Source organism: Pseudoalteromonas sp. Scap06 (assembly GCF_013394165.1).
Lineage (GTDB): Bacteria > Pseudomonadota > Gammaproteobacteria > Enterobacterales > Alteromonadaceae > Pseudoalteromonas.
This window is the reverse complement of sequence record NZ_CP041331.1, coordinates 634386-692056: the sequence shown is the minus strand read 5'-3', so window position 1 is coordinate 692056 and position 57671 is coordinate 634386. Positions and strand designations below refer to the sequence as shown.

The following is a 57671-nucleotide window of genomic DNA, read 5'->3' as shown; positions in this document are numbered from 1 at the left end:
GCAAAACTGAAGGGGCATGTTATCTCTACAATTGGTTATGCTGATTATAACTTAACTGAAATGCACTTTAAGGCTCTAAGGTTAGACCTAGTATTTATGGCGATTTCAATTATTCATAACATCGATAGAGAGACTCACGGTGACATTTTACGCCGACTTGCTGGGCTTGTGGATAATGGTCAAGTTAAACCTCTTATCGATAGTGTTTTCCCTTTAACTTTACAAGGAGTTAAAGATGCTCACACTCGTCTAGAGTCAGGGTTAGCCACAGGTAAAATCGTAATCGAGCGTTAAATTTCTGTTATTTAATTAAAGGCTGTGTAAGCAGCCTTATAAACCAAGATAAAGGTTAAAAATGGATAATGAAGTAATGATTGTTGTGGATATTCTATGTGAAACACAACATTACAGCACCGTATTAAATGCAATTTATGAATGTGCGAGTGACAGTATTTTTGAAAGTGGATGCGAGCGTTATGATGTTTTCCCTGATGTTAATGGGTCACAAAGAATCACATTAATTGAAATGTGGCGTGACATAGATACTTTAGAGCAACATAAGACACTGCCGCATTATCTTCAATTACAAAAGTCTTTAGAAGGTAGAGTGCTATCAGTCGATATTAAAACAGCTCGTGTGTTTTAAGGCTTGTGATAAATAAAATATCTTCGCACAATGCTTTGTATATCAGATATTAAAGCATCACTAAGATTTTACTATGAGGGTCTAGGGTTGAAAGTTCTAAAAAGGAAAGACTACTTTGAAGCAAAGTTTTCTCTTATCTTTTAGCCGCACAAGGTGATGAAAGCGCTCAAATTGAACTTACTTATAAATGGGAGCTGAGTATCAAAATACAGGAAAACTTCGGTCATATAGCTTACAGAGTTGAAAATATATACGAGACATACACTCATTTACAGGAACTAGGCATTGAAGTAAATCGATCTCCTCGAGACGGTCAAATGGCTTTTATACGCTCTGCGGATAATATTTTCGTCGAGTTGTTACAAGCAGGTGAGCTGCTACCAAAAACTGAGACTTGGGCTTCAACGCCTAACAATGAAAGTTGGTAGCGTATTTAACAAGTAACCAACGAATCGGTTGGTTTAATTTATATGAGAAAGATAGTATGAAATTTCTATTATTATTCATGACACTAGTTTTCGCGGCTCCAAGTTTTGCTGCGGATAAAATCCTTTTCGTACTGACTAGCCACAATAAAATGGGTTCGTTAGATATGAAAACAGGTTTTTGGTTAGGTGAGTTAACACATCCTTATTACGTCCTTGCTGATGCAGGCTTTGAAGTTGATGTTGCTAGCATTGAAGGTGGAATGGCCCCAATAGACCCTAAAAGTCTAGATTTTTCAGATGAAGATAATGCTAGGTTTATAAATGATAAAAAGCTCATGGCTTCAATTATAAATACAAAAGCGATTGAAGATGTAAACAGTAAAGATTATCAAGCAGTAGTTTATGCAGGCGGTCACGGAACTATGTGGGACTTCTCGAACAATGAACTTATCAATAAATTAACTGTTTCAATATATGAGCGAGGCGGTATTGTAAGCGCGATTTGTCATGGCCCAGCGGCTCTTACAGACGTCAAGCTTAGTAACGGACAATACCTCGTTAAAGGAAAAAAATTAGCTGCATTTACTAACGAGGAAGAGTCAAATGTAGGGCTAACAGAAGTTGTTCCTTTCTCACTACAGGATACATTAATGTCTAAAGGTGCAAAGCACATTTATGGTGCTGCATGGACGGTAAACGTTGTGAATGATAGGCGAGTTATTACTGGTCAAAACCCGCAATCAGCTCGTAAAGTGGGCAAAGAGATTCTGACTGAATTAAAAGGCATCAAATAGATATTTAATTTCAGACACTTATCAATTAAAGGTTTTTAAGTGAATTTCAAGAAAGAATGGGTAGTAGTACATAGTGAAAAATATCTTAATTTTAAATGGCGGTAAATGTTTCGCTCACTCTCAAGGTGAGCTTAACAATTCGCTCACAGCCTTTGCTGAAAACTTCTTTGAACAAAGTAACTGTAATGTTCGTAACACGACTATTGATAAGGGATATGATGTCGATGAAGAAATTTCTAAATGGCTGTGGGCTGACTTGGTAATCTTTCAGATGCCCGCATGGTGGATGGGGCCTCCTTGGACTGTGAAAAAGTACATGGATGAGGTGTTTACCAAAGGGCACGGGAAGTTGTATGAAAGCGACGGTAGGTCTAGAGGTGATATTTCAAAGCAGTATGGATCTGGAGGTTTACTTCACGGTAAAAAGTACATGCTTTCTGTCACGTGGAATGCCCCAATAGATGCGTTCATCGATAGTGAGCAGTTTTTTGAGGGGACTGGGGTAGATGGTGTGTATTTACCCGTGCATAAAGCAAATCAGTTTTTAGGAATGAAGCCACTAGAAACTTTTATTTGCAGCGATGTTATGAAAAATCCCCAAGTAAAAGTCGATATGGAGCGATATAAACTACATTTGGGTGCAGCACTTAAGATCTGATTTAGCATTGTTAAGTATTTTTAAGTAGCTCTACTCTACGGACTTTATGCCTCATAAAAACACCTTGTTCTTACTTACATGGTGTTTTACCTAGATAGTCAGCTAATATATGAAGCTACAGCTCCGTTGCAAGTTATCAACGACTAGTTAATAACTTACTACAGAAAGCGTAAAAAAGTCTTTAAGTTAAAATATGTGGGACATAAGCGATTTTTATGTGAATGTCTGCTTATTTCACAAACCGTACAGAGTCCATGCACTAATTTTGTATTTATACATTAAGGTTTCTTCAGCCTTAATGAAATTAATTTAAATCATTCAACTATTTAACTAAACCTACTTAAATTTAAGGCGAGACTTTAGTTAATAAATCTCAATTTAAGTGCCATACTTCGAATGAAATTCAAACAATTCTCAACCTGCCGCGAATTCTCAACTTAAGTGGCGTTGGCCAAAAAAATGCAAAAAATTCAAATTTTATAAAAAACCAATTGATAACTATTTTCGTTTAGATTAATATAAACCCACTAAATAAAATTGAGAGTTGTTTGTATTCATGTATGTTTGTCTTTGTCACGGTGTGACCGATAAAAAAATTGAGCAAACCATCGACGATGGTGCTACTACCATGCGCGAGCTAACTAAAGAGCTTAAAGTGGGCAGCCAATGCGGTAAGTGTTGTTGCTGTACTAAAAAGATCCTCAATCGTAAACTGATTCAAATTGCAGATATAACCGATCAAGTGGCTTAATAGTAATTTATAAAAGTAGGCCCTATCTAAACGAATTGGTATAACATTTAAAAAATTAAACATAAAAAAAGCAGCCTTAGCTGCTTTTTTTGTATTTATAACTTTAACCTACAATTGCGATTGTAAGTAGTTTTCAAGCCCAGTGTTTTTGATCAGCAGTTGCTGTGTTTCTAGCCAATCAATTTGCTCTTCTTGCTCATTTAAAATGTTATCGAGCGCTTCACGGCTAATGTAATCTTTTTTACTTTCAGCTAGTTTAATCGCAGCACGTAGCTCATCTACTGTATCAAGTTCAAAGCTCATGTTAGCGGCAATCATTTCTTCGCTGTTTTCACCAATGCGTAAGCGTCCTAAATCTTGAAGGTTAGGCAGGCCTTCTAAAAATAAAATACGCTCAATTAAACGATCGGCGTTTTTCATTTTTTGTATCGATACTTTGTAATCAGCTTTGTCTAGTTTACTAAAACCAAAATCTTTAAACATGCGTGCATGTAAAAAGTATTGGTTAATACCCACAAGCTCATTAGCAAGTACTTTATTTAGTGCTGCAATAACGTCTTTATCGCCTTTCATAATATAAGTCCTTATTCGCCCATTTGAGCTTGGTGATAGTTTTGAGTGCCAATTTTGTCAATCAGACCCAGTTGTTGCTCTAACCAGTAAACGTGATCTTCTTCGGTATCAAATAATAGCTTTTCTAAAATTTCACGAGATTGATAATCTTGCTGTTGTTCACAGATAGCAATAACCTCTTTAACACACTCAACCACTTCAAGTTCTAAGGTTAAGTCGTTTTGCATCATGCTTTTTACATCGTCACCAATTAACAGATCACGACGTTTAGTCATGTTTGGTACGCCTTCTAAAAAAAGAATACGCTTGATTAGCCAATCAGCGTGATCTTTTTCTTCTTCCATTTCATGGTTAAGACGCTCATAAAGTTTGTTTAAGCCCCAATCGTCGTACATACGAGAATGAATAAAATACTGGTCAATAGCAGCTAATTCGTTAGCTAACAATGTATTGAAGGCGTCGATTACTTTTTGATTACCTTTCATAGCGCTTATCCTAAAAATTCTAATTGTGGCTAGTCTAGTATATAGGCACAGAATTGCAAGTAATTTACTTATAAATCATATGGTTAATATTGAGTTTGATTCTCGTTTAAGTTTGCATTGCTGGTTAATAAATGGACAAGTTGTTATTTGTATTTTAGATCAGCAAGTTAGTTGAGGGTATAAGCGCGTTCATACCGTAAAAGTATGAACGCGTAAGTGATCAAAATTGATAAGTAACACCCACTGTGGCCGTTGTACCTAAACCTTTAATGTTGTATCCACCATAGGTGTAAGATTGCGCACGGGCAGGGAAGTAGTCTTGATTAAATAGGTTTTCTATCCCGATAAAACCTTGCCAGTTGTCTGCAAACTGATACTGACCGCTTAAATTAAAAACCGTGTAGTTATCGACAGGCCCCTGATCGCCAACATATTTACCATTATCATTAGGAGCAAAGCGTTTTCTATCACCCACATACAAGTAACTTAATGTTAGTGACAGGGTGTCCGTAGGTTGCCAGTTAAGGTTGGCTGTGGCTTTTGGTGGACTGATTTGCTTAGAGCCTAAATATATATCTGCTTCAGTATTTTTACCTTCTACATAACTATACGTTGCCAGTAATTTAAGAGATGGGTTTATGGTGTAGTCTACTAAGGCTTCATAACCCCAAATTTTTTGAGGTGCTCTAACCGGTTCATAAACACCCGTTACTTCATTAAATTTGTTTGTAGTGCCAAGCTCAGAGGTGCTTCGATATGCTGCGACTTCTAAACGAACTGCATCAAATTGAGAGTTAAAACCAATTTCATAATTATCGATAATTGAAGCTTGTGTTTGAATAAGGCCTATATCATTTACTGTAGCAGAGCGAAGTAGGCGGCCAATATCAGATATATCAGATCCCTGTGAGTAGTTTAAAAAGGGGCTGAATCTTTCATCTAGATTGTATTTGATGCCCACGTTATAGGTTGTAGCATTGTAATCAACTGTGTCGCCTTTTACGCTAATTGGCACAGAGCATTGCGTGGCTGTTTTACATAATTTAAGCGTGCGATAATCGTCTACGCTAAGGTCGATATTTTCTTTGCGTACACCGGCCTTTATTATTAAGTCATTAGCAATAACCCACTTAGTTTGTAAAAAGCCCGCGACACTTTTCATGTCCATTTCTGGCACCCAAACCCGGCCATCAACTAGCGGTTGTGCAGTCACATCATTTAATGCATCAATTCCGTAAATAAATGACGCTTCAACTGAGTCAAAGTCAACCTGGGTATTAAAAGTTGCTCTGGCGCCTTTTTTTTCTGAACTTATAACGGATTGACCACCTTGATAATTCTCATCAGGATTGGCAAGGCTTGGAGAGAAGAAAAACACATTTTCTATATCTTGCGTATAGAGGTCTAACGTCATTTGTGTGTTTTCAAGCAGTGCGTAGTCGGTGTATTTTAAGGTTATATTTTCGTTGCCTTCTGGCCCTTGGGGTTTACCTTGTTTTTGCAATTCTGACGGCACATGAATGGCGTAGGTTTTTTCTCCTAGGCTCATATCACCAACAACATCGCCTAAATCGGTTTTTTGTTGTGAACTAAAGTAGTTATAACTAAATTGGAGTTGCTTTTCATCATCAAAGTCATAGCCAAGCTTAGTGAAGTAATTTTGTGTAACGGCATCAGATAAACCATATTGTAAACCGAGAATATCGCCTTGCGAATCGCGTTGTACACCGTTTTCTTCATAGCTTGCAGTTACTAAGTAGCTAAATTTATCGGCACGACCATTCAATGCAGCAGATACCCTTGCGCCGGCGCTTTCTTCGAGTTTTACCGCACTAAAACGACTCGATAAGCTTATTTCACCTTGGGTTTGGCCATCGCTTTGTGCTTGCTTGGTAATATAGTTAATAATTCCGCCTGATGCGCCGTTACCATAAATCGACGTTGCTCCTTTAATGACTTCTATTCGACCTATTGCGCTTGGATCTAAGGTTTTTACGCCTAATGATCCGTTACGCAGTGGTGTTGATTGTGGCACGCCATCAATCATGATCAGTGGGGCGCGTCCGCGTAGAGTTTGTCCTGAATTACTTGAGCTTCCAGTATCTGGAGCAAGGCCAGGAACCATTTGTGCTAAAAGGCTTTGTAATTCTGGATTAACTTTTAAATGTGCTTCTATTTGTTTTTGACTAATAATAGTTATGGAAGCAGGGACCTCATCAATACTTTCAAAAACACGACTCCCCGAAACAATAACGTGCTCCATTTCTGTTTGATTTAAATTTCTTTGGATCGTTGATTCGTCTGCAATACTGGCGCCACTGACTATTAATGCTATTAAGCTCAGAGATGTTTTAAACATGCGGGTCCTTCGTTTGAATGGTTTAAGTGTATTAATGATGGGCGCAATATTAAGAGTAATTTAAAGTAAACGCAAGGTTAATGATAATCATTTCTATTTGTGTTTTAGGTGCTGGTAGGGATTTGAATATAACGTTGTGTTAAAAATAGATGTTTTACTCGTACCGATAGTGGATTATTGTTAGCAGGCCTTCTGCGTTATGTTGCACAAGGCATTAAAATAAAGATGCGTTCAGCTTTAATTACAAGGCACCTTGTAGAATCACACCGAGGTTAATAGCACTCAATTACGCAGTGCTCAATTGCAAATTCATCATGTAAATAGTTTTTGATGGCGTTAAGCTCAATAGGGGTATCTGTTTGCATCACAATTTCACAGTGAGTAGTAGTATCGTCCAGTTGCCATGCTTTTATAGATTTTATTTGCGTAATGGCAAACTGTTGCAGTAATTTTTTGCTGATAAGTTGCTGGTCAAAACCAATGGGGGCTGCTTGCATTAAAATACTGCAGCTCGCTTTAAGTAATAATACACCATGATAAATAACATATAGTGATATTAAAATGGTCGCTATTAAATCAACTACATACCATTGATATAAAATAATTAAAGTACCCGCAATAATAACGACTATTGATGCCATTGCATCCGATACGTTATGAATAAACGCTGCCTTTATATTCATATTGTTTTTAGCGCCAGCTTTATAAGTTAACAACGCAGTGACTAAATCAATGAGTAGCGCAAATGCAGCAACCCACACAATAATCCAACCGTTAATTGGTTGGGGGTTTAAATAACTATTTATCGCTTCAAAAATTAAATAACCACCGATGACTATTAACGTAGTGCTATTAAAAAGGGTTGCTAGTATCTCTGCACGTTTGTAGCCAAAATGATGGGTTGTATCAGCCTGCTTATTGCCAATTTTTCGAGCAACGAGGGCGATAAAAATAGAAGCCGCATCACTTAGGTTATGTAGAGCATCGGCAATTAATGAAAGACTGCCAGAAAATACGCCGCCAACAACTTGCACTACAGTCAGTAAAACATTTATAAATACGGCAAGAGTGAGCTGTTTATCACTTTGGTTATCATCAACGTGACTGTGTGTGTGACCATGACCCATTTTAGTTAAACTCCCTTATTGCTTTACTTTTTTATCATAATGACAACTTTTAACCATTTATAAAAGCGCTGTTTTAATTTGTTTTTTAGATACCCTAATGGCTAAATTTAAATAAGCCCGTGATAGTTACGTATTGAATATAAAAACGATATGCTAGGGTACAAATAAATGTATTAATGGCTTAAGTTATCATAATTATTTAGGCACTTTTTATTTTAAATTTAATAGGCATAAAAGCAGTTTTTAAAGGATCAATAACAATGAACACAGCAATAGAAATTCGCGATGCACAGCCAAGTGATGCTAAAACAATTCTGCATTTTATTAATGAGCTTGCCATTTACGAAAAAGAGCCAGATGCAGTTAAAACCAATGAGCAAGCCATTTTAGATACACTTTTTTGCGACGGCGCAACAGCGCACAGTTTAATTTGTTTACAAGATGGTGAGCCGATTGGTTTTGCAGTGTATTTTTACAACTACTCTACTTGGTTAGGTAAAAATGGTCTCTATTTAGAAGATTTATATGTTAGCCCAGATAGCCGTGGAAATGGTGCCGGTAAAGCAATCATGAAAGAGCTGGCAAACAGAGCAATAAGCAAAGACTGTGGCCGCTTTGAGTGGGTAGTGCTTGATTGGAATAAACCCGCGATTGATTTTTATAATAGCATGGGCGCTGAGCCTCAGAATGAATGGATTATATATCGTTTAACGGGTCAGGCATTGATTGATTTTGCAAACAAAGATTAGTACCGAATATGGCCAGTATTATATCTAGTTTTTGTTAAGCTAAGCGCTACATAATTTATAAGAGCAATTTATGGTTAATCAGCATTGGCAAAAAGCGCGTCAGAGCCGCGATGCGCGTTTTGATGGGCTTTTTTATGTAGCGGTAAAAACCACAGGTATTTATTGTCGGCCAATTTGCCCTGCGCCCACTGCGCATGAAAAAAATGTAACTTACTATCAGTTTGCGCACTCTGCTGCGCAAGCAGGGTTTAGGCCTTGTATACGTTGTAGGCCCGATAGTGCACCAGGTAGTGCTGCTTGGCTGGGATCAAAAACCACGGCATTGCGTGCTAAACAGTTAATTGATCAATATAACGAGTGTGATTGTGAAGTACTTGCCGCGCGTTTAGGAATAAGCAGCCGCTATTTAAGGCGGCTTTTTTCTCAATATTTTGGTCTTTCAGTTACTCAATATCGGTTATTTAACCAATGCCATTTTGCAAAAAAATTGATTCAAGAAACCAGCTTACCGCTTACCGAGATAGCGTTTGCCTCCGGCTTTAAAAGTGTAAGACGATTCAATGATGCTTTTTTAAAACAACTTAATATTGCGCCCTCAGTGCTCAGAACCGCCAAGCACCCAACTGATCTTGGGCTGACCTTAATTTTGCCTTTTCGTCCGCCGTATAACTGGCAGGCATTGCATGGGTTTTTAGCAAAACGACTAATAGAGCCAATAGAGTGGTTATCGCCAACCAGTTATGGGCGTACTTTTACTTATAAATCGTGTAGAGGCCGCTTTAATGCTGAATTTATTGCAGATAAACATCATTTTCGGGTGCAAATCGATATAGATAATACGCAATATTTACAGCCAGTTATTAACAACATTCGCCGTGTACTTGATTTAGATGCAGATACTTATTTAATTGAGGCGCATTTAAACGAGCATATTAATAATGCATTTCCACTTACTAAAGGCTTAAGGTTACCAGGTATTTGGTCAACCTTTGAAGCGGGTATTCGCGCTGTGTTAGGTCAGCAGGTGAGTGTGACTGCGGCGCACAATTTAGTGACTCAATTGGTGCATCAGCTTGCAGATCAGCAAGAAGGAAATGTGTACTTTCCAGCACCTAAAGTAGTGGCAGGCAGTGACTTTACTTTTTTTAAAATGCCGCAGGCACGTAAAAATGCACTGCATAATCTTGCTGATTTTTGTGCTACTCATCCCGAGGAGGATGATTTAGACCAATGGCTTACTTTAAAAGGAATTGGCCCTTGGACGGTTAATTACGCAAAACTGCGCGGTCAAAGCCAACCCGATATTTTACTTGATGGTGATTTAGGGGTTAAAAAAGCCCAAGCGGCAGCAAGCTCGTTTGAATCTGCGAACTGTGCACCATTTCGATCTTACTTAACTTTTCAACTTTGGCAGCAATTATGATAGTGCAAACCAGTTTACCCAGCCCGATTGACGATATTATTATTCAGGCAACTGAAAACGGTATTAGTTATGTGGGGTTTTATCCACCGACCAGTTATATTAGTACCCCTTTAAATAAGGTGACTAATTCACATGTTTTATCTTGTGTGGCACAGCTTAACGAGTACTTTGCTCATACGCGTACTGAGTTTGATTTAGAGCTTGATACTGGCGGCACACCATTTCAGCAAAGCGTATGGCAGGCATTACAAAGCGTACCGTTTGCTAAAGTGGCAACCTATAAAGATATTGCCATACAATTAAATAATCCTAAAGCAGTGAGGGCGGTGGGGGCTGCAAATGGTAAAAATCCAATCAGTATTATTGTGCCGTGTCACCGCATCATTGGTGCAAATAAAAAGCTAACTGGTTATGCAGGTGGCCTAGAGCGCAAGCAATGGTTACTAGAGCATGAAGCAAAATAAATAACCTGAACTCCGGCTAATAAATCCATCTCAAGCAGCTATTTTCAGCGCTAACTGCGTTGAATTTACTTGCATTAGGCGAGCTATTGACGCGTAATTTCGCCTTGTTTTCACTAAAAATCGCTAGCTAGAGAAAAATAAGCACAAATATCATTTTTGATTCAAAATGTTAGTAAATCTCTTAACCAGAGTTCAGGTTAAATAAAATAGCGTTTCCAAATTTGTATTCTCTGCACTTTAGGGTAGCATAAGCGCACTTTTTATTTGAAGGCACGGCCATGGCGCAATTATACTTTTACTACTCTGCAATGAATGCAGGTAAATCAACCACTTTATTACAATCAGCATTTAATTATAAAGAGCGTGGTATGGAGCCGGTGATCCTCACCGCTGCCATTGACGATAGAGCAGGAGTGGGCAAAGTATCCTCACGTATAGGCCTTCAAGCAGATGCACATATTTATGATGCTAATAAAGATGTATACGAGCTAATTAAATCGCTCAATAGTGATAAAAAACGCCATTGTGTGCTCGTGGATGAATGTCAGTTTTTATCTAAAGATCAAGTTATGCAGCTAACCGATGTAGTCGATGAATTAGGTATTCCCGTATTGTGTTACGGCTTAAGAAACGACTTTAGAGGTGAGTTATTTAGCGGCTCGCAATATTTACTTGCTTGGGCTGATAAGTTAATAGAACTTAAAACGGTATGTCATTGTGGGCGTAAAGCAAATCACGTATTACGTACCGATGAAAATGGCGAGGCTATTGCCGATGGCAACCAAGTAGAAATTGGCGGCAACGACCGTTATGAGTCGGTGTGCCGCAAACATTATAAAGCCGCGTTAAATATGGGCCGTTAAGGCTTTTATAAAGGTATCAATATCCGCTTTAGTAATACCTAAATGGGTTACTAGCCTAAGTTGCTTACTTGGGCTAAACACAATGTCTTGTGCTTTTAAATCGGCTGCTAGTTTTGTGATGTTTATGCTGTTATCAAACGTAGCGTAAACCATATTTGTGGTATTACTCATATTTACGTTAAAGCCTGAAATTTCACTTAACTGTTTTGCTAAATAACGCGCGTTAGCGTGGTCATCGACTAAACGTTGCGTGTTATTTTCTAAGGCATATTGCCCTGCAGCAGCTAATATACCCACTTGGCGCATACCACCGCCAAGCACTTTTCGCCAGCGTCTTGCTTTGGCTATCAATGCTGTTGAACCAAGCAATAATGAACCAACAGGTGCACCTAACCCTTTTGATAAACAAATAGATACAGAGTCAAAATGTTGGGTTATTTCTTTAATATCAACGTTAAGCTCGGCAGCGGCATTAAAAGCGCGGGCACCATCTAAATGCAGTGCTAAGTTATGTTGATTAACAAATTCGCGGGCTTTGAGTAAATAATCAATACCCAGTACTTTACCACCTATGGTGTTTTCAAGGCTTAACAGGCGGGTTTTTGCAAAGTGGCTATCATCGGGTTTAATTGCTGCAGCAATTTTAGTAAAACACAAACTACCATCGGCTTCATTTTCAATAGGCTGTGGCTGAATAGAGCCTAAAACGGCAGCGCCACCGCCTTCAAACTTGTAGTTATGAGCACTTTGGCCACATATATACTCATCGCCACGTTCACAATGGGCCATTAATGCAAGCAGATTTGTTTGTGTGCCTGAGCTACAAAAAAGTGCATCTTGCATATTAAAACGTAATCGAGCATAAGCTTCTAATTGGTTTACACTTTCATCATCACCATACACATCATCGCCAACGGGGGCATGATACATAATGTCCCGCATTTTGCTGCACGGTTTTGTTACTGTATCTGAGCGAAAATCTATCATGAGGTGTCCTTATGTGGCTTTTATGCTAATTCTTCACAAATTTGTTCACGGGTGGCCTTATCAAAATAGCTCCATGCAATAAAGCGACTGACTTTTTGCCCTTGTGCCATTTCAACAATTTTAAATTCACTAATAGGCTGTTGTTTTAGCTGTGCTTGTAAGGCTGCCAGAGTTTCTTTTTTAGAAACCAACGAGGTAAACCAAATTACTTGGTCACTGTAATCACTGCTTTCTTTAATCATGCTAGAAATAAAGGCCAGCTCACCACCTTCACACCATAGCTCATTGCTTTGTCCTCCAAAATTAAGTGCTTGCGAAGGCGCTTTGCCTAAGTTTTTCCATTTGCGTTCACTGCCTTTATTGGCTTCTTCTGCACTGGCGTGAAATGGCGGGTTACACATCGTTAAATGATACAAATCTTTCGCATTAATCACCCCTTTAAAAATATGTTCAGGATTTTTTTGTTGTTTAAGCGTTATTTTTAAATCATTAAACTGAGCGAGTTGCTTGGCTATTTTGATTGCTGCAGAGTCTATATCGCTGCCAGTAAAGTGCCATTGGTATTCGCTACTGCCCGTTAGCGGGTAAACTAAGTTAGCGCCAGTGCCTATATCAAGCACTTTAATTTGTCGGCCAGTGGGAATAACCTGCTGATTATCTTCGCTGAGTAAGTCAGCTAAGTAATGAATATAGTCAACTCTACCTGGAATAGGTGGGCATAAATTGTGCTCAGGAATGTCCCAAAAGTTAATGTTGTAATGACTTTTTAATAGCGCCTGATTCAAGGTTTTTACAGCTAAGTTATTACTAAAATCAATACTTTGATTGCCTGCTGGAGTCGTAATTAAAAAAGCAGTTAACGAAGGGGTTTGCGAGGTAAGCAAATTAAAATCGTAACCATTTTTGTGTTGATTGCGCGGATGTAATTTAGAACGAGTTGATTTTGCTTTCATGAGGCTTTTTTAACAACAGGAATAAAAGCCAATAGTAACAAATACAGACAGAAAAAGTGCATAATTTTCCCTTTGGCTTACCAGTTATTACTGGTAGGATGAGTTGTTAGCAATTATAAGGAATTCGCTTTGGCAGTTACTCAACAGTCTGTTTTTATTAAATTAGGTAACCATCAAACACTGCATTTGCGCCGTATCGCAAACCAGCAGCCAAGTGGGCCTGTGGTGCTATTAATTCATGGCGCGGTAGAAAATGGCAAAATATTTTACACTCATAGCAATAAAGGGTTAGCGCCTTTTTTAGCTGAACAAGGGTATAGTTGCTACGTAGCTGATTTACGCGGGCGTGGTGAAAGTAAGCCTGCCATTTGTAAACAAGCACGTTATGGACAAACTGAGGCGATTGTTGAGGATATTCCGGCATTCATTGAAAAAATTGAACAGTTAGAGAGTAAAAAACCTGACTTTTTAGTTGCTCATTCTTGGGGGGGGGTGTTGCTTAATAGCGTGTTTGCTCGCTTCCCTGAGTTGATAAACGATGTAAAAGCGTGTGCCTATTTTGGTTCAAAGCGTTCGCTATTTAATAACCACCCAAAAAAATTATTCCAGGCCAATTTGATTTGGTATTTTATGGCACCAATTTTAGCGAAAAAACACGGTTATTTACCGGCAAAACGCTTAAAGTGGGGCAGTGATGATGAAACTCAAAAGTCGCATTACCAAAGTATGCAGTGGGCCAAGCAAAAGCCATGGATAGACAGTGATGACGGCTTTGACTACGCTAAAACATTAGCAAATCTTACGCTTCCTCCAACGTTACATATTGCGGCAGTAAAAGATAAAGCATTGGCACAGCCTATCGATATTCAAAAATTTATTGATGAGTCAGGTACTGGGGTGCAAAAGATGCAAATATATGGCCGCCGCTTTGGGCACAAAGTAGATTACGACCATATAAATATGCTTACTCACCCTCAGGCACGTCAAGAACAGTTTATGGATGTGCTTAACTGGTTTGAGGCAACGAGAGCAAATTAAGTAAAGGGGCTTCATAACGCTGCCACTTATCAAGGCTTTTGTTATTTACAGGTTGCCTGATGGCATGTTTACTAAGCGTTGTAACGGCGCTTTTATTTTTGTAAAAGTCTAAACAAGTGTGTTCAAATTCGCAGCCCGTAAAACTCAATAGTGCGGTTAACTGTTCCTTGGGATTTTCAATTAACTGCTCGTAACTTAAATTATAAATAGCTAAGCGGTTAAATTGCTGCCAATGGCTCATCAGTTTTTCATAAAGCTGATGGTACAAAGTAAACTGATTTAAATCACAAAAATAGGGTTCGTTTTCAGCAAAGTAATTAGTAAACACTGAAAAGGCGGTTGCGTGAAAGTTGCGGGTCAGGTTAATAAACTTAGCATCTGGGAATAAAATATAAATTAGCCCTAAGTTTTGATAGTTGCTCGGCAGTTTATTGATCACAAATGGGCAGTTGCCTCCAAAAGAGCTTAACGTATCTAAATAAATATCTCTGGCTTGGTTAATTAAAGGCGTTGTTAGTTTAGCTAAACATTGAGGGTAGCGTAATCCTGTTTTATGTTCTAAAAAAGCAACTACCTTATTACTAATACTGGTGTCCTCTCCAAGCGTTGCCCATTGACTGTGCCCTGCTAACATTTGCTCAAGTAAGGTTGAACCGCTTCGTGGCATGCCAATAATAAACACGGGTGTGACAGGGTACTGTTTGTTTAGTTTTGCTAAATTGAGCACACTTTCATTGTGATATTCAATAAGTTGATCATAAAACCCAATTAAATCCTCAGTATTAAATTCACTGAGTTTACGTTGTTGCTGATTGGCAATAACAAAGTAATTAAATGCTTGATCAGTATCATCTAACTTGTCGTAACTTTTAGCTAAAGCATAGTAACAGACCATTTTTAAGCGTAGGTTATTTGTTTGCGTTAAAAAATGGTGTAACTGATCAATGTAATTATTTGCTTTATTAAAGCGCCCTAATTGTACCAATTCAAATAAAACATAAGCCGTAACCGGTGCTATCCCAAGCTTTAATGCCTCCTCAAATGTGGCCTGCGCTTTATCAAGCTCGCCAAAGTTTAAATAGTGCTGAGCTAAATAATAATGAGTGTCTGGGTTTTCTGTAGCAATACTGGCTGCGTATTCGAGTACTTTTTGCGCATCTTCAGGGGAGTTGACCGCATTAAATGCATCACTTAGTGCATATAAGGGTTCTAATACATAGGGTAGATGCTGACACGCCCGTTGTAGTATATACACAGCGGCATCAAATTGTTCTAAACGCAATGCTACCTTACCTAGGCCAAATAGGGCGTCACCATTGTCTGGCTCTGATTGTAAAAGCGTTTTGTAATGAAACTCAGCTTCTCTAAGCTTGTTTTGTGATAATAACTCATTTGCTTTTTTTAGTAGCATAATACAACAAATATTCTTTTTATTTACTATAACCCTAACGCCATAAAAAATGCGAGTGTAATGGTCATTTTAAATGGGTTTATAGAGGGTAATAAAAAGGCGAAATGCATTACACATTTCGCCTTTTCTTGTTGTTAACACATTTTAGAAAGTATAGGTTGCTTTAGCGTAGTAAAAACCACCATTAATACCGTATGGAGAAGTTTCGTAGTACTTACCACCCCAATTGTTATTAGGTGCTACGGTAAAATCAAGTTTCTCTGCTTCTTGGTCCAGTAGGTTTTGTGCACCGACTGAGAAACTGATTGAGTCATTCATAAAGTAAGTTACTTCAACATCTAATGTTACTGCTGCATCAGCTATTTTAGCGGTTTCATCATAATCTACGTGAACACCTTGGTACTCACCAAAGTAATTAAGGCGAGAAAATGCTGAAAAGCTTTCCCATTGCTGTGCCCAGCTCAGTGTTGCACGGTGATTAGGTAAATCATTTTCAAGACGGCTTACTTTAAATGCTCCTGTGATATCACTTGAGCGTGTTACTTCTGTTTCATTCCAGTTGTACGCTAAGCTAAATGTAGAACTACCATTGAATAATTCAGCTGAGTAGTTAGCCACTAAGTCAACACCTTGAGTAGTGGTATCAAAGTCATTGGTAAAGAAACTAACTTGCGCTAAGTTTTGTACGTTAGGTACACCGGCAGCTTCGAGCGTGTCTTTATCTGCTTGGCTAAGTTCTATTTTATCTGACTGACTAATACGATCATCTACTTGGATGTTGTAGTAATCAACTGTTAAGAATAAATCGCCCATGGTGTATACCGCACCAAAGGTATAGCTTTGTGATTCCTCAGGCTCAAGTTCAGTACCACCAAGTTGAATAGCAATTGGGTTTGTAGGTGGTAACAAAGCTGAATCTACCAGTACACCACTGCTTAAGTTAGTTTGTACGTTACTAACATTCGCTTGGCCTACGGTAGGTGCACGGAAACCGGTGCTAATTGAACCTCGAATATTCAGATCATCAGTAAGGTGGTATTGACCCATTAACTTATAGTTAGTGGTTGAACCAAAGGTATCGTAATCTTCGTAGCGAAGCGCTAAGCCCATTAAGAACTCTTCAGTAAATGGCGCTTCAATATCAATGTAAGCTGCATAGTTTCGACGGTCGTATTCGCCTGCATCTGATGGTTTAAATCCAGGGAAACCGTTAGAACCAATACCAAAACCTTGATCAGTTAGTGGGCCAGCTATAAACGAAGCTTCATCGCCTGATACCACGGTAAAGGTTTCTTCATGCCACTCTAAACCACCGGCAATGTTTACATCGTAAGCTAAGTCAAAGTCAAAACCCTTTGAAATATCAAAATTAAAGTTTTTCTCTAATTGTTCATATTTACCTGGGCTAAAATCACGCGGGCTATCTGGACCCAATGATGCATTGATTGTGTCGTATATAAAGTAGCGAGATTCGTTATACCCTACAGTACCGCTTAAATCATAGTAAGCGCCTTCTAAAAAGCCGCCAGTAAACTCGCCTTTAGTACCAATAGTGAGTGACGTATCTGTGATATTGCCACCAAAGTTTGGTGTAAAACCGCCCGGAAGCATTTCGTTAAATGCGAAACAATCAGGGTTGTTTGCTACACCATTAATGTAGTCAGGGTTATCAAGAACGTTGTCATCAATCATGATTGTTGGACAATTACCGCTCATGTCGCCGGTTAAATCACCAACAAGGAGTGTTTCGCCACCATCATTTGAGTATGCACCAGGGCGAGTATGCGGGTTACGGTAATAAAAACCACCACGTACATCACGTTCAGAATAGTTACCAAACATATAAAATTGTGAGTCATTAGTTAGCTCTAAACCAACATTACCAAAGATAGAGATGTCGTCATCAACCTCTGGTGCACCCCATACTTGGGTGATTGGAGCAATGTCGGGAACACCAGCTGCATCAAGTGCTGCGGCATCCGGTCTTTGTACCGAGCGGCTAGTCGCATCGGCTGTTTTGTACTGAAAGCTTAAATTTGCAAAACCGCTATCGGTAAACGGTAAACCCACATTACCTGAAATTTGGGTTGTATCACCGTCGCCTTCGTAATATTGGCCTTTTCGAACTTCAAATGACCCGCCTTCCGAGGCATCTTTAAGTTGGAAGTTTAAAACCCCAGCAATTGCATCAGAACCATATTGTGCAGCAGCACCATCGCGAAGTACTTCTACTTGTTTCAGTGCAATACTTGGAATAACTGAAATGTCGGCACCTTGCGCACCATCATTAATACCACCACCTAAAAAGGCAATAACTGAAGCGCGATGACGACGTTTGCCGTTAAGTAAGATTAATGTGCTATCTGAAGGTAGTCCGCGTAAGTTTGCAGGGCGCACTAGTGAAGCGGCATCACTAATTGGCATTGAGTGAACGTTTAAAGAAGGAATAGCCCCTTTTAACAGCTCTAGCATATCAGTATTACCTGATTTGCTAAGTTCTTCACCACCGATGATATCGATAGGAACAGGTGAGTCACCAATAGAGCGGGGCGCAGAGCGCGTACCTACTACGGCAATTTTTTCTACATTTTTGTTTACTTTAACTTCTGTTTGCTCTTCTTGAGCAATTGCTGAACCAGAAACAAACAAGCCTGCGGCTGTTGTTGCTAGAGCAAATTTGATGGCCTGTTGAAGCGCGTTGCTTTTTAATTTCATTCTAAATATCCCCAGTTAGAATTGATTTGTATAGTCTATTACTGACTTATTATTGTGGACATTTCACGTTCAATGGGGAGCAAATATAGCTAACTCACTCCTAAAAGCTTAATTAATTAAGCGCACCTCCTGTGAGTCCTCGAAATAGACTATAGATAAAAAAACTAAAGAGGGCAATGGGAAATTAACCACTATTTAACAAGTTGAAACAAATGATTTATCTAAAAATAACGCAGAGTTAATTGCAGCTAGGGCGAGAAAAGGAGGAAAAAACAGACATTGATACATAATGACTAACTAAATAAGTTAATTTAGTCATTTTATATTATTGAATTAAATTGATTTGCTGTTGATATTTTCACCATGATGTTTTTTCCACGCTGCCAGCTTTTCTTTATATTCATCCCACACACAAGGGCAGCAACTGCCGCCGCCACAGCATTCATCAGATTTTGGTCTTTCGGGTTTAGTTTCGGGGCGATTTTTTTGCATTTTTTATTACAAAAGTGGAAAAAAGGACACCTAGAATAAATGATTGAACAAAGCGTGTAAATTATTCTTTGTGAACTTAGAGCGCTGTGTGAGAATACAGGCTATGCGATTATATAAAGTCATTCATCGTGCCCCCTGGCGGGTTGCTAAAATTAGTAAAAAGCGACAGCAACTGCGTTTTCGCCGTGCTATGGTCGCGCTTAAAATAGCCCTTGCTCAAGAAAGGCAAGAAACCAAAGAGATGCTAATAACCTACAAGCGTTATACTCAAGGGCAAACAAACAAAGCAGAGCTAAAACGCGCCAATGAGCAGTTTGTTGATATTTTAAAAGGGTTGGGGCTAGGCATTTTTGCGTTATTACCTTTTGCACCATTAACTATTCCATTGGTTGTTAAGCTAGGGCAGTTAGTGGGTGTTGATGTTTTGCCGAGCTCTTTTAGTATGAATAAGCCTATGAAAGAAATTGATCAAGAAATTACTCAACAAAACCAACAGCAAGACTCAACTCCCTCCGAAAAGAAGTAAGCTAGTTAGAGTATAATTAGCTATACCTTTTAATAGTGCTTATTGTTATGCTAGGACATCAATTTCTATTATGTGAGTCATTAATGAGCGCTTTACTTTGTCATACCTCTTCAGGTATCCCTCTATCTTTTGTTGTTAAAAATGAATTAACAGACTGGCTTACTCAGCAACCGAGCTTTGTGCAGCAGTGGCTTGCAAATACCGATTTTGAAAAGTCAGGGCTGGCGTTAATACCAAACGCAGAAACGGGTGAACTAAGCCAAGTATTTTGTATTATGCAACGAGCTGATGATTTTTGGGCCGCTGGCGAGCTTGCAAGTAAATTACCTAAAGGATGCTATCAAATTCAGGGTGATGAATCGTTAGTTTCTCAACTTGCTTTAGGATTTGTGTTAGGTGGTTATGAGTTCAGTGAGTATAAACAAAAAGCCACAGCTAAAGCTCAGCTTGGCATTGCTGATAAAACATTATATGAACAAGTAAAACAACAAGCAGATGCAATTAATCTAGCCCGTGATTTAGTAAATACCCCCGCTGCTGATATGATGCCGCAGCACTTATCACAGGTAATGAGCGATTTAGCTGATACATTCGACGGCGAGTTTACTCAATGGGTAGGTGATGAGTTATTAGAACAAAATTACCCAACTATTCATATGGTAGGCCGTGCAAGTGAAAACAAACCGCGTTTACTCGATTTGAAGTGGGGTGCGATTGATGCGCCGCTAATTACATTAGTAGGTAAAGGTGTATGTTTTGACTCAGGTGGACTGGATTTAAAACCAAGTTCAGGCATGCGTAACATGAAAAAAGACATGGGCGGGGCCGCACATGTTATTGCCTTAGCACAACTAATTATGGCCGCTAACTTACCAATACGTCTTCGCGTGTTAGTCCCTGCGGTTGAGAATGCCGTTTCGCGTAATGCATTTCGCCCAGGCGATGTAATAAAAACACGTAAAGGTATTATGGTCGAAATAGATAATACTGATGCAGAAGGGCGACTAGTTCTGTGTGATGCGCTAAGCGAAGCACAAAACGATGATCCTGAATTAATTATTGATTTCGCTACTTTAACTGGCGCGTGCCGTGTTGCTTTAGGGACAGAACTGCCAGGCTTTTTCTCAACGGAACGTGATGTAGCTAATGCGATTATGGATTCGGGGATGCAAGTTAACGACCCTGTTTGGCAATTACCGTTATTCGAGCAATACACCCCATTTTTGAAAAGCGATGTGGCTGATATGACTAACTGTTCAAGTACGCCATATGGTGGCGCAATAACCGCTGCGCTTTATTTGAAAGAATTTGTAGAGCCAAACACACCATGGGTTCATTTTGATGTAATGGCATGGAACTTACGAGCATTACCAGGGCGCCCTGCAGGTGGTGAAGCTCTGGGTATTCGTGCAGTATTTACTTACCTACAAAATCGATTTAACTAACCTAACTAGGGTTAACTAAATCAAACATACCTTGCCTTGAGTTATTTGATGTTAAAGCGCATATAACTCAAGGGGTAAACCATCTGGATCGGCAAAAAAGGTGAATTTTTTGCCGGTAATTTCATCCACTCTTATTTCTTCTACGTCGATTCCATGCGACTCTAAATACGTTTTACTGTTTTCTACACTACTAACCTTAAATGCTAAATGTCTAAGTCCTTGTGCTTCGGGGTAGCTTGGTCTACTTGGCGCATCATTAAACGAAAATAATTCTAACTGACTGCCATCAGGTAAAGCTAAATCGAGTTTGTAAGACTGACGCTCTGCTCGGTAGTGCTCATTAATAATCGTGAGTTTTAATATTTCACTATAAAAATCTTTAGAGCGTGGGTAGTTGCTACAAATGATGGCTACATGATGAATGCCTAGTAGTTGCATATATTTTCCTTAAAAAGCAAAAAGCGCACTGCTTTCAGTGCGCTTTTTATCAATACATATTTGCTTGGGGTAATGTTAGCTTTTAGCCAGGCTCTGCGTCTTTACACGCTTTTACAGCTGGTGCAACAAGCTCTAAACCTGTTTTATCACACGGTGGAAGCATAGCATCGCTAACAGCAATGGGTGTTACTCGCTCGCCCCATTTGATATAGCTTGCCGCCCACGTTAGGCCTGCTCCAAATGCAGCCGACATAATATTGGCATGCGGCTTAATTAAACCTTGCTCAACGGCTTCGCACAGCGCAATGGCAATCGTCGCAGCAGAGGTATTACCGTATTCGCCAATGTTAACCATTACTTTGCTGTCTTCAACCTTTAAACGGTTTTGAATTGCTTGAATAATGCGCAAATTAGCTTGATGTGGCACAAGTACGTCTATATCGTCTAACTTAAGGTTTGCCTGTTCAAGCACGTCGTCACAGGCTTCACTCATGCCTTTAACCGCACGTTTAAATATTTCACGACCTTCAAATAAAAGATCTGATGGGCCAATTGGCTCATATTTATTTAAATCACTGCCGAAATTAGTAATGTGTAAAATATCACGATCTTCGCTGTCACAGCCGGTTTTAGTCCCTAATAAGCCTGCAGGTGTTTCTGCTGCTTCAAGCACAACGGCACCGGCACCATCACCAAATAAAACAGCACTGTCGCGTCGTGCCCAGTTTACATACCACGTCATGCGTTCAGCGGCAATAACTACGGCTTTTTTGATCATACCGGCCTGAATTTGCGCAGTCGCAGCTTGTAAAGCATATAAAAAACCAGAACATGCTGCATTGGTGTCCATGGCTGCAGCGCCTGTGGCACCGATATTTTTTTGTACCAATGAAGCGGTGTTTGCCACTACAGTTGACGGCGTGCACGTTGCTAAAATAACTAAATCGATGTCTTTTGCATCTATACCTGCACAAGCAATGGCATGTTTTGCAGCTACACTAGCAAGCTCGGCGGTAGTTACATGGCTTACTCTACGTGCTTTGATACCGGTACGCGTGGTGATCCACTCATCGGTGGTATCTACAATTTCACTTATTTCGTCGTTGCTGATGCTAGCTGGTGGAATGCATTTCCCCCAACCAGTGATATGTGCGTAAGGCATAGTGTGTTCTCTTAAAAGTGGTATGACGTGTTCGTCTAATGAGTACGTTATAACAAAAATTAGCTATTAACACTAGTTTATAGCAGCTATAGGGCTGTAATCACTGCTTTTTTACCAATTGTTTGTTGCATTATTAGTGAAAGGTTAATTATTGGTTTTTACTTTGTAAACCAAAAAGCATGTAGCTTAGGCGCTTTTTTCCAAGTTAGTCCATCGCGCTTTAGTGCTTACAAAAAACAACCGCCTTATCCGCGATGTATGCTTGAGTGTAGCTAAGTCAGAGTCTAATATGAGACGGTTTAGTGTATAATAAATGCAATAAAAAAAGCATGTTAATCATAAATAATAAAACCCAGTGTATTCAGGAACTCTATCGTGTTAATTAAAACCGACCCAGCTATTAGCCGATTATTAATGCTGCGCAGTGGTGCCATTGTTGTCCAGCTTATTACGGTACTCAGTGTATATTTTTTATTGGAACATCAAATTGCACTTATGCCGTTGTTAGGGGTTATTGCTGTTGAGGCGGTTTTTCAGTTAGCCAGTGTATTTGCCTACCGGCATGTAAGCCAAGCAAAGCCAATTGGCATGCTAATGCAATTGACCGCCGATGTGCTTTTTTTAACCATTTTGTTGTCTTTAAGCGGGGGTGCCACTAACGCATTTGTGTCGTTACTATTGTTGCCTATTATGATAGCTGCCATTACATTAAGCGCTCGAGGGCTTGCCTATATCGCTATATTGGCGATTGCCGCTTATAGCTTATTATTAATTAGAATGCCCGAACACAGTATGCACCAAATGAACATGAATGGTCATTTTATTGGTATGTGGGTTAACTTTGTTATAAGTGCTTGCGTAATAGCGCTAGTGATAGGGGCGATGAACCGCGCTTTGCAGCAGCGTGAGCGCACTATTGCGAAGGTTAGAGAAAAACAGTTGCGCAATGAACAACTGGTTACACTTGATGGCGCTGCGGCGCAAATTACTCATCAATTAGCAACACCGATTGCTAATTTACAATTATTGTTTGAAGAGCTTTTAGAAGAGCATCCCGACAATGAAGTTATTCAGCAAATGCAAACGCCGCTATTGCAATGCCGCACTCAGCTTAACGACTTTAGAAATCTCTCAATGCAGTTACGGGATCAAAACACTCAAGCACCCATTAAAGCAGAGCAGTTGCAAAATCAAATTCATGATACGTTACTATTACAATATCCTAATCAACAAATAAACTGGTTTAACGGGGCACCTGAAGCCACATTACAAAGTGACGCTATGCTGCTACCTGCAATTTTAAATTTATTACAAAATGCAGTACTTGCTAATCAAAAGCACGGCCAAGTGCAACTTGAACTAAGTTGGCAGCAACCTGACGCACAAAACATTGCGTTAATTATTCGTGATTTTGGTGCTGGCTTTTCATCCTCAGAGTTAGCGGAGTTAGGTGGGCATTTAATGCCTAGTGAGCAAGGCATGGGGATCGCAGTTATGTTATCAAATGTGACGTTTGAGAGGTTAAATGGCTCGCTAACGGTATATAATCATCCCGAAGGCGGAGCGGTTGCAAAGATAACAATGCCACTATTAACAGCAGAGACAAAAGCATGAAGCTACTTATTGTTGAGGATGATATTAATTTAGCGACGACGTTAGCACGTCGGCTAACTAAGCACGGGTTTAATTGCGAGATCGCACATAATCACACTGATGCACTTCTAAGGGCTCGTCAGCAACAGCCTAACTGTATTTTATTAGATATGAAGCTGGCCGATGAGAATGGACTGTCGCTGATTGCACCGCTGCGCCATTTACTCACACATGCTCATATTGTATTGCTCACTGGCTTTGCAAGTATAGCAACGGCGGTAGAGGCGATGCGCTTAGGGGCTAATGACTATTTAACTAAGCCTGTTGATATGGCAAGTTTATTAAAAGCACTCAAAGTTGAGGTGGCAAGTACGGCAGCAACTGAAATTTCAGAGGGGGTTATGTCGCCCGAACGTTTAGAGTGGGAGCATATTCAACATGTTTTACACAGTAATAACGGTAATGTATCAATGACCGCTAGGCAGTTAAATATGCATAGGCGCACCTTGCAGCGTAAGCTACAAAAAAAGCCAGTGCAGCAGTAGTTTAGTACTTAATTTGTGAAAAGTTTTATGAGCGATGATTCCGCGGCATTAATGTTAAATCAAAAAATTATATTATTTGATGCGCAATGTAAGCTTTGTAGTGCGTGGTGTAATTTTATTATAGCTCACGATCCGACCATAAAATTTAAATTGTGCAGCGTGCAATCGCCGGCAGGGCAAACGCTACTTGCTCAATTTGGTTTTTCCACTACCAATTTTACTTCGATGATTTATATAGAAGCACAAAAGCCATTTACCCGTAGCCAAGCCGTTTTTCGGGTGTTCAGCCAGTTAAGTTATCCGTGGAAGTTGCTTAGCGTATTTAAGTTATTACCACGAAGGCTGACTGATTGGCTTTATAACAAAGTGGCTAAAAACCGTTATACATTATTTGGTAAATACCAACACTGTCGAATTCCTCTGCAAAAAGATGAAGAACACTACTTATAGCCACATTTTTAGCAAGTGCTGTATCACTTAGGCTGTGCTAAAATCGCGGCGTTTGATTACTAGTAAATAGGTTTTAAGGGCTTTCTCATGGCAAATACAGCACACGCACTTCACATTTTGGTTAAGCACAAAGAGATTGCAGAAGACATCATTAAGCAATTAAGTAAAGGCGCAAAGTTTCAAACCTTAGCTAAAAAATATTCGTCTTGTCCGTCGGGCAAAAAGGGCGGAGATTTAGGCGAATTTAGACGCGGTCAAATGGTTCCACAGTTTGATAAAATTGCGTTTAAAGGCGAGATTTTAGAGCCACATTTGGTAAAAACAAAATTTGGTTGGCATGTGATTAAAGTACTTTATCGCACCTAAAAGCGTAATTCTAAGTTCCCGCTATACTTACTATTCCCCATTTTATAAATGCAAAGTAACTTGGAATGACCATGAAGTTATTTAATTTATGCTGCAGTGTTATCCTTATTACCCTGTCATCTTTTGCTTGGGGAAGCGAGCAAATAGTGACGCTCAAATTAGGGAAACCGAGCACACCTAATATGCCTAAAAATCATTATGTTTTGAGCTTATTAGAAAAAAGCTTTGCGCAGATGAATGTTAAACTCAATATTAGTTATAGTGTTGAGCCGATGAATACTAAACGAGTACTTGAAGAGCTAAAGCGCGATGGAATAATTAATTTTGCCTGGTTAAGTATGTCAAAAGAGCAAGCAAGCAGCCTTGTACACACAACCTTTCCAATATACTACGGCTTGCACTCAAAACGTTTACTGATGATAAAACAAAGCCGGCTGGGCGAATTTTCAGATATAAAAACCCTTGAACAACTAAAGCCATATATAGCTTTACAAAAGCAAAGTTGGTCTGATTATTATGTATTAAAGAGCAATGGCTTAACAGTTAATGGTGATTTGAGTTATGAAAGCATGTTAAAAGCGTTAGATGAAGGACTTGGCGATTACTTTCCTCGTTCAGTAACTGCGATTAGAGCTGAAATACAAAAAAGCCCACAGTATAACTTTGTCGTTGAGCCGCATATTATGCTGCAGTATGATAATTTTTATTACTTTTATGCAAATGAAAAAAATAAAGCGATTATCGACTTATTACAGCGGGGCTTAACAAAGCTAGCACAAAAAGGCGAGCTTGATGCACTCTATACGCAATTTTACCATGATGTTGAGGATGGGCTTGGTTTAGGTCAGCGAACAGTGTTTAAACTGAAACAGCGATAAGGTTATTATCGCTGTAAAACAGTTTGCTAATCTTGCTTTATTTCTTCTTTGCTTAAGTGCTTGAATAAATGACTCACTCGGCTGCCAACCGGTAAGAGCATACTTATCGTTTATAATGAAAGTAGGCACTGAAGCAATACCCGTTTGCTTAAAGTTATTTATTTGGAATATGAGAACGAAGATAGGTTGCAGACATATCATGAGATTAATAGCTATAGCCCTGGAATTAACTTGTATTTTACTGAAAAGAACATAAAAAATACTATAAACTTTAAACTCGATAGTGAAATCGATCAAAGGTTTAAATTTAAGTCACTTACACATGTGGGGAACGCTTATAGCATACGAATGAAAGTGAGATTAAATTAATGCTAAAAAGAATGACATTGACTTTTGACCTTAAAAAGCTTTTTCGCCTACACCGCTGGACTTTAGCGGTAGCGGTTTATATCTTTATAGTATGGTTTACTACGCCTGATACTTGGTCTCATGAAGAGACCTATTTTAAAGCAGTAACAATGCGCCAATTATCAATTATTCTCGTACCGGTATTTATTACCTATTTTCTCGTTGATTTTTTTAAAAATAAACCGATTATTGTCGATTTAAATGAGCAGACATTGATTCAAGGTGAAAAAGTTATAGATTTAAGTAAAGCAGACCAAATCACGGTTGTTGAAAAACCCATGATTAAATCAATTGAGATACACTTTTCTAAACATGGTTATTCTTTAGTTAAGATACCTGGGTGGTTTATTGAAGATGTCACGCAGACTAGCTTGAATTTCTATCACTATGCTAAAAATACAGATAAAAAGTTTAGTATATCCAGAAAAAGAACGAGTCCGTTAAAAGGCAGCATTATTTAATTTGCACCATAAGCAGATTTAATTTTGAAGTATTTAACTGTTAGGTATCTATAGAGAGGGCGTTCAAAGTTCAGTGTCAGATTAAATTCTTAAATATTGAGCACCTTGTTTAAACGCTTCTCAAAAAATGCTAACTGAGATAAATAAAGGCTGCGATGTGCAGCCTTTTTTGGTTTTAAACTTTATTTTTTAAGTGTCTTGCTTGGCTTCTTCTTCGCTTATTTGCTTAAGTGCTTGAATAAATGACTCACTCGGCTGCCCACCGGTAAGCGCATACTTATCATTTATAATGAACGTAGGCACTGAAGTAATACCCATTTGCTTAAAGTTATTTTGCTCTTCGCGAACCGCTTGTACGTATTTATCTGAGTGTAAAATATCACGAGCTGTGTCTTTGTTAAGACCGACTTTTTCTACCACATCCAGTAATGCATCTTCTTGATTTAGATATTTCAAATCGGTGAAGTGTGCTTCAAAAAATGCCAATTTCAGCTCAGTTTGCTTGCCCTCTTCACGCGCCCACATTAGCAAGCGGTGTAGATCAAAGCTGTTGATCATGATGCGTTTACCGTCAAAATTAAAGGTAAACCCAGCTCGTTCACCCGCATCCGCCATGTTTTGACGATTTCGCGCGCTTTCTTCTTCGGTTAAACTGTATTTTTGCTGCAAGTGCTCGTTTAAGTCTTGCCCTTCAAGTGGCATATCTGGATTAAGCTCAAAAGGGTGCCATGTAATATCCGCACTCATTTCTTCTTTTAATTCTGCCAATGCGGTCTCTAAGTTCTTGTAACCGATAATACACCACGGGCACATTACATCTGAGACGATATCAATTTTAAAGTTTTTCATAGGGATCCTTGAAGGATTGCTTAGTAATAACAATGGATATTGGGATGAAGTCTACTTTATCAATCATTGGACATAAAAAGAGCAGCCAAGGTGCTGCTCTTTTTATTAAATGATTCATATATTAGCTGTTTAAGCCAAACGGGTCATCAATGCTATGACTCGGTTGAGTAAACCAGCGCGGACCATCATCTGTCATGTAAAAGTGATCTTCTAATCTCACCCCAAACTCATCTGGAATAACTAGCATGGGTTCGTTACTAAAACACATGCCAGTGGCAAGCGGGGTTTTATCACCGCCAACTAAATATGGCCATTCGTGAATGTCTAAACCAATACCATGGCCTGTACGATGTGGGCAACCTGGTGTTTGATACTCAGGTCCTAAATTTTGTGCTGCTAAGTAGCTGCGAGCTGCTTGATCAACCGATTCACAGGTTTCGCCAAGGGCTGCTTGATTGAAAGCTGCTAACTGTGCCGCTTTTTCGAAATCCCAAAACAGGCGTTGTCGGCTGGTTGCTTCACCAAATACATAAGTACGCGTAATATCAGAAAGGTAATCGTGCACTTTACATCCAGTATCGATGAGCACCATGTCGCCTTTTTTCAAAATTTGTGGGTCTTTCACGCCATGTGGGAATGAGGTAGCAAGGCCAAACAATACAATACAGAAATAATTACCTGGGGCACCTACTTTATGATGGGCTTTTTTAATAAATTCTTCGACTTCTACGGTGCTAATTCCTTCATAAAGCATGCTCGCTGTAGCCTGATGAACCGCCAAAGTCATATCCATGGCACATTGCATTAATGCTAATTCATTGGCTGATTTATGCATTCTACAATGCGCAGTGACTGGTTGAGCGTTCACCAGTTTTAACCCTGAACTGGCTTTATTGATACCATCAAAAATAAAAAACTGTGCGCTTTCATCAATACCAACGGTAGCAGCGTCGCTAATATTGAGCTGTTTCAGCACTTTAACTAATAGCTCAAACGGGCTTTCATGCTCTTGCCAGCCGTGTATTGGGCCATCAATAACCTTAAAGCCATTTAAAGAACCAATTTCAAAATGTGGAGCAATGTATTGCACATCACCTACAGCAGGTAAAATAGCGCCAACAAGTCGTTCACTGGCATACCATTTCATTCCGGTGAAATAAGTTAAGTTGGTACCTGCGTTTAAATAAATGGCATCAATGTTGTGCGCTTGCATATAGGCTTGTGCTTTGGCCATACGCGCTAAATACTCATCGGCTTGAATCGGCGTTACTGAGTGAGTCATATTACTTAAACTAGCAAGTGCTTGCTCGGGTGTGTGAGTACCAATACCAACTGTGGTCATATATTTCTCCTACAAAATTTTGCATAGTGTGTAGGTTTAACAGTTTAAATTCAAACTAATTGCGATTAGTGAACAAGGGGCTCAAAAATGGGGGGGGAGTTATCAAGTCGCTTATTTGGAGGACTTGATAACCTCGGGCTATTTTTTTGCATAGGGTAGGCGAGTGAGCTTATTTGCCGTGTGGTAACTATCTAAACCGGTTACTGCAACCGTATCAATGGCTTGTAAATCTAAAAAACCATCGCTTTGGAGTGCTGATTCATCCACATATACATCCATTATTTCACCAATAACCAGTTCGGTGCCATTAACAGCTAAATGTTGATTCTCTACAAATTTTACCGCGTATTTAAGTCGGCTTTGTGCAACAAAGGGAGCGTTAAATTCATTTAAATACTCTGTTTTTAAACCCGTTGCATCGAACTCGGACTCATCTTTAGCGTAACGTGCCGAGGTTTGGTGCGCTTGCTGGTAAATATCGCTATTTACTTGGTTAATAGTATAAACGCCCGTTTCTATAATATTTTCAAATGTATGCCTTGGTACACTGTGTGGGCGCATTATCATGCCTACAAGGGGCGGGTGAGCGCCTAAATGGATGACAGAACTAACAATGGCTAAATTGGTATTGCCCTGTCCATCTTGCGTACCAATCAAGTTTGCACTTTTAAATCCTGACAGTGAATTTATAAAATGCGTGCGTGTGTGTTTTTCAAGTGCGGTTATGCGGTCTTTAGAAAAATGCATGTGTTGATCCCTTACCATTTTATAGTGTTTCCTTGCCAATCTAGGTAGGCAGGTTCGCCATTAAGTTCTAATTGTGAGTTTTCGTAAGTAAATTTAAATAATTGCTGGGCAACAAACTCAGGCGTAAATAGTTTGTCGGCAGGTACATTTTTTTGAAATGGTTTAGACAGCTCAGTATCTGTGGTGCCTGGATGAAATAAAACAAGTTTAGTATTTTTAGCACGACGAGCAAGCTCAATAGCGGCTGTTTTAAATAACATATTAAGTGCTGATTTTGATGCGCGATAGGTGTACCAGCCACCCAGTTTATTGTCGTTAATGCTACCAACACGAGCGCTTAAAGCGGTAATTGTGCAGTGAGTTTTATGGTTAAGTAATGGCATTATGCTTTGTAAGCACAGCAGCGGCACAAGCGTATTAGAATGCAAAAGCTGCATAAAATAATCGCCATTGATATCCTCGAGTTTTTTTTCAGGCATGTGCTGGCTGTTATGTAATTGGCCATTAAATATAACCACCTGAGCGAGCTCAATCTGCTGAGACTTTAGCGATTCTGTAAGCTCGTTAAGACTTTGCGTTGAGTAGTCGCTGTGAAAGTAGGTTATGTTTTTACCGCTGTGATTAATATTCGATGAGCTAACACAAATTATATTAAATTGTGTTGCTTGTTGATTTAAGTGATTAACGTAAGATTGAGCAATGGCGCTACTGGCACCAAATAAAATCACTGTTTTCATTTTTCACCTTTGCTTTTGATATTACATTGACCTGAGTTGCACTGTGCACTAGGCATTAAAAAACGACTAATTTGATGACGGTATTTTGCAAAGAAAGTATAAGCATGATCGGCAAAAAAACGAATGACGGGCAAACGAATAATTTTAAGCCAAGGATATTTGCCAACAGTGCGCCAAGCTTGATAAGTCACATCTAAGCCGTAAATCATCTGCCCATTATCAGTTTGGGCATGCAGTATATTCATAGCGTATTGCTTATTGATTGCGGGAAAACGCGCATTAAAGTCATCAGCATTTAAATCTTCAAGTGTAACTTTATGATCAACATCGGCACGTTTTAAATGCTGCATCTCTGCATTGCAAAGGGGGCAATTACCATCGTAAAAAATGATCATGTCATCGCTTTGTGTTTATTTTACATATGCTTTTTTACGACATGCCGGTGCAAATGGATCTATTAAATAAGTAAACATAATGATATTAATAGGTCTCAAAGAAACAAAGGAGAGCTAAAAATGAGTGAACAATATGCCGCCTTGCGAGGTAATGTAAATTTACTTGGGCAATTATTAGGACAAACTATAAAAGATGCTCAAGGACAAGATATTTTAGATAAAGTAGAAGAGATTCGGGCTTTATCAAAATCATCTCGCAGTGGCAATGAAGCTGATCGTAAAGCGCTTATAAATGTACTACATGCGCTTAGTGATGAAGAGCTTTTACCGGTTGCCCGTTCATTTAATCATTTTTTAAACTTAGCAAATGTTGCAGAGCAGTTTCATACCGTATCACGTTTTAATGATGTTGGTTTTTGCCAACTAAACCCTCTCACTCAAACATTAAAAACGTTAGCAGCAAAGGCCGAACAAGGTCAGCTTAATCATAATCATTTAGCTGATACCCTCTCAAAACTCCACATAAACTTAGTACTAACAGCACACCCAACCGAGGTGACTCGCCGTACCATTATTAATAAACATGTTGAACTTAGCGATTGTTTAGCATCGCTTGAGCGTACCGACAATCTTGCGCAAGAACGCGAAGCAATATTAAACCGTATTGCGCAGTTAATTAGCCAAGCATGGCATACGGACGATATTCGTCGTTCACGCCCAAGCCCTGTAGATGAGGCTAAATGGGGCTACGCAGTCATTGAAAACAGTTTATGGGAAGCTGTGCCACGTTTTCTACGTGAGTTTAGCCAGCATGTAAAACAGCATTTAAGCTTAGAGTTGCCAGCAGATTACAGCCCGATAGAATTTACTTCTTGGATGGGGGGAGACCGTGATGGTAACCCATTTGTAACCGCCGAAGTAACTAAGCAAGTGCTCGACCATGGCCGTTGGATGGCACTGGATTTATACCAGCGTGATTTAGAAACGCTCTGTGCTGAACTTTCTATGTCGGATGCAAGCGATGAGCTTATTAAGCTGGCTGGACAAGAGTTTGAACCGTACCGTGCCGTTTTAAAGGATGTTAAAAACCAAGTTGCAGAAACGGTAATGCATTTAAGCGCTAAAATTAAAAATAAGCGCACTGAATCACAAGATTTAATCACCGATATTAATCAAATTAAGTACCCTATTGAAGTGTGTTATCGCTCTTTATTACAGTGCAATATGCATGTGGTGGCCGATGGCTTGCTACTGGATATGATCCACCGAGTAAATAGCTTTGGCCTGCGTTTAGCAAAACTAGACGTGCGCCAAGATTCGTCAAGACACGGTGATGTATTTTCTGAGCTAACTCGTTACTTAGGTATTGGCGACTACAACCAATGGCAAGAGCAAGATAAGCAGGCTTTTTTACTTGCTGAGCTTAACTCTCGTCGTCCACTTATTCCAAAGCATTGGCAACCTAGTCCTGATGTACAAGAAGTACTCGACACCTTTGATGTTATTGCACAGCAAGATGCAAAAACCTTTGGGTTATATATTATTTCTATGGCCCGAACCGCTTCTGATATCTTAGCGGTGCAGTTATTACTTAAAGAGTCAGGCTGCAGTTTTGAACTGCCCGTTGCGCCATTATTCGAGACCTTAGATGATTTAAACGATGGCCATAATGTTATTACTACACTTTTAAATAATGAGTGGTACCGAGGTCATATTAAAAATACTCAAAATGTGATGATTGGTTATTCAGACTCAGCCAAAGATGCCGGTATGATGGCTGCTGGCTGGGCACAATATGAGGCAATGGACAAGTTAGTGCAACTGGCGGATGAACGCGGTATTGAGCTGGTTTTATTTCATGGTCGTGGTGGAACGGTTGGTCGAGGCGGTGCGCCTGCAGCGCAAGCCTTGCATTCGCAGCCACCGGGTTCACTCAAAGGGGGCCTGAGGGTGACAGAGCAAGGCGAAATGATCCGCTTTAAATTTGGCTTACCCAATGTGGCATTGCAAAGCTTAAACATATACGCGGGGGCAGTGCTGCAAAGTAACTTATTACCACCGCCAGAGCCCAAAGATGAGTGGCGCGAAGTCATGGCATTAATCAGTGATGTATCGTGTGAGCACTATCGCAATGTGGTACGCCACGATGAAAACTTTGTACCTTACTTTAGAATGGCAACACCAGAATTGGAGCTATCTAAATTGCCATTAGGCTCAAGGCCTGCTAAACGTAATCCGAATGGTGGAGTGGAGAGCTTACGTGCCATTCCGTGGATATTTGCGTGGAGTCAGAACCGTTTAATGCTGCCTGCATGGTTAGGTGCACTAAGCGGGCTTAAAGCGGCGCTTGAAAAATATGGCATTGAAACCTTAAGTGAAATGAGTTTGCAGTGGCCGTTCTTTAGAGCGCGTTTAGAAATGCTAGAAATGGTATTTAGTAAAGCGGATAGCTGGCTAAGTGAGCACTACGACAATGCGCTGGTGGAAGACATGTACAAGCCTTTAGGTGCTGCCTTACGTGAGGAATTAGCAGAGGCGATAACCTTAGTGCAATCATTAAGCCCACAAAAAAGTCTATTAGCCGACCAGCCTTGGATCAAAGAGTCTATTGGGCTTAGAAATCCGTACACCGATCCCCTTAATGTGTTACAGGTTGAATTATTACGTCGCTCTCGTGGCGATGATAAAGGTAATGAAAGCGATATAGATAATGCCTTAATGATCACCATGACGGGGATTGCAGCGGGTATGCGAAATACAGGTTAATTTTTATTTTAATAAAACAAAAAAAGGGAACACGCGACGTGTTCCCTTTTTTTACGTTGAATAGGCTGGTATTTAGTTTGCCAACCTTTTACACTACTTAGCCATTGAACAAATAAAAACTATTATGGCTTCAGCAACTTTTAAAGTGCAACATAATACAGCACTTAGCAATTCACACATCTCATTAAATGTAGCGCAAACGCAAGCACTACGTAGTCAATTAAAAACTCAACGCGGTATTTTACATTCAAGCGATATTAAAGCGCTTTGCACCGAACTTAATGTCAGCGAAGATACTTTATTGCAAGGTTTAGTGCCGTTGGCTTCTGAGTTTTCGGTTGCACCTATTTCCAAGTTTCATGTCGGCGCAATTGTAAAAGGGCTCGACTCACAAGGACATACTACTTTTTACTTTGGTGCCAATGCTGAGTTTGATCATCAAGCACTTAGTTTAGTGGTGCATGGTGAGCAATCAGCAATTAATAATGCGTGGTTAAATGGCGCTAAGAAAGTGCTAAAAATAGCCATTAGTGATGCTCCATGTGGGTATTGCCGTCAGTTTATGAATGAACTGGCGGATGCCAGAGAGCTTGATATTTTACTGCCAGCACAAAATTTTAAATTAGCAGAGCTGTTACCGCATTCATTTGGGCCAACAGATTTAGGCAATGAGCACAGCTTATTTAACCCAGTAGAGCAAACTAAGCGCTTTGAAGAGACAAAGCTTGATGACAAGCTGCTGAGTTTTGCTTTGGCGGCTTATGTTCCATACAGTCAAAATTATAGTGCGGTAAAAATAAGCACCTTTGAAAATGGTGACTTTTATGGCAGTTATGCTGAAAATGCAGCGTATAGCCCAAGTTTATCGCCACTGCAAAGCGCAGTGAGTCAGCTATTTTTAGCAGGATTAAGCTTTGATGAGCAAATAGTAAAATCAATTACTTTGTTAGAAACTACTGGTCACGAAAACCAATCAGGGGTAGCAAAAGCCGTGTTAGCAAGCTTTACTGGCTTGCCAACACTTGAGGTTATTAGCGCAACATTAACCAAGTAATACTTTAGCGGCTTCAAGTACCACGGCAACAGATTTTTTCTCAATCTCGCCGTGGTCCACGTTAGGTATTTCTTGACGTGTTCTATTTACTAATACACCAGCAACACAAGCAGCTTGTAAACCAAGCGCGGCACACATGGTAAATAAAGTGGCCGATTCCATTTCGTAGTTCATTACGCCCAATTTTTGCCATTCTTCACAGCTACCTTGTAGTGACTTAGGTACGTAGCCAGAGTGTGTATCGTAGCGCTCTTGACCTGGGTAGAAGGTGTCGCTCGAAGCGGTTATACCAATATGGAAATCGATATTAAGGTTTTCACAGGCTTTTACCATGGCTTGAGTGGCAAAAAAATCAGATACGGCAGGGTAGCATAGCGGGGCAAAATGTTGACTCGCACCATCTAAGCGAACCGAAGCTTGGCTAATTAGAATATCGCCTTCATTAATGTGCGGTTGAATAGCCCCTGTTGTGCCAATGCGAAGAAAGCTTCGTACGCCAAGTTGTGCTAGTTCTTCAACGGCAATTGACGTTGAAGGGCCGCCGATACCAGTCGAACATATTACTACAGAGTGACCGTTTAATTGGCCTAAATAAATGTGAAACTCACGTGTTTGAGCAAGGCAGGTAGGATTATCTAAGAACTGTGAAATACGTGCTGCACGATCTGGATCGCCTGGAACTATAGCCAGTTTTGCACCTTTTAAGTCATCAATACACAGTCCTAAGTGAAATACCTTTTCCATAACTAAGCCTTTTTAATAAAAATTGTTGTCAATTTACCATGATTACGAGAAATGAAAATTAAGTACAGGACGGATGTCCGTATTGACTTAATTTGATTTATTCACCAACTCTGAATATTCAATCAATGACTAAAATTACGAACAAAATGAGCCAGTTGACTTGTTTGCTCAGACACTATATTCATACCTCATAGCAAACCAATAGCTAGGCTAAAGAGCCGATGGCTGTATTTTAAATTGTTTATATTCATTGGGTTAGTAAGGAAGCTTAGTTTTTATTTACCACTAACCTAAGCGAGCAAAATAAAGTTCACTGTAATTTTTAGCACACTATGCGAATAATCTGGAATTAATTCAGCGTGTGATGTTTTGCATAACTACTCAATAATAGACAAGATATTCAGATTGAAAAAGGGTTTACAATGAGCACACAATTTCAAACATTTAAAAATAAAGTTGAGCACTGTTTATGTGCGCCCGGCGACGGTGTTTTTACAGTCAATACGGCTAAAGAACGCAAAGCAGCGCTAAGAAACAAATTATATGGGCAAACTGAAAATGTCGATGTTTTATGGCGTGACTCACTTAACGAGCTGCCTAATTCACCACACAAAGCAGTAATGTTAGGCATTAGCTCTGATTGCGGTGGTGGAATTTTACGTGGCGCTAATTGGGGGCCTTTATTTTTACGCTCAGCACTGATAGATCAACAAACACAATGTCGTTCGTTTGATTTAGGTGATGTACGCGTAATACCGCATTTATTACATGATAAGTACTTAAATGAGGCCACTATTACCAACTGCCAAAAAGCGCTGTACGGTAATGACAATAACGATCATTATGTGAGCCCATTGTCAATTACTGAAGATGTGTGTGACAGCTTTTATGCGACATTCCAAGACAAAGGTATTTTTGGTATTGGTGGCGACCACTCAATTAGCTACCCGTTAACAAAAGCGTACTTAAAAGCCAAACGTGAGCAAGGTAAACGCACGGCAATTATTCATTTCGATGCTCACACCGACTTACTCGTAGAGCGTTTAGGCATCGACTTATGTTTTGGCTCTTGGTGTACACATATTTTAGAATTTTTACCAGCGCCGCATCATTTAATCCAATTTGGTATTCGCTCAAGTGGCAAACCTAAATCACATTGGGAAAGTACTTTTGGCGTTAAACAACACTGGGCTGCTGAAATTATAGAGCGTGGTGCAGCTGCGGTTGCTGCAGATGCGATTGCGCAATTAAAAGCAGACAAGGTTGATGAAGTGTATGTGAGCTTTGATATTGATGCCCTCGATGCAGAATTTGCATCAGCAACAGGCACGCCTGAAGAAAATGGGTTAACGCCACAGCACGCGCTTGATATTTTGTCAGCGATTGCAGATGAGTTCCCTATAACGGGGGCTGATATGATGGAAATAGCTCCGTTTACTGACAGCTCTTTAGTGGGCCAATCAAGCTCTGAGACAACTCTGAGAGAAGGCGCTAAAATTTCGGCGTTTTTAATTAATGCAATGAATCGCTAATTTCAAAAGCTAAAAATTGGCTATTTGCAAATAACCCGCTATATTTAGTTGGCTTTTATTAAAAAAGTGACGTCTTAAATCTAATAGAGCGGGTTATTGTGATTAAATGGTGTTTTGTATTATTACTCATTGTAAGCCAACACTGTGCTGCTAAACTCACTGTTGTAACAGAGAATTTTGCACCTGCGCAGTATCTTGATGCTAACAACAATTTAGTTGGTGATGCTGCCGATATAGTTCGACTAGTGCTTGATAGTGCGGGGATTGATTATTCAATTTCAGTTCACGATTGGAGTATGACTTATAATATTGCATTGAGGGATCCCGAAACCTGTATTTTCTCAATTTCACGCTCACCTGAGCGTGAGAGTCGTTTTGTTTGGTTTGCTAAACTTGCCCAATTCGACACAAACTTTTATTCTCTTAAAAGCAAAGGCATTGTTTTAACAAGTCTTGAGCAGGCAAAACAATACAGAATTGCAGTGTTAAAAGATAACTATAGCCATCATTATTTACTCTCCCAAGGCTTTAAAGAAAACGAAAACTTAATGCTGTTTAATAGTTTTGATAACATTTTTAAAATAATTAAAGCACGAAGTTCAAGCATTGATTTGGTTGTTATACCTGCGCAGAGAATAAGCCACGAACAATCACACTTATTAAGTGAACTTCAACTCGAATCATTAATGCCTATTAACGCCAACCAAGCCCCCTTATATTTTGCGTGTAACAAAAACCTACCGAATAAATTACAGCAGCAACTTAGCACTGCCTTTGCCTTGTATGAGTCACAACTTTAAATATCAATTGCCCTGTTTATAAAAGCGGCTATAATCCAGCTGCTTTTGCTAATAAAAGCGATTATTTTGGAGTTATAAATGGGTGATTTAATCGGGATTGCATTATTAATCTTGATGAGTGCGTTATTTGCGATGTCAGAAATTTCGATTGCCGCTTCACGCAAAATAAAATTAAGGGTTATGGCCGACGAAGGAAATGTGCAAGCGCTGGCGGTTTTAAAACTGCAAGAGCAGCCAGGGGCTTTTTTTGCCATGATCCAAATTACGCTTAATGCGATTGCCATATTAGGTGGGATTGTTGGTGAGCAGGCATTATCGCCTTACGTGCAAGAAATACTGCAGTTATTTTATCAGGGGCCGTTACTTGGCCAAATTAGCTTTTTACTGTCGTTTTTAATTATTACCTCATTGTTCATATTATTTGCTGATTTGCTTCCAAAGCGTTTAGCAATGATTTTACCTGAGGCTGTTGCTGTGCGTGTAGTTACAATTATGCGTTGGGTCACTTTCGCGCTCACACCGCTGGTATTATTTTTTAACGGCTTAACCAATATAGTATTACGAGTATTCAAAGTACCGAGTGAGCGTGAGGATATAGTTACTACTGAAGATATTGTTGCCATGATGGATGCGGGTGCCGAGTATGGCAGCCTTCAACAGCAGGAATATGACTTAATTGGTAATGTATTTGATTTAGAAGCGCGCTTTTTATCAAGCGTGATGTCGCCACGAGAGCAAATAGTTTACTTTGATATTGATGAGTCGAGTGAAGATATAGCCAATAAAATTATAGAGCATCCACATAATCACTTTTTAGTGTGTAAAGGCAACCTTGATAAATTAATTGGCTCGGTTGAGTCAAAAGATATTTTACGCCAAGTGCTTAAAGGTGAGGCGGCAAATATTAATGCGGATATGCTTGATAAAGATATTTTTTATTTACCAGAAACACTGAGCTTATCTGAGTCGCTAAATGCGTTTAAAACTGCCGTTCATCCTTTTGCTGTGGTGGTCAATGAATATGCGCTAGTGGTTGGGATAGTGACAGTTAAAGATTTAATGAAAGGCTTTATGGGTGATTTAATCACGCATCAAAGTGAGGAGTTAATCATTGAACGCGACGCTAATTCTTGGTTGGTCGATGGTTTAACACCTATTGTTGAATTAGCTAAGGTATTAGAAATTGATGAATTCCCTGAGCAAAACCATTATGAAACGGTTGCCGGGTATTTAATTTATACCATGAAGCATATTCCCAAACGTGCAGAATTCATTGTATTTTCAGGCTTTAAATTTGAAGTAGTGGATGTAGAAGGTATTCGTATTGAGCAGTTACTCGTTTCTAGGATGAATCCTGATAGCGAATAATAGCCGCTAAAATTAAATTATTGATTAACGGCAGCCAATGCATTGGCTGCCTTTTTTATGGGTGTTAATGATATAGCAAAACTATTGTTTGAGTTTATTTGGTGACAACTATAGTCAATTGTAAAAATGTGTAAATGTTACTCAGTGGCTATTTTTAATTGTTGTACTATAGTTTAGAATGATCGTTCATTCTAAACTAAAAGGTATTTAACATGCAGCGCTCCCGCATCGCTTTTTTTGTATTTTCAGCCCTCGTTGGTTCTGTTGCTTTAAGTGGCTGCGATCAGGTAGCTGAGCAACCCAGTGCTTCTGCCCCTGCAGCGACTCCTGTTGGTGTTGTCACATTAAAAAGCCAAGCAATAACACTTAAAAAAGAATTACCAGGGCGTGTAAGTGCGTTTCAAATTGCTGAAATTCGTCCTCAGGTAAGTGGAATTGTGCAATCACGCTTATTTGAAGAAGGCACTCAGGTTGAAAAAGATCAAGCGCTTTACCAAATCAACCCTGATATTTTTGAAGCAGAATTAGCCGCCAGTAAAGCGGCGGTTGCTCGCGCAGAAGCGAGTATTGCTAGCAGTAAATCTAAAGCGTCTCGTTATAAAGAATTATTAGCAATTAAAGCCGTAAGCCAGCAAGATTTTGACGAAGCTGATGCTGCTTCTAAGCAAGCCTCTGCAGAATTATTAACGGCACAAGCGCAGTTAAAAAGTGCGCAAATTAACCTTGATTATAGCCATGTTTCTTCGCCAATTAGCGGCCAGATTAGTAAATCAAGCGTGACGGTCGGCGCATTAGTTAGCGCAGGCCAAACAAGCGCACTGGCAACGGTTACGCAACTTGACCCCATTTATGTGGATTTAACCCAATCAAGTAATGAGCTAACTAAACTCAAAAGAGCGCTAGCATCAGGTGCTTTAGGTGTCGACTCTACAACACAAACCGATGTAGAACTAATAATGGAGGATGGCTCAGTATATCCTCATAAAGGTACATTACAGTTCTCAGAAGTGACCGTTGATCCAAGTACTGGCTCGGTGACTCTGCGTGCTAAATTTCCAAACCCTGAAAAGCTACTACTGCCGGGAATGTATGTACGTGCTGAAGTCGTTGAAGGTGTTAAGTCAGACGCAATATTAGCCCCACAACGTGGTGTGAGCCGTAATACTAAAGGTGATCCTACAGCTATGGTTGTTAGCAAAAACAACACAGTTGAAAGCCGTGTATTAAAAGTAGAGCGAACTTTAGGCGCTAATTGGTTGGTGAGCGAAGGCTTAGCCGATGGCGACCAATTGATTGTGGAAGGGCTACAGAAGATTCGCCCAGGTGCACCTGTTACGGCAACTGCTGTGCAGTCTTCTGCAAATAATAGCCAATAACGGAGAGTTTTATGTCACGATTTTTTATCGATAGGCCTATTTTTGCTTGGGTATTGGCGATTGTGGTTATGCTTGCGGGTATTATTGCCGTTAAAAGCCTACCTGTTGCTCAGTATCCGTCTATTGCGCCGCCAGCGATTACCATTACGGCTAACTACCCAGGTGCATCTGCACGTACATTAGAAGACTCGGTAACTCAGGTTATTGAGCAAAAAATGAAAGGGTTAGATGGCTTGTTATACATGTCATCAACCTCACAGTCCAGCGGATCAGCAACGCTGACATTAACATTTGATGCCGAGACCGATCCAGACATTGCCCAAGTTCAAGTACAAAATAAATTAGCGACCGCTACGCCATTATTGCCTGAAGAAGTTCAGCGCCAAGGTGTAGTAGTGGCAAAATCATCATCAAGCTTTTTGTTGGTTGTTGGTTTTGTGTCGCAAGATGGCAGTATGACTAATATTGATATTGGAGACTATGTATCGTCAAACGTGCAAGACATTGTGTCGCGTGTAGATGGTGTAGGTGAAGTGGAGCTGTTTGGCTCTCAATATGCAATGCGTATTTGGCTCGATCCGGCTAAATTACAAAACTATAAGCTAACCCCCAGCGATGTATCGGCAGCAATTAAAGCACAAAATGCACAGGTGTCAGCAGGGCAACTCGGTGGTATGCCGTCACTTGCTGGGCAGCAGCTTAATGCAACTGTTACTGCGCAAAGTCGATTACAAACACCAGAGCAGTTCAGAGATATTTTAGTAAAAACTAACAGCGATGGGTCGGTTGTTCGCTTACAAGATGTTGCCGAAGTTGAACTTGGCGGTGAAAGCTACGGTGTGGTTGCTCGTTTTAATGGTAAACCAGCATCGGGACTCGGCGTAAAGTTAGCCAGTGGCGCTAATGCACTTGATACCGCGCAAGGAGTAAAGGATGCACTTGAAGAGCTTAAGCCTTTTTTCCCACAGGGGCTTGAAGCGGTTGTGCCTTATGACACAACTCCCTTTGTTGCACTTTCAATTGAAAAAGTAGTACATACTTTAATAGAAGCCGTAGTACTAGTGTTTGTTGTTATGTACTTATTTTTACAAAACTTTAGAGCAACTATTATCCCAACAATTGCTGTACCTGTGGTGCTTTTAGGTACATTTGGCGTTCTATTTACCTTTGGGTATTCAATTAATACGCTCACTATGTTTGCCATGGTACTGGCCATTGGTCTGTTGGTCGATGACGCGATAGTGGTAGTTGAAAACGTAGAACGTTTAATGACAGAAGAAAAGCTCTCTGCGGTCGAAGCAACGCGAAAGTCTATGGATGAAATTAAGGGCGCGCTTGTGGGTATTGCCATGGTGCTGTCGGCGGTATTTATTCCTATGGCATTTTTTAGTGGCTCTACAGGGGTTATTTATCGTCAGTTTTCTATAACGCTGGTAACAGCAATGGGGTTGTCGGTATTAGTGGCGCTTATTTTAACACCTGCATTGTGTGCTACGTTATTAAAACCGAGTCATGTGCATACTGATGGTACCTTTATTGGTCGTTTTTTCTCAGGCTTCAACCGTGGTTTTGATAAAACTAATAGAGGTGCACAAAGCTTTGTTGGGCGAATGATCAAGCACTCTAAACGTTATTTGCTTAGTTATGTTTTGATTGTCGGTGGTATGGTCACTATTTTTTCAAGCTTACCCACTGCGTTTTTACCGGACGAAGACCAAGGTATTCTGTTTAGCCAAGTTATGCTGCCAGCAGGTTCTACAACAGAGCAAACGCTTGAAGTGGTTAAAAAAGTAGAAAACCATTATTTAGAAGAACAATCTGAAGCTGTTGCCTCAATTTTCACGGTTACCGGTTTTAGTTTTGCAGGCTCAGGACAAAACTCAGCCATTGGTTTTGTGAGCTTAAAGCACTGGGATGAGCGCCAACGTGACGATTTATCAGTGGGAGCGGTTGCAGGAAAAGGCATGGGCTATTTTTCAACGATAAAAGAGGCGTTTGTGTTTGCATTCCCACCTCCGGCTATTATTGAACTTGGCACTGCGAATGGTTTTAATATGTTTTTACAAGACCGAGTTGGTTTAGGACACGATGAGCTATTAAAAGCGCGTAATCAGTTATTGGGTATGGCAAGTCAAAGCCCAATTCTGGCAGGTGTTCGTCCTAATGGCCAAGAAGATATGCCTGAATTACAACTGGATATTGACCTTGCAAAAGCTGAAGCTCTTGGTTTATCACAAGGTGATATTAACAGTACACTTTCGACTGCTTGGGGTAGTAGTTATGTTAATGATTTTATCGACCGTGGCCGCGTTAAAAAGGTATATTTGCAAAGTAAGGCTGATGCGCGCATGGTACCTGAGGATCTAAATAAGTGGTATGTACGAAATAAAAACGGAGACATGGTGCCATTCTCAGCGTTTGCTAGTTCGTATTGGTCTTATGGCTCACCTCGTTTAGAGCGCTATAATGGTTTTTCAGCTATGGAAATTCAAGGTAGTGCTGCGCCAGGTTACAGTACAGGTGAAGCTATGGATGAAATGGAGCGCTTAGTAAAGCAATTACCTAATGGTATTGCCTCTGAATGGACTGCTATTTCATACCAAGAACGTTCAAGTGGTGGTCAAGCGCCGCTTCTTTATGGCCTTTCACTATTATTTGTATTTTTGTGTTTAGCAGCACTTTATGAAAGTTGGTCTATCCCATTTGCAGTAATGATGATTGTACCTCTGGGTATATTGGGGGCTGTTATGGCTGCTTTTTTAGGTAATTTATCAAATGATATTTACCTACAAGTTGGTTTATTAACCACCATAGGGCTTGCCTCTAAAAATGCGATATTAATTGTTGAATTTGCAAATCATAAAATGGATGAAGGCCTGAGCTTAGTTGATTCAGCCATTGCAGCCGTACGACTTCGTTTACGCCCTATTTTAATGACCTCAATGGCATTCATCTGTGGTGTACTACCGCTTGCAATAGCCTCCAGTGCAGGCTCTGGTGCACAAAACGCCTTAGGTATCTCAATCATTGGTGGAACACTAGCAGCTTCATCATTGGTGGTGATTTTTGTACCCTTATTTTTTGTTTTAGTGCGTAGACTGTTTTCAGGAAAAGCTAAAACTACCTCGCAGGAGGAAGCATAATGAGTGTAAGAACAATCAGTTTTAGTGCTTTAACTTTAGCCATTTTATCTGGATGTCAGTTAGCTCCTCAGCAAGAAACGCTTAATTTACCTGTCCCTGATGCGTATGCATCAGAGGCAGGCAAAGGGCAAGTTTCATCATTAAAATGGCAGCAGTTTTTTAATGATGAAAAGCTCAAAGCACTGATATCACAAAGCCTTGAGCACAATAAAGACCTGCAAATAGCAGCGCTTAATGTAGAGCGAGTACGTGGTTTATATCAAATTCAAGACTCGGCTCTGTATCCGTCACTTGATTTAAACGCGACGGGAAGTCGTCAGCGTTTACCTGCTGATTTATCAGCCAGCAGTCAGCCTCAAATTAGCTCCCAATACAGCGCAACTGTGGGTATGACCGCTTATGAGTTAGATTTATGGGGCAAAGTGCGTAATCAATCAGAGCAAGCACTTCAAACGCTTTACTCTACGCAGCTTAGTGAGTACAGCATGCAGGTGTCGTTGATTTCTGAACTGGCAAATGCGTGGCTTAATTATGCGACCGATCAGCAATTACTTGCTTTGGCTCAAGAGACATTGTCATCGCAGCAAGCGTCTTTATCTTTAACGCAAAAAAGCGTTGATTTAGGTGCTGCCTCTGAAATTACGCTAGAGCAATTAAAAAGTACCGTAGCTACTGCAAAGGTTGATATTGCAACGTATAAGCGTTTATTAAAACGTGATAAAAATGCGCTTGATTTATTAGTAGGTAAACCGGTGAGTCAGGACTTACTACCGACTAAAGAGTTGAACAAATTACTTGATTTACCCGCTGTTCCTGTCGGCCTTCCATCTGATCTACTAACACAGCGTCCTGATATAAAAGCGGCTGAGCACCAATTATTTGCTGCAAATGCCAATATAGGTATTGCGCGTGCGGCGTTTTACCCAAGTATTAGTTTAACAGCCAATGCAGGGAGTGCATCACGTGATTTAAGTAATTTATTTGATGCAGGGGCAGGTACATGGAGCTTTATACCGTCGGTAAATTTACCTATTTTTAGTATGGGACGTAACCAAGCTAATTTAGATGTCGCTAATGCAGAGCAACAAGTTGCTGTAGCAACGTATCAGCAAAAAATTCAACAAGCGTTTCGCGAAGTTGCTGATGTGCTTGCTGATAGAGAAGGTTTCAATGCGCAATTAAATGCGCTTGAGCAGCTACTACAAAGCCGAAAAATAACCTATGACCTATCACAGGCGCGATACGATAAAGGGGTCGATAGCTTTTTGCAAGTGCTCGACGCTCAGCGAACATGGTATAGCGCAAAGCAACAACTGATCACCGGTCAACAAGCGCTGCTTGCAAGTCAAATTAACTTGTACAAAGCTGTTGGCGGTGGTTGGGAAGTAACTACTCCTCAAAATAACTAATATGCATAAAACCAATTAGTTATGGCAGATTTATCCGTAGTAAAGTAATACTGTTTAACGCTTATCTCTTTATTGTTTAGGGATAAACGTTAAACATTTCGAGTCTAGTGACTCGATAATGGAGTGTCGAATGAATTCTAAAAATAAAAAACACCTTGATCCGGTGCAAGCACAAGCGCGTCGTGAACAGGTATTAACAGCTGCTGCGGATTGTTTTCGTCGCAAAGGCTACCATGGCGCCGGTATGGCTGAAATAGCAAGAACAGCAGGTATGAGTGCAGGCCATATTTATAACTATTTTGATAGTAAAGAAGCAATAATCGAGCGTATTATTGAAAAAGATATGGAAGAAATGTTTTCTATATTTCAAGAGTTTGAAGAACAACCCGGTGATATTTTAACGGTGTTACTTGATGGTCTACATCATGGCGTACAGCGTCATATGGACACCGGAGCCAGCGTTGTTGACCTAGATATGATGGCAGAGGCTAGTAGAAATAAAAAAGTTGCTTTGCTACTACGTGATGCTGACACGCAAGCGCGTAACAGAATGCGGGATCTATTAGTGAGTGAAAGTAGTTTAATAAAATCACATTCAGAGCAAGAATTAGAGAGCCGTATTAATGTGATTTTTTCAGTGATGGCCGGATTGTTATTACGAAAAATGCTGTTTCCTGAGTTAACAGAAGAAACCGTGCTTATTGCACTACGTCCAGCAATGAAAACATTACTTATGCCATTTGATAATTAATGCACTAAGTTATTAAGTTACTATGAATATTTGACCCTTACTATTGTAAAAAAGAAAGGACTAGCCTTATATACAAATAGTTTATGGCCAATATCATAAATAAAGACTAGCATTGAGTTGCTAAAATAGGAAAACAAAAATAAAGATATAGTTATTTATTATCAATAGCTTAATATTTTTAGCTGGTTTTATGTGAGCTTGCGCTATAGAGCTAAACACAGTAAATAAGAATAGTTGCTTTTTGGCGTGCTACTTGCATTCTTCGAGCTATATTAAAAGCGTTAATTTTGCGCTAACAACTTTAAGGAGAGCACATGTGGGCTGCAGTAAGTTATCTTGTAACAGCATTGGTATTTATAGTATTGGGATTAACGGTTAACTCCATTTACTTTGCAGTTGCGTTTTTTTGGACTGCACTATCGTTATTATTAGTCAGCGGTGCTTATTTTTTTAACGCAGGGAAAGTATTTAGAAAACGCGAAAATGGCGTTATCCCTTTTTACATTCGCTGGGCCTTTGTGCCTTTTTTATTAGGTGCGCAAATTTATAATGCGTGGTCACGAAAGCGTGACAAGGTACCGCCTATTCAGCAAATAAACGATAATCTATTTTTAGCATGTCGTTTATTCCCTTCTGATATAGACACATTGAAAGAAAATGGCATTACCGCTGTTTTGGACGTTACCTGTGAATTTGATGGCCTTGAATGGACATCTACCCAAGAAAATATCGATTATTTAAATATTCCTGTTCTTGATCACAGTGTGCCTACACACTCACAGTTAAACCAAGCTATTAACTGGATTCATCATCATATTAAAAAAGACCGTCGTGTTGTGGTGCATTGTGCATTAGGGCGTGGACGCTCGGTGTTTGTTATGGCGGCATATTTATTGAGTCAAAATAAAGATGCGGATGTGCATGATATTCTTGCACAAATAAAAGAAACACGTGAAACTGCCAATCTTAATAAACGCCAATTACGCCATTTAGTTAAGCGCCACCGTAAGGGGGAGCTACTGATAAAAAACAAAGCGTACTTAATTGCTAATCCGGTTTCAGGTACTAAGTTGTGGTCTGAAAAAGAGCATTTAATTATTGCGCGTTTATCTGCGTATTACGATTTAACCATTTTAAAAACTACGCCAGAACAAAATGGCATTACATTGGCTAAACAGGCTATAGAAAGCCACCCCGATATTATTATTGCTTGTGGTGGAGATGGAACTGTAACTGAGGTTGCCAGTGTGTTGGTGGGTACGTCTTGTCGATTAGGAATAATACCACTGGGCACAGCAAATGCACTCGCTCATGTATTAATGGGGATAAAATCTAAATTTATTCCTGTTGAGCAAGCATGTGATTTAATCATTGATGGTCAAGCTAACCTTATTGATACCGCGTATTGTAATGATGAACTAATGTTATTATTAATTGGTATTGGCTTTGAGCATGCAATGATTGAAAAAGCAGATCGAGAGTCTAAAAATAAATCAGGTCAACTTGCTTATTTAAATGGTTTTTTACACTCATTTGGCGAAAATAAAGCGCAACAGCTAATAGTTAAATTAGATGATAATGAGCCTGAGACTATTAATACAAATAGTTTTATTGTGGCAAATGCTGCCCCATTCACTACGTTATTAGCACAAGGGGGCGGGCAACCCGATCACCGCGATGGGTTATTGGATGTAAACTGGTTAACGCCAAACAAAGATAATGAAACCACGGTATTAAGTATTGCAGAGCTGATGTTTAGCAGTATTACGCAAACGCATCTTGCTATTAACTCGCATTATACCAATGCAAAACGTGTAGAAATAAGCGCAGATGAAACGCTAAATTACGTGATTGATGGCGAGGTTAAATCTGCAGAAAAAGTGGTGGTGAGCATTCACCCTGCGTCGCTAAATGTAATATGCCAAGAGCAAACACCTGATTAGAAAGGCGTATGTATTACGCCATTGCTATTTTTTGAGCCTTTTATTTTTTAATAGAAGGCCATACAAAACCTGATGTATCAGGTTGTGAAGATTCAAACTGCTTAGGCTTGTTTTTAGGCTTACGTAACGGCTTGTTATTAATGGTATGGATATAAAGCGCTTCTACTTTATCTCTTGCCCAAGGCGTTTTACGTAAAAATTTTAAGCTTGATTTTATACTTGGCGAATCGGTAAAACATTTGATATTTACTTGCTCGCCCATTGCTTTAAAGCCTAAACGTTGTTCTAGCTCAACTAGAATTTGCTCTAAAGTTACCCCATGTAGTGGGTTTTTTGGTTGATTATTCATAGTCACACTGCTTTTTTAAACTGAATGTATTGTAACGTATCCCACCGCATCTTAATAGTTTGGTGATGGCCGGCATATTCCAGATTGTTACTCTTGATTAATTTACAGTAATAGTAGAGGGTTTCTTGGGGTAAATAAGGTTACCTTGTTTGTCGAGCTTTAGCCAAATTAACTGGCTGTTGTTATGTTGAGGGTATTTAGCAGCACAAATAAGCGTAACGGAATGAACCTGCAGTATGGCGCCTTCGCTATAGCGTTTATTATCATACCAGCACTCAGCGTTAGTGTTTATAAGCTGGGTAGCATCAACAATAGGAAGCGTTTTTATTGCGTTAGCGTAGCTTAAAGCTGGAAAATACACGCATAAAACAACAATAAAGAAAGTAAAATAATAACGCATAAATAACCTCAAAATTAACGTGTTTAAAAAAAGCACACTTAGTTAAAAAACATGCTAGGGTAAGTGGGACAGTTTTAGTAAAACACAGAACAATAAAAAGGTGAACACATATGCTATTTAATCAAACTATGATTGACGAATTTACACTACTTGCAAAATTCCCACGCGAGAGCAAAATGCAGGGCATTAAACTCCATTCAGACGCTGAACCCGCTTTATTAAGCGCAGCACAACGTTTGTTTGATAAAGGGGTTATTGATAGCCCAGATGGCGGTTATTTAACTGATCTGGGCTTAGACTTAATTGAGCACGTCACTGTAATACACAGTGCTTTAAAAAGTTAGTTTGCGTCGGGTTGATTTTCTGGGGCTGCATCACTAAAGGCAGTCAACTCATTACAACGCTGATAAACGGCTGCTATTTTAGGATAAGCAGCCATATCTACTTTAAAGCGAATGGCATTAAATACCTGCGGCACTAAACATACATCGGCTAAGCTTGGCGAGTCGCCTGCGCAAAATGTATTTTTGCTATCGAGCATTTGTTCTATTTTATCAAAACCAACTTTAACCCAGTGTCGGTACCACTTATTTTTTGCTTCATCATCGACATTGAGTTCACTACTTAAATATTTAAGCACCCGTAAATTATCAATAGGGTGAATATCACACGCAATTGCATAACTTAAATTGCGAATGTGTGCTTTTTGCCATGCATTACCTTGCAGTAATGGTGTTTCAGGGTATTGCTCTTCAAGGTACTCTAAAATTGCTAAAGATTGACCTAATACGCCGCCCTCTGTTTCTAAAGCAGGTAACAGTCCTTGTGGGTTTTTCTGTAAGTAATCTGTGCTTTGCTGTTCTGATTTTAATAAGTTAACAGGTACCAATTGATGATCAATATTTTTTAGATTTAATGCGATTCGAACACGATACGCTGCAGATGAGCGAAAATAAGTATAAAGCTTCATAATCTGATTATCCTTGATTGCCATTAAAGTGTTTTTTGATTGTGCGCCAGCAATCAGTGTAATTAGCTTGGCGCTCTTTACCTTCTAATGCGTATTTAGTCGGCGATATTACATAACGTGACTCAAACATAAACGCCAACGTATTATCGTAGCGTTGTGGCTCTAAATCGGCGTTTGATGCTTTTTCAAATACGTCTGCTTCAGGACCATGCGGCGACATACAGTTATGTAAGCTCATGCCACCTGGCACAAAGCCATGCTCTTTTGCATCATATACCCCTTCTATTAAGCCCATAAACTCACTCATAATATTACGGTGATAGTAAGGCGGGCGGAAGGTGTTTTCAGCCACCATCCAACGCGGTGGGAAAATAGCAAAATCGATATTTGCAACGCCTTCAGTACCCGATGGTGAAGTTAGCACGGTAAAGATTGAAGGGTCGGGGTGATCAAAGCTAACGGTATTCATGACATTAAAGCGAGCCAAATCGTATTTGTAAGGCGCACTATTGCCTGTCCAAGCAACAACATCAAGGGGTGAGTGACCAATATCACAACGGAACATATTGCCATTAAATTTAGCAATCAGTTCAAAATCACCCTCAATATCTTCAAAAGCCGCTACTGGATATTGAAAATCACGATCATTCGCATAACCGTTGGCACCCACAGGGCCGCGCTCAGCAAGGACATAGGCATGGCCGTAGTTTTCACAAATATAGCCACGCGCAGTGTCCGTTAGTAACATTACTTGAAATTTAATACCACGCGGAATAACGGCAATTTCGCCGGCTTTAATAGTTAAATGCCCAAGCTCTGTTTTAAGTAGTAGTTCACCTTGTTGCGGTACAAATAACATTTCGCCATCGGCATTATAAAAATAGCGATTGTCCATTGATTTATTGGCAACATAAACATGAATACCGATACCCGCTTGACCATTAGCGTTACCATTAGCGGCCATGGTGATAAGCCCGTCAACAAAATCTGTAGGTTTTGTTGGTACATCAATTGGATCCCAGCGCAGCATGGTTGGTGGAGTCGGTACTTCGGTAATGGGAGCGGTTCTAATTAAGCCATTGTCTATGGCTGTATAATCGCTCTGCACAACCGATGGGCGAATACGATACATCCAAGTGCGGCGGTTATCGGCGCGAGGAGCGGTAAATGCAGTGGTACTGAATTGCTCTGCGTATAAATCATATTTTACTTTTTGCGGACTAAATTGCCCAATCGGTAATGCACCAGGCAGGGCTTCGGTTTCAAATTCATTGCCAAAGCCGGTCATGTAGTTTAATTGTGTCGCCATTACTGACTCCTGTAAAAATGGGGGAGTGTTATATTTTTGTTATTTACGCTAAGATACTCTCAAGTGAGACTAATATCAAATACACTGATTATGACCGTTGTAAATAAAAGTGAACAGATAAAAGTCGTGTGTAAATAAATAAGTGATTCAATATGAAAATAGATTTAACGACATTTTTACCCTATCAATTAACACACTTAGCAACACAGGTAAGTAATGATTTTTCAAGCATTTATAAAAAAGAGTTTGATTTAACTATTCCTCAGTGGCGAATAATTGCTAATTTAGCGCAATTAGGTCAAAGCACAGCAAAGCAGTTATGTACTCAAGCAGATATGGATAAGTCGACAGTATCAAGAGCGGTAAAAACGCTAATAGATGAAGGGCTTATTTATAGCGAGTTAAATAAGCATGATAAGCGCGCTGCATTTTTGATGTTAAGTGATAAGGGTATGGCTTTATACGAAAAAATAACGCCACAAGCATTGCAATGGGAGCAAGCATTATTAAGCTGCCTGTCGGATGATGAACAACGCCAGTTAATCGCTATTTTTGAAAAATTAAAAAATAAATTACAGGCATAAAAAAGCCCACAAAGTGGGCTTTTAAATAGACTAATTTAATTAATCAAATTAGAACGTGTAACGAACACCTACACGCATTTCCCATACTGAAGCACCAGTTTGTACTGAAGTATTTGCGTTATTTGCATTAAAGTCTGAGTAAACGTAACGACCTTGGTCATCTAAAGATGTTGAGATCATGCTTGCGCCTACGAAAGGACCTTTCTTAAGTACGCCCCAGTCATCATTTAGCATGTTAGTAAGGTTGTCGATTACGAAGAATGCTTCACCTTTATGGCCATCCATAAAGCCTGGTAGTTCTTGTGTAATCTTAAAGTTAAACTTAACAAACCAATCTGAATTTTGTTGGTTACGACCTGCAATTTCACCGCGTTTAAGTCCTTCAGAAGCAATGAAGTCATTGAATTCATTGATTTCATCAGCCGACATGTTGTAAACAACGTTAGGATCGTTTTCAAGTGGAACATAAAGTAATTGGCGGCTACCATTCCAGCTATCATCACCCCAAACACTATCGCTTCCGTCAAACGTAAAGCTGTACGGTAAGCCTTTATATGCCTCACCGTAAAGGTTAAAGCGTGTTTCAAAGCCGTCTACAAACTCATGTTTGTAACCAAGAGTCATAGTGAAACGGTGCGGGATTTCATAATCTGAAGACGCAACACCAGGGTTACCTGGGTTTGAAAGCGCGATGTTACCGTAGTTAGAACCGGCTGTAGAGCTAGTCATTGGGTTTACATCGTCTGCGTCTGTGTATGCATAACCAAAGCTAAAGTTAATGCCGTTGTCATACATTTTGCTTATTGCAGCAGAAATAACTGAAGAATCACCACTATTACCGCTTACGTTAGTAAGTAGTAAATCACCACTGCGGCCATCGATTTTTTCATAAATAGGGCGACCATCAAACGTAGTTTCACCGCTTTCTTGAAGTGAAATGTCACGCATTACAGCAGCATCATTTTTCTTCGAGTATAAGTAATCAACAGATATTACGTATTCGTCTTCAGTTGTGTATGTAGCACCAAGTGAGTATTTCCACTCTGAAGGAATTTCAAAATCTGGGTCTACAGCGTTAACTGTACCATCACCAGAACCTATTTCTGTAGCACCAATAATGTCATAAAGTTCTTGTGGAACCTCAAAGCCAGGAGTACCGCCATTCACATTTGGAGTATTAAATAAGTCAATAGTTCTTGAATCAGAATCATAATTACTTAGTTGACTCTCTCTTGTAGCAATTTGTGTAATACCGTCATTTGAGTATGAGTTAGACAGCCATACATTAGGGTTACCACCAGAGAACAAGCCTAAGCCAGCGCGTACTTCAAGCTCGTCTGTTGCATACCATTGAAAACCAACACGTGGCTGCAGTAAGTCAATACCATCAAATGTAGACTGGTTGCTGTAACCGTAACGATTAGTGAAGTTCTCGTTAAAGTTAGGAACGTCATCACTTGTGTACTTGTCGTAACGTAAACCGAACTGAATGGTTGCATCTAAGTCAGTAAATGCGTATTCATCTTGTACATAAAACGTGTGTTGAGCATACTCAAAACTAGCACCCGAATCAGTTGGATCGTTTGTTCCAGCTGAGTTGTTGTAGTAGATACGGTCGGCTATACCTGCTTCAAACTCATCGATTGAACCAAAACGGTATTCACCTTCCGTGTGCTGAACAAACAAGTTGAAAACGCTTAGATTTTCATATTCATAGCCAGCAGTAATAGTGTGTTGGTCTAAGTAGTAAGTACCAGCAACTTTAAATGTAGTTGTGTCGTAATCTAGGTCGTTTGATTGACGAGAATCATCTGGACCAATAAATACAGTACCGCCATTATCAGTACGAATTTGCATTTCACCAAAGCTACTTGCAGCATCTAATGACTGAACAGTTGCATCTAGCTCTGATTTACCTAAACGAATTTCTGTAGAGAAATCGTCTGACCAATCAGAATATACAGAGCCAATAATTGAAGTAAATTCAGCACTTTGATCATAGAAATGGTTTGATAAAGAAACTCGGCTAGAACCTGTATCCGACTGAGAAATTGTATTACCGTCGTTGTAGTTATAAATTAAGTTTGCACGGTGATCTTCGTTGATGTTCCAATCTAGTTTTACTAAGATCTTTTCATCTTCAACAGGCATGCTAGATGGCATACCGCCAACATCGTAACCATATACAGATTGAGCTGCATTTGTGATGCGGGTAATGTCTTCAGCTGTTACGCTGCCAGTGTTTAAACCGTCGTAGTTAAACTGGCGAACACCTTCAAGTTTTTCGTATGAAGTGTACAAAAATAATGTATCTTCAATAAGCGGAAGGCCTACGTTGAAACCGTAACGCTTTTCAGTGTAGTTACCGTTATCAACTTCATTACCTTCAATTTCATCGCCTTTCATTGAATCGCTTGTGTAATCGAAGAAAACACCACCGTGAATGTCGTTGCCACCCGATTTTGTTACAGCGTTGATGTTACACGATGTAAAGCCACCGTATTGAACGTCAAAAGGGGCTAGCTCAGCTGAAACTTGTTCAATAGAGTCGAAAGAGAAAGGGGCACGGATAGTTGGGTAACCGTTTGAGCTTAAACCGAAGTTATCGTTCATGCGAACGCCGTCAAGCGTTAAGCTGTTGTAACGTGGGTTACCACCACCACAGTTGATTGAACCACGGCTATCATCAATTGTAATACGTGGGTCAATACGAATAATATCTTTTAAATCACGGTTGATTGCTGGTTGGTTTTCAAGATCCGTCAGCGTAAAAGTAGACGCAGGACCTGTTCCACCAGACATAGCACTGATAGGAGCACCTGTAACTACAATTTGCTCGATGTTAGATATATTCTCTAAAGAAGCATTTACAGGGTAATCGTTACCAATATTAAGAATAATATTATTGAACTCTTGATCTGCATAAGTGTCAGAATCTACAACTACTTTATATGGACCACCAACACGAAGGCCTTTTGCTGTGAAGTAACCAGCGTCGTTAGTCTCAGTTGTTTTAACTGAGCCTGAAGGAACGTGTAGGATAGTAATTTTAGTTCCTGCAGCAGGGTTACCATTTGGCCCCTTTATTTGACCTTTAATTGCTGAGGTTGTTTCGTTTGCAATTGCAGCACCACTCACACCAACACATGCTGCTATAGCAAGTGATAGAGCCGTTTTGCGAAGTTGAATTTTCATTTTATTTTCCCGTGTAGTTAAATAAACTTTTAATAGCTTTTTTATTTTAATTTTGGATTAGGAGGCTGAGTAACACACCTAACCAAAAATGTTTACATAGTGTACCTCATTTGATTGTTACAAATAAAATACAACTGTAACTTTTTTATTATAAAACACTTTTCGTGTGAACTTTAGCATTTTATTAATGTTTCAATATTTTACTGTGCAGATAGTAAGTAGTTTTTATGACAAACAGATGAAAAGTGACTTTTTCAAAAAAAAAGCCATTACATAAATGTAATGGCTTTTTAATATTTATAAATTTTTGCAGTGCAAGTTATAGATTAAAACTTATAACTAACACCGATTTTAGCTTGCCAAGCAGATGAGCTACTAATTCGCGAGTAGTTCCTTACATCAGCGCCGCCATAGGTATTATCAAGTTTATATCTACCTTGGTCGTCAAGCCCACCAAAATCATAAATTGTTTGATTTGAATAGCTTAGACTTTTCTCGATGCCCCAATCACTATTTAAAAGGTTAGCGAAGTTATCAATCATGAAGTATACCTCACCACTATGACCTTGAGCAAAGCCAGGAATTTCCTGCTTTATACTTACATCCATGGTTGTAACCCATGGTTGTGTAGCTGTGTTTTTAGCTAAAATACCGCCACGTTGAGAAATACCAGCACTTTGCAGTAGAGGCTCTAACTCAGCCCAAGAAATTTTTGACTCGCCCCAGTTTACATTTGGATCGTCAGCACCGGTTGGTATGTAAGGTAAGTAAGCACCGTTTGTAAACAGTGAGCTAGTATCCCCTAAATCACCATCTTTATACATTCCCATTGTGTAGCTGAATGGACGTCCAGAGCGACGTTCAAAGTAGACGTTAAATTTAGTTGCATAACCACTAAACAACTCAGCGGTATAACCTAGGTTAACTTTAAAGCTATGCTCTATTTCATAAAACCCGCGAGCAGCAATATCTTCATTGCGGTTTACAGTGATATTGTGTTTATAGTTACCTTCTGCCTGTGATGCCGAACCTGCTGAGGACTCTTTAACATCTTGATGCGCATAACTTGCAGAAATAAATAAACCATTATCCCACTCTTTGGCAATGCCCGTTGATAAGATGATTGAGCGACCATCATCAGATGAGTTCGTCATTTCAATATCAACGTTATCAGTAAGTGAACCTGAATATATAGTTTGATTAATCACGCGTTCACCATCAGCAGCTAAGCCAACAGGTGTAATTGAAGAATTGTGCCATACAGCTTCATTTTCTTTTTTATGGTACGCGATTTCGGCTTGCCACTTAAAGCCGTCACCGAATAGCTCAGAGTCAAAATCATACTCAAAACCAACTTGGGTACGAATACTTGAAGGAAGTTTAAAATCTGGGTCTATATATGCAACACTACCAGCGCCTTGCTGCAAAGAGTTTTTAATTTCATCAGGCACTTGGGTAATATCAGCAGTGTTATTAGCGTAGTAATCATTTATTACATCATTAGGTGCCGATACAAGTGTGATGCCATCACTTTGGAATGAGTTATTATACCAAACATTTGGAATGCCGCCTTGGAAACGACCGATACCACCGCTAATTGTAAGCGCTTCTGTCGCATAATATTTAAAGCCAATACGCGGTAAAATGATATCTAAGCCGTCAAGATTTTCTTGATTGGTGAACCCATAAGTACTGGCAAAATTTTCGTTCAGAGTAGGTTTGTCATCTGATGATAAACGTTCATAACGAACACCTGCTGTAACCTCTAAGTCGTCACCAACATAGAAAGTATCTTCAATGTAAAGTGCAAGTTGATTACGTCTTACATCATAAGCGGTATCAGCCGAATTATTCGTGTAGGCATTTTGATAAGAGAAATCATAAAAGCCTACATTGCGGTTCGCAAAGTCTTCTAAGCTATCAAACTTCCATGAGCCCAATGAGTTTTGAGCAAATAAATTGTATAAACGAAGTGACTCGTACTGAGCTCCAAAATTTATTTCATGCTCATCAGTTAAGTAAGTAGCATCAAATGTTAACGTTAAATTTTGTGTTTCAGAGCGATTTGCATGGCGGTATTGATCTGTACCAAAGCTGTAAGATGGGCCATTACGTCCATCTTCGTCTACTGATATACTTCCTAAATTAGAACGTGTCGCGCTGTCTGAAATGACATCTTTATAAGAAATACCAATTTCAGTTGAAAAGTCTTCAGTCCAATCTGAGTAGAGTTTAGTGGCAAAATTATTGAACTTAGTAACATACGCATAAGTATTTGACTGAAGAACGATGTTATCACCACCGTAGCTTGAATTACGCTCATCTTGATCGTCTTGCCATTGGTAAGTAAAATCTAGGCGATGATCATCACTTGCATTCCAGCTAAGCTTAACTAATAAGTTTTTATTTGTATCCTCTGGAGCACCCGCGAGTGAATCAGTCAGTCCGTACTCATCATTTAAGATTGAAATGAAACGGTTGTAATTAGCTTCAGTGGTATTAAATTCATTTGCAGCACCTGATCCGCTAAAACCATAATCAAGATCCGATTCACTTGACCATTCTGCATAGTTTACAAAGTAAAACAGCTCATCTTCTATTATTGCTCCACCAACATTAAAGCCAAACCTTTCTTCTGTTTGAATAGGCTCTACTTTATTAGTAGAAAAAGTTTTTTGACCAATCGCATCTAGGTCATCTTCTTCAACGATATTAAGAAG

At 39.6% G+C, this 57671-nt stretch carries 55 protein-coding genes and 1 pseudogene (2 of these 56 cut by a window edge); 32 read left to right on the top strand and 24 right to left on the bottom strand.

Annotated features, from left to right (window positions below):
* The 7 genes from FLM47_RS18555 to FLM47_RS18535 form a co-directional block, all read left to right on the top strand.
* Positions 1–294: the end of a zinc-binding dehydrogenase gene (locus FLM47_RS18555; RefSeq protein ID WP_178957365.1), read on the top strand. 699 nt of this gene lie to the left of the window's left edge; the window shows 294 of its 993 coding nt (coding positions 700–993); its start codon lies beyond the left edge, outside the window; its stop codon occupies positions 292–294.
* A gap of 61 nt (positions 295–355) precedes the next feature.
* A complete protein-coding gene (locus tag FLM47_RS18550) occupies positions 356–646 on the top strand; it encodes a putative quinol monooxygenase (RefSeq protein WP_178957363.1) in 291 nt (96 codons plus the stop codon).
* Between the two features lie 30 nt (positions 647–676).
* Positions 677–790 (top strand): VOC family protein, encoded by a 114-nt coding sequence (locus FLM47_RS19005; RefSeq protein ID WP_372239240.1) that lies wholly within the window; start codon positions 677–679, stop codon positions 788–790.
* A 26-nt stretch (positions 791–816) separates the two neighbouring features.
* The gene (locus tag FLM47_RS19000; RefSeq protein WP_372239242.1) at positions 817–1074 is read left to right on the top strand and encodes a VOC family protein; all 258 of its coding nucleotides are present in this window, start codon (positions 817–819) and stop codon (positions 1072–1074) included.
* A 56-nt stretch (positions 1075–1130) separates the two neighbouring features.
* On the top strand, positions 1131–1868 hold the full coding sequence (locus tag FLM47_RS18545) for a type 1 glutamine amidotransferase domain-containing protein (RefSeq protein ID WP_218648507.1): 738 nt from the start codon (positions 1131–1133) through the stop codon (positions 1866–1868).
* Between the two features lie 73 nt (positions 1869–1941).
* A complete protein-coding gene (locus FLM47_RS18540; protein ID WP_178957361.1) occupies positions 1942–2526 on the top strand; it encodes an NAD(P)H-dependent oxidoreductase in 585 nt (194 codons plus the stop codon).
* A gap of 556 nt (positions 2527–3082) precedes the next feature.
* Positions 3083–3277, top strand: a complete 195-nt coding sequence (locus FLM47_RS18535; RefSeq protein WP_010389142.1) for a (2Fe-2S)-binding protein — start codon at positions 3083–3085, stop codon at positions 3275–3277.
* Between the two features lie 108 nt (positions 3278–3385).
* Here the strand turns inward: FLM47_RS18535 and bfr (FLM47_RS18530) are convergent, their stop codons facing one another.
* The 4 genes from bfr (FLM47_RS18530) to FLM47_RS18515 all read right to left on the bottom strand — a co-directional run bounded on the left by bfr (FLM47_RS18530) (position 3386) and on the right by FLM47_RS18515 (position 7821).
* A complete protein-coding gene (gene bfr, locus FLM47_RS18530) occupies positions 3386–3850 on the bottom strand; it encodes a bacterioferritin (protein ID WP_008112262.1) in 465 nt (154 codons plus the stop codon).
* An 11-nt stretch (positions 3851–3861) separates the two neighbouring features.
* Entirely contained in the window at positions 3862–4335 is a 474-nt protein-coding gene (gene bfr, locus FLM47_RS18525) for a bacterioferritin (protein ID WP_013463107.1), read from the bottom strand.
* Between the two features lie 220 nt (positions 4336–4555).
* Positions 4556–6694: a TonB-dependent receptor gene (locus tag FLM47_RS18520; RefSeq protein ID WP_178957359.1), complete on the bottom strand. Its 2139-nt coding sequence runs from the start codon at positions 6692–6694 to the stop codon at positions 4556–4558.
* 272 nt (positions 6695–6966) lie between these two features.
* Positions 6967–7821: a cation diffusion facilitator family transporter gene (locus FLM47_RS18515; protein WP_178957357.1), complete on the bottom strand. Its 855-nt coding sequence runs from the start codon at positions 7819–7821 to the stop codon at positions 6967–6969.
* Between the two features lie 260 nt (positions 7822–8081).
* Between FLM47_RS18515 and FLM47_RS18510 the strand changes: the two genes are divergently transcribed.
* The 4 genes from FLM47_RS18510 to FLM47_RS18495 all read left to right on the top strand — a co-directional run bounded on the left by FLM47_RS18510 (position 8082) and on the right by FLM47_RS18495 (position 11320).
* Positions 8082–8570, top strand: coding sequence for a GNAT family N-acetyltransferase (locus tag FLM47_RS18510; RefSeq protein ID WP_178957355.1), 489 nt, complete (start codon positions 8082–8084; stop codon positions 8568–8570).
* Positions 8571–8640: 70 nt separating this feature from the next.
* Positions 8641–9993 carry a DNA-3-methyladenine glycosylase 2 family protein gene (locus tag FLM47_RS18505; protein ID WP_178957353.1) on the top strand — a complete coding sequence of 451 codons (1353 nt, stop codon included), beginning with the start codon at positions 8641–8643 and terminating at the stop codon, positions 9991–9993.
* Complete coding sequence (locus tag FLM47_RS18500; protein WP_138626956.1) at positions 9990–10457, top strand: methylated-DNA--[protein]-cysteine S-methyltransferase; 468 nt, start codon at positions 9990–9992, stop codon at positions 10455–10457. The genes FLM47_RS18505 and FLM47_RS18500 overlap by 4 nt, the downstream gene beginning before the upstream one ends.
* 278 nt (positions 10458–10735) lie before the next feature.
* Positions 10736–11320 carry a thymidine kinase gene (locus tag FLM47_RS18495; RefSeq protein WP_178957351.1) on the top strand — a complete coding sequence of 195 codons (585 nt, stop codon included), beginning with the start codon at positions 10736–10738 and terminating at the stop codon, positions 11318–11320.
* Here the strand turns inward: FLM47_RS18495 and ltaE are convergent.
* Positions 11303–12307 (bottom strand): low-specificity L-threonine aldolase, encoded by a 1005-nt coding sequence (gene ltaE, locus FLM47_RS18490; RefSeq protein WP_178957349.1) that lies wholly within the window; start codon positions 12305–12307, stop codon positions 11303–11305. The two genes, FLM47_RS18495 and ltaE, sit on opposite strands and share 18 nt — an antisense overlap.
* Before the next feature lie 20 nt (positions 12308–12327).
* On the bottom strand, positions 12328–13260 hold the full coding sequence (rlmF, locus tag FLM47_RS18485; RefSeq protein ID WP_178957347.1) for a 23S rRNA (adenine(1618)-N(6))-methyltransferase RlmF: 933 nt from the start codon (positions 13258–13260) through the stop codon (positions 12328–12330).
* Positions 13261–13389: 129 nt separating this feature from the next.
* Here rlmF and FLM47_RS18480 point away from each other — a divergent pair, with 129 nt between their 5' ends.
* Positions 13390–14298: an alpha/beta fold hydrolase gene (locus FLM47_RS18480; protein ID WP_178957345.1), complete on the top strand. Its 909-nt coding sequence runs from the start codon at positions 13390–13392 to the stop codon at positions 14296–14298.
* On the opposite strand, the gene FLM47_RS18475 is transcribed toward FLM47_RS18480, so the two are convergent.
* The 3 genes from FLM47_RS18475 to FLM47_RS18465 form a co-directional block, all read right to left on the bottom strand.
* Complete coding sequence (locus FLM47_RS18475; RefSeq protein ID WP_178957344.1) at positions 14267–15709, bottom strand: sulfotransferase; 1443 nt, start codon at positions 15707–15709, stop codon at positions 14267–14269. The genes FLM47_RS18480 and FLM47_RS18475 overlap by 32 nt on opposite strands.
* 144 nt (positions 15710–15853) lie before the next feature.
* On the bottom strand, positions 15854–18424 hold the full coding sequence (locus FLM47_RS18470; protein WP_178957342.1) for a TonB-dependent siderophore receptor: 2571 nt from the start codon (positions 18422–18424) through the stop codon (positions 15854–15856).
* A gap of 333 nt (positions 18425–18757) precedes the next feature.
* The gene (locus tag FLM47_RS18465) at positions 18758–18916 is read right to left on the bottom strand and encodes an oxidoreductase-like domain-containing protein (RefSeq protein WP_178957341.1); all 159 of its coding nucleotides are present in this window, start codon (positions 18914–18916) and stop codon (positions 18758–18760) included.
* A gap of 103 nt (positions 18917–19019) precedes the next feature.
* Here FLM47_RS18465 and FLM47_RS18460 point away from each other — a divergent pair, with 103 nt between their 5' ends.
* Both FLM47_RS18460 and FLM47_RS18455 read left to right on the top strand, forming a co-directional pair.
* Complete coding sequence (locus FLM47_RS18460) at positions 19020–19442, top strand: hypothetical protein (RefSeq protein WP_178957339.1); 423 nt, start codon at positions 19020–19022, stop codon at positions 19440–19442.
* Between the two features lie 83 nt (positions 19443–19525).
* Positions 19526–20887, top strand: a complete 1362-nt coding sequence (locus tag FLM47_RS18455) for a M17 family metallopeptidase (protein WP_178957337.1) — start codon at positions 19526–19528, stop codon at positions 20885–20887.
* A 51-nt stretch (positions 20888–20938) separates the two neighbouring features.
* Here FLM47_RS18455 and FLM47_RS18450 read toward each other — a convergent pair whose 3' ends face one another.
* The gene (locus FLM47_RS18450; protein ID WP_178957335.1) at positions 20939–21325 is read right to left on the bottom strand and encodes a VOC family protein; all 387 of its coding nucleotides are present in this window, start codon (positions 21323–21325) and stop codon (positions 20939–20941) included.
* An 82-nt stretch (positions 21326–21407) separates the two neighbouring features.
* Entirely contained in the window at positions 21408–22487 is a 1080-nt protein-coding gene (locus tag FLM47_RS18445) for a ketoacyl-ACP synthase III (protein WP_178957333.1), read from the bottom strand.
* Positions 22488–22862: 375 nt separating this feature from the next.
* Here FLM47_RS18445 and FLM47_RS18440 point away from each other — a divergent pair, with 375 nt between their 5' ends.
* The 5 genes from FLM47_RS18440 (at position 22863) to FLM47_RS18420 (ending at position 26319) form a co-directional block, all read left to right on the top strand.
* Entirely contained in the window at positions 22863–24101 is a 1239-nt protein-coding gene (locus FLM47_RS18440; protein ID WP_178957331.1) for a HAMP domain-containing sensor histidine kinase, read from the top strand.
* On the top strand, positions 24098–24625 hold the full coding sequence (locus FLM47_RS18435; protein ID WP_178957329.1) for a response regulator transcription factor: 528 nt from the start codon (positions 24098–24100) through the stop codon (positions 24623–24625). Before FLM47_RS18440 ends, FLM47_RS18435 begins: the two co-directional genes overlap by 4 nt.
* Positions 24626–24652: 27 nt before the next feature.
* Positions 24653–25075, top strand: coding sequence for a thiol-disulfide oxidoreductase DCC family protein (locus FLM47_RS18430; RefSeq protein WP_178957328.1), 423 nt, complete (start codon positions 24653–24655; stop codon positions 25073–25075).
* Positions 25076–25162: 87 nt separating this feature from the next.
* Entirely contained in the window at positions 25163–25441 is a 279-nt protein-coding gene (locus FLM47_RS18425) for a peptidylprolyl isomerase (protein ID WP_178957326.1), read from the top strand.
* 71 nt (positions 25442–25512) lie between these two features.
* Positions 25513–26319, top strand: a complete 807-nt coding sequence (locus FLM47_RS18420) for a transporter substrate-binding domain-containing protein (protein WP_178957324.1) — start codon at positions 25513–25515, stop codon at positions 26317–26319.
* Here the strand turns inward: FLM47_RS18420 and FLM47_RS18415 are convergent.
* Positions 26281–26478: pseudogene (locus FLM47_RS18415) on the bottom strand (hypothetical protein); the annotation flags it as partial. The gene FLM47_RS18420 and the pseudogene FLM47_RS18415 sit on opposite strands and share 39 nt — an antisense overlap.
* Positions 26479–26687: 209 nt before the next feature.
* Between FLM47_RS18415 and FLM47_RS18410 the strand changes: the two are divergent.
* Positions 26688–27188 (top strand): hypothetical protein, encoded by a 501-nt coding sequence (locus tag FLM47_RS18410; protein ID WP_178957322.1) that lies wholly within the window; start codon positions 26688–26690, stop codon positions 27186–27188.
* Positions 27189–27377: 189 nt separating this feature from the next.
* Here FLM47_RS18410 and FLM47_RS18405 read toward each other — a convergent pair whose 3' ends face one another.
* From FLM47_RS18405 to FLM47_RS18385, 5 genes are all read right to left on the bottom strand, one after another.
* The gene (locus FLM47_RS18405) at positions 27378–28037 is read right to left on the bottom strand and encodes a DsbA family oxidoreductase (protein WP_178957320.1); all 660 of its coding nucleotides are present in this window, start codon (positions 28035–28037) and stop codon (positions 27378–27380) included.
* A 121-nt stretch (positions 28038–28158) separates the two neighbouring features.
* Complete coding sequence (locus FLM47_RS18400; RefSeq protein ID WP_178957318.1) at positions 28159–29379, bottom strand: Xaa-Pro peptidase family protein; 1221 nt, start codon at positions 29377–29379, stop codon at positions 28159–28161.
* A gap of 138 nt (positions 29380–29517) precedes the next feature.
* Positions 29518–30126: a flavin reductase family protein gene (locus tag FLM47_RS18395; RefSeq protein WP_178957316.1), complete on the bottom strand. Its 609-nt coding sequence runs from the start codon at positions 30124–30126 to the stop codon at positions 29518–29520.
* An 11-nt stretch (positions 30127–30137) separates the two neighbouring features.
* Entirely contained in the window at positions 30138–30863 is a 726-nt protein-coding gene (locus tag FLM47_RS18390; protein WP_178957314.1) for an SDR family NAD(P)-dependent oxidoreductase, read from the bottom strand.
* Positions 30860–31258: a thiol-disulfide oxidoreductase DCC family protein gene (locus FLM47_RS18385; protein WP_178957312.1), complete on the bottom strand. Its 399-nt coding sequence runs from the start codon at positions 31256–31258 to the stop codon at positions 30860–30862. Before FLM47_RS18385 ends, FLM47_RS18390 begins: the two co-directional genes overlap by 4 nt.
* 120 nt (positions 31259–31378) lie before the next feature.
* Here FLM47_RS18385 and ppc point away from each other — a divergent pair, with 120 nt between their 5' ends.
* The gene (ppc, locus tag FLM47_RS18380) at positions 31379–34024 is read left to right on the top strand and encodes a phosphoenolpyruvate carboxylase (protein ID WP_178957310.1); all 2646 of its coding nucleotides are present in this window, start codon (positions 31379–31381) and stop codon (positions 34022–34024) included.
* 124 nt (positions 34025–34148) lie between these two features.
* Complete coding sequence (gene cdd / locus FLM47_RS18375; RefSeq protein WP_178957308.1) at positions 34149–35078, top strand: cytidine deaminase; 930 nt, start codon at positions 34149–34151, stop codon at positions 35076–35078.
* On the opposite strand, the gene udp is transcribed toward cdd, so the two are convergent.
* Positions 35067–35822: a uridine phosphorylase gene (udp, locus tag FLM47_RS18370; RefSeq protein WP_138606844.1), complete on the bottom strand. Its 756-nt coding sequence runs from the start codon at positions 35820–35822 to the stop codon at positions 35067–35069. The genes cdd and udp overlap by 12 nt on opposite strands.
* Before the next feature lie 422 nt (positions 35823–36244).
* Between udp and FLM47_RS18365 the strand changes: the two genes are divergently transcribed.
* The 8 genes from FLM47_RS18365 to FLM47_RS18330 all read left to right on the top strand — a co-directional run bounded on the left by FLM47_RS18365 (position 36245) and on the right by FLM47_RS18330 (position 48144).
* Positions 36245–37354 carry an arginase family protein gene (locus tag FLM47_RS18365; RefSeq protein WP_178957306.1) on the top strand — a complete coding sequence of 370 codons (1110 nt, stop codon included), beginning with the start codon at positions 36245–36247 and terminating at the stop codon, positions 37352–37354.
* A 98-nt stretch (positions 37355–37452) separates the two neighbouring features.
* Positions 37453–38154: an ABC transporter substrate-binding protein gene (locus FLM47_RS18360; RefSeq protein WP_178957305.1), complete on the top strand. Its 702-nt coding sequence runs from the start codon at positions 37453–37455 to the stop codon at positions 38152–38154.
* Between the two features lie 78 nt (positions 38155–38232).
* Complete coding sequence (locus tag FLM47_RS18355) at positions 38233–39522, top strand: hemolysin family protein (RefSeq protein WP_178957303.1); 1290 nt, start codon at positions 38233–38235, stop codon at positions 39520–39522.
* Between the two features lie 212 nt (positions 39523–39734).
* Entirely contained in the window at positions 39735–40898 is a 1164-nt protein-coding gene (locus FLM47_RS18350) for an efflux RND transporter periplasmic adaptor subunit (RefSeq protein ID WP_178957301.1), read from the top strand.
* Positions 40899–40909: 11 nt separating this feature from the next.
* A complete protein-coding gene (locus tag FLM47_RS18345; protein ID WP_178957299.1) occupies positions 40910–44041 on the top strand; it encodes an efflux RND transporter permease subunit in 3132 nt (1043 codons plus the stop codon).
* Positions 44041–45450 (top strand): efflux transporter outer membrane subunit, encoded by a 1410-nt coding sequence (locus FLM47_RS18340; protein ID WP_178957298.1) that lies wholly within the window; start codon positions 44041–44043, stop codon positions 45448–45450. The genes FLM47_RS18345 and FLM47_RS18340 overlap by 1 nt, the downstream gene beginning before the upstream one ends.
* 130 nt (positions 45451–45580) lie before the next feature.
* Positions 45581–46201: a TetR/AcrR family transcriptional regulator gene (locus FLM47_RS18335; RefSeq protein ID WP_178957296.1), complete on the top strand. Its 621-nt coding sequence runs from the start codon at positions 45581–45583 to the stop codon at positions 46199–46201.
* A gap of 314 nt (positions 46202–46515) precedes the next feature.
* Positions 46516–48144, top strand: a complete 1629-nt coding sequence (locus FLM47_RS18330) for a diacylglycerol kinase family protein (protein WP_178957294.1) — start codon at positions 46516–46518, stop codon at positions 48142–48144.
* A 40-nt stretch (positions 48145–48184) separates the two neighbouring features.
* Here FLM47_RS18330 and FLM47_RS18325 read toward each other — a convergent pair whose 3' ends face one another.
* Positions 48185–48493, bottom strand: coding sequence for a VF530 family DNA-binding protein (locus tag FLM47_RS18325; protein ID WP_178957292.1), 309 nt, complete (start codon positions 48491–48493; stop codon positions 48185–48187).
* A gap of 97 nt (positions 48494–48590) precedes the next feature.
* A complete protein-coding gene (locus FLM47_RS18320; RefSeq protein ID WP_178957290.1) occupies positions 48591–48893 on the bottom strand; it encodes a DUF1496 domain-containing protein in 303 nt (100 codons plus the stop codon).
* A gap of 110 nt (positions 48894–49003) precedes the next feature.
* Here FLM47_RS18320 and FLM47_RS18315 point away from each other — a divergent pair, with 110 nt between their 5' ends.
* Positions 49004–49237, top strand: coding sequence for a TIGR02647 family protein (locus tag FLM47_RS18315; protein ID WP_008464346.1), 234 nt, complete (start codon positions 49004–49006; stop codon positions 49235–49237).
* Here FLM47_RS18315 and maiA read toward each other — a convergent pair.
* On the bottom strand, positions 49234–49863 hold the full coding sequence (gene maiA / locus FLM47_RS18310; RefSeq protein ID WP_178957288.1) for a maleylacetoacetate isomerase: 630 nt from the start codon (positions 49861–49863) through the stop codon (positions 49234–49236). The genes FLM47_RS18315 and maiA overlap by 4 nt on opposite strands.
* Positions 49864–49870: 7 nt before the next feature.
* On the bottom strand, positions 49871–51172 hold the full coding sequence (hmgA, locus tag FLM47_RS18305; RefSeq protein ID WP_178957286.1) for a homogentisate 1,2-dioxygenase: 1302 nt from the start codon (positions 51170–51172) through the stop codon (positions 49871–49873).
* Between the two features lie 152 nt (positions 51173–51324).
* Here hmgA and FLM47_RS18300 point away from each other — a divergent pair, with 152 nt between their 5' ends.
* On the top strand, positions 51325–51756 hold the full coding sequence (locus tag FLM47_RS18300) for a MarR family winged helix-turn-helix transcriptional regulator (RefSeq protein WP_178957284.1): 432 nt from the start codon (positions 51325–51327) through the stop codon (positions 51754–51756).
* Positions 51757–51804: 48 nt separating this feature from the next.
* Here FLM47_RS18300 and FLM47_RS18295 read toward each other — a convergent pair whose 3' ends face one another.
* Both FLM47_RS18295 and FLM47_RS18290 read right to left on the bottom strand, forming a co-directional pair.
* Positions 51805–54951 (bottom strand): TonB-dependent receptor, encoded by a 3147-nt coding sequence (locus tag FLM47_RS18295; protein WP_178957283.1) that lies wholly within the window; start codon positions 54949–54951, stop codon positions 51805–51807.
* 326 nt (positions 54952–55277) lie between these two features.
* On the bottom strand, positions 55278–57671 hold the 3' portion of the coding sequence (locus FLM47_RS18290; RefSeq protein WP_178957281.1) for a TonB-dependent receptor. 786 nt of this gene lie beyond the right edge of the window; 2394 of the gene's 3180 nt are visible here — the last part of the coding sequence; the start codon falls outside the window, past its right edge; it ends in the stop codon at positions 55278–55280.

Coding starts and splice junctions, on each gene's coding strand:
- FLM47_RS18550 (WP_178957363.1), top strand. CDS start 356: ATGGATAATGAAGTAATGATTGTTGTGGATATTCTATGTGAAACACAA.
- FLM47_RS19005 (WP_372239240.1), top strand. CDS start 677: ATGCTTTGTATATCAGATATTAAAGCATCACTAAGATTTTACTATGAG.
- FLM47_RS18545 (WP_218648507.1), top strand. CDS start 1,131: ATGAAATTTCTATTATTATTCATGACACTAGTTTTCGCGGCTCCAAGT.
- FLM47_RS18535 (WP_010389142.1), top strand. CDS start 3,083: ATGTATGTTTGTCTTTGTCACGGTGTGACCGATAAAAAAATTGAGCAA.
- bfr (WP_008112262.1), bottom strand. CDS start 3,850: ATGAAAGGCGATAAAGACGTTATTGCAGCACTAAATAAAGTACTTGCT.
- bfr (WP_013463107.1), bottom strand. CDS start 4,335: ATGAAAGGTAATCAAAAAGTAATCGACGCCTTCAATACATTGTTAGCT.
- FLM47_RS18520 (WP_178957359.1), bottom strand. CDS start 6,694: ATGTTTAAAACATCTCTGAGCTTAATAGCATTAATAGTCAGTGGCGCC.
- FLM47_RS18515 (WP_178957357.1), bottom strand. CDS start 7,821: ATGGGTCATGGTCACACACACAGTCACGTTGATGATAACCAAAGTGAT.
- FLM47_RS18510 (WP_178957355.1), top strand. CDS start 8,082: ATGAACACAGCAATAGAAATTCGCGATGCACAGCCAAGTGATGCTAAA.
- FLM47_RS18505 (WP_178957353.1), top strand. CDS start 8,641: ATGGTTAATCAGCATTGGCAAAAAGCGCGTCAGAGCCGCGATGCGCGT.
- FLM47_RS18500 (WP_138626956.1), top strand. CDS start 9,990: ATGATAGTGCAAACCAGTTTACCCAGCCCGATTGACGATATTATTATT.
- FLM47_RS18495 (WP_178957351.1), top strand. CDS start 10,736: ATGGCGCAATTATACTTTTACTACTCTGCAATGAATGCAGGTAAATCA.
- ltaE (WP_178957349.1), bottom strand. CDS start 12,307: ATGATAGATTTTCGCTCAGATACAGTAACAAAACCGTGCAGCAAAATG.
- rlmF (WP_178957347.1), bottom strand. CDS start 13,260: ATGAAAGCAAAATCAACTCGTTCTAAATTACATCCGCGCAATCAACAC.
- FLM47_RS18475 (WP_178957344.1), bottom strand. CDS start 15,709: ATGCTACTAAAAAAAGCAAATGAGTTATTATCACAAAACAAGCTTAGA.
- FLM47_RS18470 (WP_178957342.1), bottom strand. CDS start 18,424: ATGAAATTAAAAAGCAACGCGCTTCAACAGGCCATCAAATTTGCTCTA.
- FLM47_RS18465 (WP_178957341.1), bottom strand. CDS start 18,916: ATGCAAAAAAATCGCCCCGAAACTAAACCCGAAAGACCAAAATCTGAT.
- FLM47_RS18460 (WP_178957339.1), top strand. CDS start 19,020: ATGCGATTATATAAAGTCATTCATCGTGCCCCCTGGCGGGTTGCTAAA.
- FLM47_RS18455 (WP_178957337.1), top strand. CDS start 19,526: ATGAGCGCTTTACTTTGTCATACCTCTTCAGGTATCCCTCTATCTTTT.
- FLM47_RS18450 (WP_178957335.1), bottom strand. CDS start 21,325: ATGCAACTACTAGGCATTCATCATGTAGCCATCATTTGTAGCAACTAC.
- FLM47_RS18445 (WP_178957333.1), bottom strand. CDS start 22,487: ATGCCTTACGCACATATCACTGGTTGGGGGAAATGCATTCCACCAGCT.
- FLM47_RS18435 (WP_178957329.1), top strand. CDS start 24,098: ATGAAGCTACTTATTGTTGAGGATGATATTAATTTAGCGACGACGTTA.
- FLM47_RS18430 (WP_178957328.1), top strand. CDS start 24,653: ATGAGCGATGATTCCGCGGCATTAATGTTAAATCAAAAAATTATATTA.
- FLM47_RS18425 (WP_178957326.1), top strand. CDS start 25,163: ATGGCAAATACAGCACACGCACTTCACATTTTGGTTAAGCACAAAGAG.
- FLM47_RS18420 (WP_178957324.1), top strand. CDS start 25,513: ATGAAGTTATTTAATTTATGCTGCAGTGTTATCCTTATTACCCTGTCA.
- FLM47_RS18410 (WP_178957322.1), top strand. CDS start 26,688: ATGCTAAAAAGAATGACATTGACTTTTGACCTTAAAAAGCTTTTTCGC.
- FLM47_RS18405 (WP_178957320.1), bottom strand. CDS start 28,037: ATGAAAAACTTTAAAATTGATATCGTCTCAGATGTAATGTGCCCGTGG.
- FLM47_RS18400 (WP_178957318.1), bottom strand. CDS start 29,379: ATGACCACAGTTGGTATTGGTACTCACACACCCGAGCAAGCACTTGCT.
- FLM47_RS18395 (WP_178957316.1), bottom strand. CDS start 30,126: ATGCATTTTTCTAAAGACCGCATAACCGCACTTGAAAAACACACACGC.
- FLM47_RS18390 (WP_178957314.1), bottom strand. CDS start 30,863: ATGAAAACAGTGATTTTATTTGGTGCCAGTAGCGCCATTGCTCAATCT.
- FLM47_RS18385 (WP_178957312.1), bottom strand. CDS start 31,258: ATGATCATTTTTTACGATGGTAATTGCCCCCTTTGCAATGCAGAGATG.
- ppc (WP_178957310.1), top strand. CDS start 31,379: ATGAGTGAACAATATGCCGCCTTGCGAGGTAATGTAAATTTACTTGGG.
- cdd (WP_178957308.1), top strand. CDS start 34,149: ATGGCTTCAGCAACTTTTAAAGTGCAACATAATACAGCACTTAGCAAT.
- udp (WP_138606844.1), bottom strand. CDS start 35,822: ATGGAAAAGGTATTTCACTTAGGACTGTGTATTGATGACTTAAAAGGT.
- FLM47_RS18365 (WP_178957306.1), top strand. CDS start 36,245: ATGAGCACACAATTTCAAACATTTAAAAATAAAGTTGAGCACTGTTTA.
- FLM47_RS18355 (WP_178957303.1), top strand. CDS start 38,233: ATGGGTGATTTAATCGGGATTGCATTATTAATCTTGATGAGTGCGTTA.
- FLM47_RS18350 (WP_178957301.1), top strand. CDS start 39,735: ATGCAGCGCTCCCGCATCGCTTTTTTTGTATTTTCAGCCCTCGTTGGT.
- FLM47_RS18345 (WP_178957299.1), top strand. CDS start 40,910: ATGTCACGATTTTTTATCGATAGGCCTATTTTTGCTTGGGTATTGGCG.
- FLM47_RS18340 (WP_178957298.1), top strand. CDS start 44,041: ATGAGTGTAAGAACAATCAGTTTTAGTGCTTTAACTTTAGCCATTTTA.
- FLM47_RS18335 (WP_178957296.1), top strand. CDS start 45,581: ATGAATTCTAAAAATAAAAAACACCTTGATCCGGTGCAAGCACAAGCG.
- FLM47_RS18330 (WP_178957294.1), top strand. CDS start 46,516: ATGTGGGCTGCAGTAAGTTATCTTGTAACAGCATTGGTATTTATAGTA.
- FLM47_RS18325 (WP_178957292.1), bottom strand. CDS start 48,493: ATGAATAATCAACCAAAAAACCCACTACATGGGGTAACTTTAGAGCAA.
- FLM47_RS18320 (WP_178957290.1), bottom strand. CDS start 48,893: ATGCGTTATTATTTTACTTTCTTTATTGTTGTTTTATGCGTGTATTTT.
- FLM47_RS18315 (WP_008464346.1), top strand. CDS start 49,004: ATGCTATTTAATCAAACTATGATTGACGAATTTACACTACTTGCAAAA.
- maiA (WP_178957288.1), bottom strand. CDS start 49,863: ATGAAGCTTTATACTTATTTTCGCTCATCTGCAGCGTATCGTGTTCGA.
- hmgA (WP_178957286.1), bottom strand. CDS start 51,172: ATGGCGACACAATTAAACTACATGACCGGCTTTGGCAATGAATTTGAA.
- FLM47_RS18300 (WP_178957284.1), top strand. CDS start 51,325: ATGAAAATAGATTTAACGACATTTTTACCCTATCAATTAACACACTTA.
- FLM47_RS18295 (WP_178957283.1), bottom strand. CDS start 54,951: ATGAAAATTCAACTTCGCAAAACGGCTCTATCACTTGCTATAGCAGCA.